The organism is Sphingobacterium sp. UBA2480, assembly GCF_002341965.1.
Lineage (GTDB): Bacteria > Bacteroidota > Bacteroidia > Sphingobacteriales > Sphingobacteriaceae > Sphingobacterium > Sphingobacterium multivorum.
This window is the reverse complement of sequence record NZ_DDPA01000006.1, coordinates 234,167-291,837: the sequence shown is the minus strand read 5'-3', so window position 1 is coordinate 291,837 and position 57,671 is coordinate 234,167. Positions and strand designations below refer to the sequence as shown.

Annotated in this window: 50 protein-coding genes and 4 tRNA genes (2 of these 54 running past the window's edge); 23 read left to right on the top strand and 31 right to left on the bottom strand. The window is 38.9% G+C overall.

The window, feature by feature from the left end:
• On the bottom strand, positions 1-2,794 hold the 5' portion of the coding sequence (gene dnaE / locus B3600_RS12920) for a DNA polymerase III subunit alpha (protein WP_070566062.1). Its footprint begins 1,625 nt before the window's first position; 2,794 of the gene's 4,419 nt are visible here — the first part of the coding sequence; the start codon lies at positions 2,792-2,794; the stop codon falls past the left edge of the window.
• A 560-nt stretch (positions 2,795-3,354) separates the two neighbouring features.
• Here dnaE and B3600_RS12915 point away from each other — a divergent pair.
• The gene (locus B3600_RS12915) at positions 3,355-4,137 is read left to right on the top strand and encodes a Cof-type HAD-IIB family hydrolase (RefSeq protein WP_046671754.1); all 783 of its coding nucleotides are present in this window, start codon (positions 3,355-3,357) and stop codon (positions 4,135-4,137) included.
• Here B3600_RS12915 and B3600_RS12910 read toward each other — a convergent pair.
• Complete coding sequence (locus tag B3600_RS12910; RefSeq protein WP_201638684.1) at positions 4,134-4,733, bottom strand: hypothetical protein; 600 nt, start codon at positions 4,731-4,733, stop codon at positions 4,134-4,136. The two genes, B3600_RS12915 and B3600_RS12910, sit on opposite strands and share 4 nt — an antisense overlap.
• A 45-nt stretch (positions 4,734-4,778) precedes the next feature.
• Between B3600_RS12910 and B3600_RS12905 the strand changes: the two genes are divergently transcribed.
• The gene (locus B3600_RS12905) at positions 4,779-5,678 is read left to right on the top strand and encodes a pirin family protein (RefSeq protein ID WP_046671756.1); all 900 of its coding nucleotides are present in this window, start codon (positions 4,779-4,781) and stop codon (positions 5,676-5,678) included.
• A gap of 162 nt (positions 5,679-5,840) precedes the next feature.
• Here the strand turns inward: B3600_RS12905 and B3600_RS12900 are convergent, their stop codons facing one another.
• Positions 5,841-6,440 carry a DUF502 domain-containing protein gene (locus B3600_RS12900; protein WP_046671757.1) on the bottom strand — a complete coding sequence of 200 codons (600 nt, stop codon included), beginning with the start codon at positions 6,438-6,440 and terminating at the stop codon, positions 5,841-5,843.
• Positions 6,441-6,484: 44 nt separating this feature from the next.
• The gene (locus tag B3600_RS12895) at positions 6,485-8,926 is read right to left on the bottom strand and encodes a bifunctional UDP-N-acetylmuramoyl-tripeptide:D-alanyl-D-alanine ligase/alanine racemase (RefSeq protein WP_286753195.1); all 2,442 of its coding nucleotides are present in this window, start codon (positions 8,924-8,926) and stop codon (positions 6,485-6,487) included.
• A gap of 76 nt (positions 8,927-9,002) precedes the next feature.
• Between B3600_RS12895 and B3600_RS12890 the strand changes: the two genes are divergently transcribed.
• From B3600_RS12890 to B3600_RS12880, 3 genes are all read left to right on the top strand, one after another.
• Complete coding sequence (locus tag B3600_RS12890; RefSeq protein ID WP_286753194.1) at positions 9,003-9,491, top strand: regulatory protein RecX; 489 nt, start codon at positions 9,003-9,005, stop codon at positions 9,489-9,491.
• Between the two features lie 112 nt (positions 9,492-9,603).
• Positions 9,604-9,676, top strand: a tRNA-Gly gene (locus B3600_RS12885).
• Between the two features lie 5 nt (positions 9,677-9,681).
• Positions 9,682-9,766, top strand: a tRNA-Leu gene (locus B3600_RS12880).
• A gap of 137 nt (positions 9,767-9,903) precedes the next feature.
• Here B3600_RS12880 and chrA read toward each other — a convergent pair.
• The 3 genes from chrA to B3600_RS12865 form a co-directional block, all read right to left on the bottom strand.
• Entirely contained in the window at positions 9,904-11,232 is a 1,329-nt protein-coding gene (chrA, locus tag B3600_RS12875; RefSeq protein ID WP_286753193.1) for a chromate efflux transporter, read from the bottom strand.
• Positions 11,233-11,433: 201 nt separating this feature from the next.
• A complete protein-coding gene (locus B3600_RS12870; RefSeq protein ID WP_046671760.1) occupies positions 11,434-11,955 on the bottom strand; it encodes an OmpA family protein in 522 nt (173 codons plus the stop codon).
• 97 nt (positions 11,956-12,052) lie between these two features.
• Positions 12,053-14,239 (bottom strand): glucoamylase family protein, encoded by a 2,187-nt coding sequence (locus B3600_RS12865; protein ID WP_070566074.1) that lies wholly within the window; start codon positions 14,237-14,239, stop codon positions 12,053-12,055.
• Positions 14,240-14,399: 160 nt separating this feature from the next.
• Between B3600_RS12865 and B3600_RS12860 the strand changes: the two genes are divergently transcribed.
• Together B3600_RS12860 and B3600_RS12855 are read left to right on the top strand one after the other, a co-directional pair.
• The gene (locus B3600_RS12860) at positions 14,400-15,353 is read left to right on the top strand and encodes an acetyl-CoA carboxylase carboxyltransferase subunit alpha (protein WP_046671762.1); all 954 of its coding nucleotides are present in this window, start codon (positions 14,400-14,402) and stop codon (positions 15,351-15,353) included.
• A gap of 269 nt (positions 15,354-15,622) precedes the next feature.
• Positions 15,623-15,695, top strand: a tRNA-Lys gene (locus B3600_RS12855).
• Between the two features lie 136 nt (positions 15,696-15,831).
• Here B3600_RS12855 and B3600_RS12850 read toward each other — a convergent pair.
• On the bottom strand, positions 15,832-17,730 hold the full coding sequence (locus B3600_RS12850) for an alpha-L-fucosidase (RefSeq protein ID WP_286753192.1): 1,899 nt from the start codon (positions 17,728-17,730) through the stop codon (positions 15,832-15,834).
• Between the two features lie 381 nt (positions 17,731-18,111).
• Here B3600_RS12850 and B3600_RS12845 point away from each other — a divergent pair, with 381 nt between their 5' ends.
• From B3600_RS12845 to B3600_RS12830, 4 genes are all read left to right on the top strand, one after another.
• Positions 18,112-18,564, top strand: coding sequence for an SRPBCC domain-containing protein (locus tag B3600_RS12845; RefSeq protein ID WP_286753191.1), 453 nt, complete (start codon positions 18,112-18,114; stop codon positions 18,562-18,564).
• A 92-nt stretch (positions 18,565-18,656) separates the two neighbouring features.
• Positions 18,657-19,085 (top strand): DUF1801 domain-containing protein, encoded by a 429-nt coding sequence (locus B3600_RS12840; RefSeq protein ID WP_286753190.1) that lies wholly within the window; start codon positions 18,657-18,659, stop codon positions 19,083-19,085.
• 8 nt (positions 19,086-19,093) lie between these two features.
• The gene (locus tag B3600_RS12835) at positions 19,094-20,023 is read left to right on the top strand and encodes a DUF1801 domain-containing protein (RefSeq protein ID WP_286753189.1); all 930 of its coding nucleotides are present in this window, start codon (positions 19,094-19,096) and stop codon (positions 20,021-20,023) included.
• Between the two features lie 22 nt (positions 20,024-20,045).
• On the top strand, positions 20,046-20,867 hold the full coding sequence (locus tag B3600_RS12830) for a VOC family protein (RefSeq protein ID WP_286753188.1): 822 nt from the start codon (positions 20,046-20,048) through the stop codon (positions 20,865-20,867).
• Between the two features lie 77 nt (positions 20,868-20,944).
• Here the strand turns inward: B3600_RS12830 and B3600_RS12825 are convergent, their stop codons facing one another.
• Both B3600_RS12825 and B3600_RS12820 read right to left on the bottom strand, forming a co-directional pair.
• The gene (locus B3600_RS12825) at positions 20,945-21,364 is read right to left on the bottom strand and encodes a SufE family protein (RefSeq protein WP_070566085.1); all 420 of its coding nucleotides are present in this window, start codon (positions 21,362-21,364) and stop codon (positions 20,945-20,947) included.
• Positions 21,365-21,376: 12 nt separating this feature from the next.
• The gene (locus B3600_RS12820; RefSeq protein WP_070566087.1) at positions 21,377-22,600 is read right to left on the bottom strand and encodes a cysteine desulfurase; all 1,224 of its coding nucleotides are present in this window, start codon (positions 22,598-22,600) and stop codon (positions 21,377-21,379) included.
• Between the two features lie 189 nt (positions 22,601-22,789).
• On the opposite strand from B3600_RS12820, the gene B3600_RS12815 reads away from it, so the two are divergent.
• Positions 22,790-23,782: an acyl-ACP desaturase gene (locus B3600_RS12815; protein WP_112375597.1), complete on the top strand. Its 993-nt coding sequence runs from the start codon at positions 22,790-22,792 to the stop codon at positions 23,780-23,782.
• Between the two features lie 73 nt (positions 23,783-23,855).
• Here B3600_RS12815 and B3600_RS12810 read toward each other — a convergent pair whose 3' ends face one another.
• The 8 genes from B3600_RS12810 to B3600_RS12775 all read right to left on the bottom strand — a co-directional run bounded on the left by B3600_RS12810 (position 23,856) and on the right by B3600_RS12775 (position 32,245).
• Complete coding sequence (locus B3600_RS12810; RefSeq protein WP_286753187.1) at positions 23,856-25,385, bottom strand: peptide MFS transporter; 1,530 nt, start codon at positions 25,383-25,385, stop codon at positions 23,856-23,858.
• Positions 25,386-25,439: 54 nt separating this feature from the next.
• Positions 25,440-27,212 (bottom strand): peptide MFS transporter, encoded by a 1,773-nt coding sequence (locus tag B3600_RS12805; RefSeq protein ID WP_070566093.1) that lies wholly within the window; start codon positions 27,210-27,212, stop codon positions 25,440-25,442.
• Between the two features lie 137 nt (positions 27,213-27,349).
• Positions 27,350-27,679 carry a helix-turn-helix domain-containing protein gene (locus tag B3600_RS12800; RefSeq protein WP_070566095.1) on the bottom strand — a complete coding sequence of 110 codons (330 nt, stop codon included), beginning with the start codon at positions 27,677-27,679 and terminating at the stop codon, positions 27,350-27,352.
• 66 nt (positions 27,680-27,745) lie between these two features.
• Entirely contained in the window at positions 27,746-29,116 is a 1,371-nt protein-coding gene (locus tag B3600_RS12795) for a Mur ligase domain-containing protein (RefSeq protein ID WP_046671771.1), read from the bottom strand.
• Between the two features lie 7 nt (positions 29,117-29,123).
• A complete protein-coding gene (prmA, locus tag B3600_RS12790) occupies positions 29,124-29,963 on the bottom strand; it encodes a 50S ribosomal protein L11 methyltransferase (RefSeq protein WP_286753186.1) in 840 nt (279 codons plus the stop codon).
• Positions 29,964-29,972: 9 nt separating this feature from the next.
• Positions 29,973-30,740 (bottom strand): triose-phosphate isomerase, encoded by a 768-nt coding sequence (gene tpiA / locus B3600_RS12785; RefSeq protein ID WP_070566100.1) that lies wholly within the window; start codon positions 30,738-30,740, stop codon positions 29,973-29,975.
• Positions 30,741-30,751: 11 nt separating this feature from the next.
• Positions 30,752-31,918 carry a putative sugar nucleotidyl transferase gene (locus tag B3600_RS12780; RefSeq protein WP_286753185.1) on the bottom strand — a complete coding sequence of 389 codons (1,167 nt, stop codon included), beginning with the start codon at positions 31,916-31,918 and terminating at the stop codon, positions 30,752-30,754.
• Positions 31,919-31,996: 78 nt separating this feature from the next.
• Positions 31,997-32,245, bottom strand: a complete 249-nt coding sequence (locus B3600_RS12775) for a type B 50S ribosomal protein L31 (protein WP_046671774.1) — start codon at positions 32,243-32,245, stop codon at positions 31,997-31,999.
• 225 nt (positions 32,246-32,470) lie between these two features.
• Here B3600_RS12775 and B3600_RS12770 point away from each other — a divergent pair, with 225 nt between their 5' ends.
• On the top strand, positions 32,471-32,809 hold the full coding sequence (locus tag B3600_RS12770; RefSeq protein ID WP_046671775.1) for a DUF2853 family protein: 339 nt from the start codon (positions 32,471-32,473) through the stop codon (positions 32,807-32,809).
• A 24-nt stretch (positions 32,810-32,833) separates the two neighbouring features.
• On the opposite strand, the gene B3600_RS12765 is transcribed toward B3600_RS12770, so the two are convergent.
• Both B3600_RS12765 and B3600_RS12760 read right to left on the bottom strand, forming a co-directional pair.
• On the bottom strand, positions 32,834-33,478 hold the full coding sequence (locus B3600_RS12765) for a carbohydrate-binding family 9-like protein (protein ID WP_286753184.1): 645 nt from the start codon (positions 33,476-33,478) through the stop codon (positions 32,834-32,836).
• 78 nt (positions 33,479-33,556) lie between these two features.
• Positions 33,557-34,663 (bottom strand): phosphotransferase enzyme family protein, encoded by a 1,107-nt coding sequence (locus tag B3600_RS12760; RefSeq protein WP_046671777.1) that lies wholly within the window; start codon positions 34,661-34,663, stop codon positions 33,557-33,559.
• Between the two features lie 230 nt (positions 34,664-34,893).
• Here B3600_RS12760 and B3600_RS12755 point away from each other — a divergent pair, with 230 nt between their 5' ends.
• Together B3600_RS12755 and B3600_RS12750 are read left to right on the top strand one after the other, a co-directional pair.
• Positions 34,894-36,240 carry a Gfo/Idh/MocA family protein gene (locus B3600_RS12755; protein ID WP_046671778.1) on the top strand — a complete coding sequence of 449 codons (1,347 nt, stop codon included), beginning with the start codon at positions 34,894-34,896 and terminating at the stop codon, positions 36,238-36,240.
• Between the two features lie 147 nt (positions 36,241-36,387).
• Entirely contained in the window at positions 36,388-37,680 is a 1,293-nt protein-coding gene (locus B3600_RS12750) for a hemolysin family protein (protein WP_286753183.1), read from the top strand.
• Between the two features lie 76 nt (positions 37,681-37,756).
• Here the strand turns inward: B3600_RS12750 and B3600_RS12745 are convergent, their stop codons facing one another.
• The 8 genes from B3600_RS12745 to B3600_RS12710 form a co-directional block, all read right to left on the bottom strand.
• On the bottom strand, positions 37,757-39,346 hold the full coding sequence (locus B3600_RS12745; RefSeq protein WP_046671780.1) for a peptide MFS transporter: 1,590 nt from the start codon (positions 39,344-39,346) through the stop codon (positions 37,757-37,759).
• Positions 39,347-39,429: 83 nt separating this feature from the next.
• Positions 39,430-41,004: a peptide MFS transporter gene (locus B3600_RS12740; protein WP_286753182.1), complete on the bottom strand. Its 1,575-nt coding sequence runs from the start codon at positions 41,002-41,004 to the stop codon at positions 39,430-39,432.
• Between the two features lie 275 nt (positions 41,005-41,279).
• Complete coding sequence (locus tag B3600_RS12735) at positions 41,280-42,170, bottom strand: TIM barrel protein (protein WP_286753181.1); 891 nt, start codon at positions 42,168-42,170, stop codon at positions 41,280-41,282.
• Positions 42,171-42,192: 22 nt separating this feature from the next.
• A complete protein-coding gene (locus B3600_RS12730) occupies positions 42,193-42,921 on the bottom strand; it encodes a (Fe-S)-binding protein (RefSeq protein WP_070566110.1) in 729 nt (242 codons plus the stop codon).
• Between the two features lie 20 nt (positions 42,922-42,941).
• Positions 42,942-44,240: an MFS transporter gene (locus tag B3600_RS12725; RefSeq protein ID WP_046672366.1), complete on the bottom strand. Its 1,299-nt coding sequence runs from the start codon at positions 44,238-44,240 to the stop codon at positions 42,942-42,944.
• Positions 44,241-44,250: 10 nt separating this feature from the next.
• Positions 44,251-45,570: a D-alanyl-D-alanine carboxypeptidase gene (locus tag B3600_RS12720; RefSeq protein ID WP_239468749.1), complete on the bottom strand. Its 1,320-nt coding sequence runs from the start codon at positions 45,568-45,570 to the stop codon at positions 44,251-44,253.
• Between the two features lie 124 nt (positions 45,571-45,694).
• Entirely contained in the window at positions 45,695-47,410 is a 1,716-nt protein-coding gene (locus tag B3600_RS12715; RefSeq protein ID WP_070566116.1) for a RagB/SusD family nutrient uptake outer membrane protein, read from the bottom strand.
• A 32-nt stretch (positions 47,411-47,442) separates the two neighbouring features.
• Positions 47,443-50,748: a SusC/RagA family TonB-linked outer membrane protein gene (locus B3600_RS12710; protein ID WP_286753180.1), complete on the bottom strand. Its 3,306-nt coding sequence runs from the start codon at positions 50,746-50,748 to the stop codon at positions 47,443-47,445.
• A gap of 429 nt (positions 50,749-51,177) precedes the next feature.
• Between B3600_RS12710 and mqnC the strand changes: the two genes are divergently transcribed.
• The 3 genes from mqnC (at position 51,178) to B3600_RS12695 (ending at position 53,187) form a co-directional block, all read left to right on the top strand.
• Positions 51,178-52,302 carry a cyclic dehypoxanthinyl futalosine synthase gene (gene mqnC / locus B3600_RS12705; protein ID WP_070566118.1) on the top strand — a complete coding sequence of 375 codons (1,125 nt, stop codon included), beginning with the start codon at positions 51,178-51,180 and terminating at the stop codon, positions 52,300-52,302.
• A 9-nt stretch (positions 52,303-52,311) separates the two neighbouring features.
• On the top strand, positions 52,312-52,872 hold the full coding sequence (gene scpB, locus B3600_RS12700) for an SMC-Scp complex subunit ScpB (RefSeq protein ID WP_046672370.1): 561 nt from the start codon (positions 52,312-52,314) through the stop codon (positions 52,870-52,872).
• Between the two features lie 153 nt (positions 52,873-53,025).
• A complete protein-coding gene (locus tag B3600_RS12695; protein WP_167450446.1) occupies positions 53,026-53,187 on the top strand; it encodes a hypothetical protein in 162 nt (53 codons plus the stop codon).
• An 88-nt stretch (positions 53,188-53,275) separates the two neighbouring features.
• On the opposite strand, the gene trxA is transcribed toward B3600_RS12695, so the two are convergent.
• Genes trxA through B3600_RS12680 form a run of 3 tightly spaced genes read right to left on the bottom strand, consistent with a single transcriptional unit; the run spans position 53,276 to position 55,160 of the window.
• Positions 53,276-53,572, bottom strand: coding sequence for a thioredoxin (gene trxA, locus B3600_RS12690; protein ID WP_046672371.1), 297 nt, complete (start codon positions 53,570-53,572; stop codon positions 53,276-53,278).
• Complete coding sequence (locus B3600_RS12685; protein ID WP_112375588.1) at positions 53,572-54,303, bottom strand: rhodanese-like domain-containing protein; 732 nt, start codon at positions 54,301-54,303, stop codon at positions 53,572-53,574. The genes trxA and B3600_RS12685 overlap by 1 nt, the downstream gene beginning before the upstream one ends.
• Before the next feature lie 8 nt (positions 54,304-54,311).
• Positions 54,312-55,160, bottom strand: a complete 849-nt coding sequence (locus tag B3600_RS12680) for a glycoside hydrolase family 25 protein (protein WP_070566122.1) — start codon at positions 55,158-55,160, stop codon at positions 54,312-54,314.
• A gap of 67 nt (positions 55,161-55,227) precedes the next feature.
• Between B3600_RS12680 and B3600_RS12675 the strand changes: the two genes are divergently transcribed.
• The 5 genes from B3600_RS12675 to B3600_RS12655 form a co-directional block, all read left to right on the top strand.
• A complete protein-coding gene (locus B3600_RS12675; protein WP_070566124.1) occupies positions 55,228-56,112 on the top strand; it encodes a bestrophin family protein in 885 nt (294 codons plus the stop codon).
• A gap of 95 nt (positions 56,113-56,207) precedes the next feature.
• Positions 56,208-56,292: transfer RNA gene (locus B3600_RS12670), tRNA-Ser, on the top strand.
• A 368-nt stretch (positions 56,293-56,660) separates the two neighbouring features.
• Positions 56,661-56,990, top strand: a complete 330-nt coding sequence (locus tag B3600_RS12665) for a hypothetical protein (protein ID WP_201638670.1) — start codon at positions 56,661-56,663, stop codon at positions 56,988-56,990.
• A 4-nt stretch (positions 56,991-56,994) separates the two neighbouring features.
• Positions 56,995-57,489, top strand: a complete 495-nt coding sequence (locus tag B3600_RS12660) for an RNA polymerase sigma factor (RefSeq protein WP_046672375.1) — start codon at positions 56,995-56,997, stop codon at positions 57,487-57,489.
• On the top strand, positions 57,476-57,671 hold the 5' portion of the coding sequence (locus tag B3600_RS12655) for a hypothetical protein (RefSeq protein WP_286753179.1). It continues 401 nt past the right edge of the window; only the first 196 of its 597 coding nucleotides appear in the window; it begins with the start codon at positions 57,476-57,478; the stop codon falls past the right edge of the window. The genes B3600_RS12660 and B3600_RS12655 overlap by 14 nt, the downstream gene beginning before the upstream one ends.

Genomic DNA, 57,671 nt, shown 5'->3' with positions numbered 1-57,671 from the left:
AGAGTGCATTCATCGCAATCAAATCGGCAAATACTGTCGGCTTAAGGTCGCGCATGTATTTCTGCATTCCAGGAGATTCATACTGGAACACCCCTATGGTTTCTCCACGCTGAAAGAGCTCATACGTAAGCTCATCGTCGATCGGAAACTGATCCGGATCCAGCACAATACCATGACTTAATTTGACATTTTCAACCGTATCTTTAATCAGTGTCAGTGTCTTTAAACCCAAAAAGTCCATTTTCAGCAAACCGGCACTTTCAACAACGTGGTTATCGAACTGCGTCACATAAAGATCAGAGTCTTTTGCCAAAGAAACAGGAACGAAATTAGTAATATCGTCTGGTGTAATAATAACACCACAGGCATGGATACCTGTATTTCGTACAGAACCCTCCAAAACCCGGGCCTGTCTGATCGTTTCCGCTTCCAATCCAGCACCATCCGCAATAGATTTCAATCTATTGACGGCTTCAATTTCCTCAGTCCTTAGCTTTTCCTTTAAACCGGCATCATCTAAAGTAAAAATCTTGGATAATTTAAGGTTCGGAATCAGCTTGGCAATTTCATTGGCATCACCCAAAGGTAAGTCCAATACACGCGCTGTATCTTTGATGGATGACTTTGCTGCCATTGTACCATAGGTAATAATCTGGGCAACTTGACTAGCACCATATTTATTGATTACATATTGCATGACACGTCCACGTCCCTCGTCATCAAAATCGATATCAATATCAGGCATGGACACACGGTCGGGATTTAAGAAACGCTCAAAAAGCAAGTCATATTTAATCGGATCGATATTGGTAATTCCCAAACAATAAGCTACTGCCGAACCAGCAGCAGATCCCCGTCCCGGCCCCACGGAAACTCCCATATCCCGGGCCGCCGCAATAAAATCCTGAACAATCAAAAAGTAACCTGGATACCCCGTTTTCTCAATGGTAGCCAACTCAAAGTCAAGACGTTCGCGAATATCATCTGTTATTTCCTCATAACGCTTCTCAGCCCCCACATAACAAAGATGCGCCAGGTATTTATTTTCACCACGTTTTCCCCCATCTTCAAGATCGGCTTCCACCTGAAATTCCTCAGGAATATCAAATTTAGGTAATAGGACATCGCGGTTTAACTTAAATATCTCTACCTTATCGACAATCTCCTGAATATTTAGAATCGCTTCGGGCAAATCTTTAAAAAGGGCCTTCATTTCATCTGAAGATTTGAAATAATATTCCTGATTGGGTAAACCAAAACGGAATCCACGTCCCCTACCTTTTGGAGTCGATAGCTTTTCACCATCTTTCACACAGAGCAAAATATCATGCGCATGTGCATCGCCTTTCTTCTCGTAATATGTATTATTGGTCGCAACAACTTTGACCTGATATTTGCGGGAAAATTTAAGCAAGGTTTGATTCACACGATCCTCATCTTCCTGACCATGACGCATTAATTCCAGGTAAAAATCATCCCCAAATTGTTCTTTCCACCACAGCAAAGCCTCTTCGGCCTGACTCTCACCTATATTCAGTATTTTATTCGGCACCTCGCCTTGTAGGTTACCTGACAAAGCGATAACATCTTCCTTGTATTGAAGAATAAGATCTTTATCAATCCGCGGCACATAATAGAAGCCCGCGGTATAAGCAAAAGAAGCCAGTTTAGCCAAATTATGGTACCCCCGTTTATTTTTCGCCAATAACACAATCTGATAACCATTATCCTTCCTCGACTTATCTTTGTGGTTTTCACAAACAAAAAATTCACAACCAACAATTGGCTTTAAAAGCTGACCAGTAGGCTCCTCTCCATTCTCAACTGCCTCCGCATTTTGCGCTTCAACTTCTTTATTATGACTTATAACACGAGAGACAAACTCAAAAGCCCCCATCATATTTCCGTGGTCCGTTAATGCAACAGCAGGCATATTATCCTTCACCGCTGCCGAAACTAACTTATCGTACGACATCGTCGACTGCAGGATCGAAAACTGAGAGTGGTTATGTAAATGGGCAAATTTGGCATCCTTTAAAGCTGCTAACGCGTCCGCATCAACGACAACCTTGACTTCATCTGGCTGAGACCGTTTTCTAATTTCATCAGAAGCTGCTTTTAGGTTGATATGTTTCAGTCCAACAGTGGGTATAGGCCCCGGATTGTTGGCTTTAAAATCGACAAAGTAGCCCGTATCGACCTGAAGTTCTTCGGCAGTGAACACCTCTCTTCTTACAAGCTCCAGAAAACAACGTGTTGTCGCTTCAACGTCGGCTGTTGCATTATGTGCCTCAGCAAATGGCACTCCAAATAAATAGGAATGCAACTCAGTCAAATTGGGTAGTTTAAAGCGTCCACCACGACCGCCTGGAATTTTCAGAAGTTCAGCTGTTACTTCCGTACAGGTATCCAATACAGGCATATTAGCCATATTGGACGTAACACCATAACGGTAAAATTCACAGCCCATGATATTCAAATCAAAACCAATATTTTGTCCAACAACAAACTTGGCTTTATTCAATGCCACATTGAATTTCTCTAAGACCTCCTGGAGCGGCAATCCCTGCTCTTCTGCCAATGCAGTCGATATGCCGTGTATTTTTTCAGAGTCATAGGGTATATCAAATCCATCTGGCTTAATCAAGAAATCGTGATGTTCGACCAAATTTCCCATCTCATCATGAATCTGCCAAGCCAATTGAATACAGCGAGGCCAATTGTCCGTATCGGTAATTGGTGCGTCCCAACGCTTAGGCAAACCCGTCGTTTCCGTATCGAAAATAATATACATAAAATTCTAACCCTCTTTAATACAACACATTAAATGCAAGACAATTTACATTTTTTTGAACTTGAAATTTACGAAATTATTAGAGAAGATTATGTCAGATTTTTGCGAAAATCCACTAAAGAAAATCTAGCGCCACACGATACCGCCTACCGGTTCCGCTTCAACAAGAAATAACATCATAAACTCCTCAATCTTCTTTTTTTTATGTGTATCCCATGAGTAAATATCAAACCAAATCGTAAAGCCCCCGGCCTCTTTTTTTCGTATATATTGAAGGAGCCAAGTTTATATCAAATTAACAACACATTTAATACGTATCTAATAGGGACCTCATAGGGACCTCATAGGGACCTCATTCGGATGAAGCCCTATAATCTACCTATTAAGTCCCTTTTATTTCAGGTTTTATTTCCTTTTAATTACAAATTTGACATTCACCTTTCTTCCACCAATGTGGTAAAATTCTCATGGTCTGTAGGAGATAAAACGCCTCAGATTTAATATTGTAATAGTTACACTATCCTAAGTATTTAGTATATTTGGTTTTGACCCAAAAATCCATGATTAAAGCGATCTTTTTTGACATCGATGGAACTTTGCTAAGTTTCAAAACACATCAGGTTCCCGAATCTACTCAACAGGCATTTCAATTATTAAAAGAAAAAAACATCAAGGTATTTGTTTCAACAGGACGATCCTACAATCAGCTGGGACATATTCGTTACCTCGATTTTGATGGATATATCACCTTCAATGGCGGGTATTGCGTCACAAAGGAACAGGAAGTCATTTATAAAAATAACATCCCTCAAAAAGACATTCGCTCCTTATTGGATTATGCTAAAAAGCGTGAGGACCTGACTTTTTCATTTATGTCCGAAAAGGAAATTTCCTTAAACCAGGTTACACCTGAGGTACAACGAATGTACGAACAGGTCAATGTGCCGACACCACCTATTCGGGATTACGAAAAGGATTTTGATCTGGACTCCGTTATGCAGGTCAATGTTTTCATCAATCCTGAAGAAGAAGCTGAATTCATGGAAAATGTGATGCCAAATTCAGTTGCTTCGAGATGGACGCCCATTTTTGCGGATGTAAATCCGATGGGGCAAAGCAAAAAAATTGGAATAGATGTTTTTTTAGATCATTTCAACTTTACCTTGGAAGAAACTATGTCATTTGGCGATGGCGGAAATGATATTACCATGCTAGCGCACACCCACATTGGAATTGCTATGGGTAATGCAAATCCCGAGGTAAAGGAAATTGCAGATTATATAACAGACAGTGTTGATGAAAATGGTATCTGGAATGCATTAAAACACTTCAATATCATCTAAAGTTGGATAGTTAAAGTTATTCGAGAAGTATTGCTGTTGCTATTCATCAGCAAATTATGTTTTTCCGGAAAAAGATAGTCCAATCGCTGTCTAAAATCACGTATCAGTGTACTGCTAAATTGACTTTCCAGATAATGGTTCACACGATAGCTAACTTCAAGCATAATCAACTTGGATGAGCCCGATAATCGGATCCGTACAGGATGAGAAGACATCGTATTATAACCATTCTCAACAGCATGCTGTACCACAGGAAAAAGAATGAGCGGCGGCAACATCATCTCCTCCTGAGACTGAAGCTTATTTTCCCATTTGACTGTAAAACCTGCTGGAAGAAAACGTTCAGCCAATTGCAAATATTGGTTCAACAAGCTAAGCTCCACCTGCATCGACTCCAATCGGTCAACATGAAGCTTAAGCAACTGCTCTTGGAAAGCAAAAAAGTCGGCTGGATCTATTTTGTTACTTTGTATTAGGTGATCGATCAAAAAACTGTCCAGCTGACTGTTCCTAAAAGACAACCTATCTGCCAGTGCCAAAAGCGCTTCATTTCTTACACTCTTTTTACCCAAAAAACGATTGATTATACTTGACATTTCTTAAATTGCTGTAGATTAGAAACACAAAAATAAGGAAACATTATGTCAAATATTGCAATAGTTATTGAAGAAAGAGCCGCTGACATAGGCAATTTCTTAGTTGGGCGACTTCTTCCTTTCAGGCAGAAACGTATGGTCGGCCCTTTTATCTTCATTGACCACATGGGACCTGATAACATTGCCGAACCGCACTTTATGGATATTGCACCACATCCGCATATCGGGTTATCCACATTGACTTATCTATTCGAAGGTAGCATTATGCACCGGGACAGCTTAGGAAATGCCGTTGAGATCAAACCTGGAGCAGTCAATTGGATGACGGCAGGTAAGGGTGTCACACACTCCGAAAGAACCCCGGAACAACTGCGATCGACGCCGCACGACCTCCATGGACTGCAGATTTGGGTGGCCCTACCAAAAGAACTCGAAAAAATGGAGCCTAATTTTGTTCACATAGAAGAACCGCAACTTCCACATTGGACCGAAGATGGCGTATCCTATCGCTTAATTGCAGGAGAAATTAAAGATCACCGTTCCGAGGTCCCCGTATACAGCCCATTATACCTTATTGAAATCAAAGCGGAAAAAGATGCAACTATTAAACTAGGTGATCATCTATATGGCGAAAGTGGATTATATATCCTGCATGGGACTGTTCATGCGGAAGGTCAGGAATTCGGTCCAAAGCAGATTTTAGTTGCCAAAGATGCGAAACTATGTGAATTCAAAATGGAGGCTGGAACCTCGGTCTACATTTTTGGTGGCGAACCTTTTCCTGAACAACGCTATATCGACTGGAACTTCGTCGCTTCGGACATTGAAACATTAAAAATAGCGCGCGAAAAATGGGAAAAACATGAATTTCCAAAAGTTCCTGGAGATGACGGCTATATTCCAATCCCGCCAGTAAATCCAACTTTAGGGCAGAAAAAAGCTTAGCAGCACTATTTCTTCATTTAAACTTGGCAATCGCAAACGTATCTGCCGTACGGGATTACAATTGGAAGGACAAAACAGACGAAAACAAAAAGGCTGGAAATTGTGGACAATTTCCAGCCTTTTTATTGAATAAATCTTAAAGTCAACTGTTGCAAAGAAGTACTAATGGGCTATCCCGCTCACACCACCGGAAACAACCAATTTCATGGCATCTGTTGGCGACATATCTAATTTTTTCACCTTGTCTGCACTGATAATGACAACCTGTCCCGCAAAAGAATATGAATATGGAAAATACACCATAACCTCTTCTTCAAGCCCAATGCTTTTTAAATCATGTTGCGTTAAGAAACCTATCTTCTTCAGACCAAACTCATTCACCGTTACCAAGACAGGTTCATTAAATTTCTTTGCATCACCAACAAAGGCCTCTGTAAAATCTTTAATCGAAGAATATAATGTATTTAAAAGTGGAATCCGCTGGATCTGATGATTAATCCACACTTTAATTGGATCTGTAACAAAATTTGTAAAAATAAGCCCTGCCAAAACCAACACCAAAATAACGGTCAGAATACCTATTCCCGGAATATACAAGGGATGCCCTCTATCATCTTCCAAAAAATGTTCAGTTAGATTCAATGCCGAATCAACTGATGCAACAATCCAAACTATTAAAAAAATAGCACCAGCTAGAGGAACCACCACCAGGATACCTCTTATCAAATAATTAATAAAGCCTCTAATTAATTTGCTAAACATGAATTGAAAATCAAATATTATTCAAAAATGCAGAATATCCTTTATTATTCATAAAAATATACTCTTTTTACGCGTTGGGAAATACTGGTCAGCAGTTCATAAGGGATCGTTCCTATAGCCTTCGCTGCTGACTTTATATCAGGGTACACGATAACTTCATCTTCCTCTCCAACTTCCACATCCGTTACATCCAGCATACACATATCCATACAGATATCACCAATAGTAGGGACTAAAAAACCGTTAACCAACATTTTACCGACACCATTACCAAAACGCCTATCGTAACCGTCCGCATAACCAATTTTAATCGTGGCGATCTTACTATCTCTATACAGAACACCGTGCCTATTATAACCTACGGTCTCACTTGCCGGGAGGTATTTAATTTGCGTCACATTAGTTTTCAAGGTACTCGCCTCCCTAATGGGTAAATCATGCCGCTCAATATCGATACCATAGAGACCGATCCCCAATCGTACCATATCAAAATACGCATTCGGCCACAGTTCAATACCCGAGGTTGCTGCAATATGACGTAGAAAGGAATATCCTAGACCACTTTCTAGACGTTTCGTAAAGTCATCCAGCAGATCAATTTGTCGCTGTGTAAATTCCCGGTCCTTTTCATTTCCTGCAGACGCTAAATGGGAAAAGGCAGATTTAACCTCTAAAACCGCTTCCGTACGCAACACAGCTATTAAACGATTGACCTCGTCAGGCATAAAACCCAACCGATGCATGCCAGTATCTATCTTAATATGAATCGGAAAGGAAGTTATCTGTTTCGTTTTCAGAAAATTCAAGAAGGAAAACAATATTCTAAAGCTATAAATCTCCGGTTCAAGGTTGTACTGAACGATGGACTCAAAAGAACTTTCATCCGGACTCATTACCACAATAGGCAATGTGATTCCTGCACCGCGCAAATCCACCCCCTCATCCGCAAAAGCGACCGTCAGATAATCCACCCGATTGAATTGCAAAAGATTTGCAATCTCGAAACTTCCACTACCGTAAGAGAAAGCTTTGACCATCGTCATCAGCTTCACCTGTTTTGGCAGCAATTGTCGATAAACGTTCAAATTATTCTCGAGTGCATTCAAATTGATTTCAAGCACTGTATCATGTGATTTTGCGACCAAAAGCTGACTGATACGTTCAAAATGAAACTCCCGTCCTCCTTTCAGTAATACCGTCGCATTTTCAAAAGAAAGCGACCTTATATCGGCCAAAAAAGCAGCAGTATCGCTATATGAAATGGAAGGCACATCAAATTGTGCAGCCAATTTAGGCAACACTTCACCTATCAATATCAATTTATCCAAACGATACTCACTAAGCAAACGTCTCAGCTTGGACAAGCTTTTTTCATCTTCGATAGTAACACCGGGAATATCCGATAATATCAACATCTTGAACGGATGCTGGCCCTGTTGATTTAAAAACTCCAGGGCTATTTGTAGTGCATCCAGATCATTACTATACGAGTCATCGATAATGGAGCTATTCTTTTTTCCTTTTTTTAACTCAAGACGCATCGCCACAGGCTGCAATTCTTTAATCCTTGATGCGATCACTTCATTTTCATAACCAAAACGTAGCATCACCGCTACACAATTTATGGCATTCTCAACATTTCCTTTATCCACAAACGGTACTTCAACAGCAAAGGTGCGCCCGGTATAATAGAAGGTTACCATAGTAAATCGGTCGTTGACCTGTTTGATGGAATACACCTCCAAAGAAAGCCCCTCATCAAGCCCCCAGGAAAATTTTCGTGGCCGATAAGGCAATTGAACATTTTCTAGGTAAGTATTCGGAAAAATCATGGTTTCAACATGTTTAAACAACTCGAGCTTTTCATAAATCTTTTCCTCCTTCGATTTAAAACCGGCTTTATGTGCCACACCAATGTTGGTCAATAGTCCTATGGTTGGTTTTATCATCTGCTCAAGGCGCTGCATTTCTCCTTTCTCTGAAATTCCTGCTTCGATCAGCGCAAGATTATACTGATCGGATAGTCCCCATAACGAAAGTGCCACACCGAGCTGAGAGTTATAACTCTTGGGACTTCTATAGATCTTATATTCAGGAGACATCAGCTGAAAAAGCCATTCTTTCACTATCGTTTTACCATTGCTACCAGTGATTCCAATGACCGGGTAATCGAATTTCTGCCGATGAAAAGTTGCCAGTTCCTGCATAGCGACCAAGCTATCCGCTACCCAAAGAATGTTAGCCTCCAAAAACTCCATTTCCTGTGCACTATCGATTTGAAGCACAAAATTACGAACTCCCTTATCATAAGCTTCTCTAATATAACGGTGGCCATCTCTATTCTTCTGAAGTGCAAAAAAAATCCCGTTGTCCGCTTGGACAATTTTACGGCTGTCGTAAAATAAATGCTGGACAAAAGAATTGGGATCCGTGATAAATGTGCGATTGGGATGTAAAATCTGGGCGATTTCCGATATTTTGTACATTCTCCTGATATTTTTGATTGTGTCAAAACTGAACATTTTTTTAGTTATTTCATATTATTTTTGAAATTTTGACAATATGTTTGACGAGGAAAAAAGAAATAAGAAGATATTAACGCAGCATCAGGCACAGTTGAAAGCGGAAAGCTATTGCGTCTATCAAGAACGCGCACAGCAAGAAGTACGCGATAAGCTCTACAGCTGGGGACTACACGAAGTAGAAGTCGAAAATATTTTGGCCAATTTGATCGCCGATAATTTTTTAAATGAAGAACGCTTTGCTATTGCCTACTGTAACGGAAAGCTCCGCATGAAAGGCTGGGGCAAAGTAAAAATCAAGCAGGCACTCAAGGCAAAACGGGTATCCGAGCAATTGATAAAAATTGCATTTAAGCAAATCGATCTCGATGAATATGAACAAATCTTAAATCACATCATTGACAAAAAACTCCGTGAAATTAGTGGCAAGGACCGCTATGCAGTTAAAAACAAAGTTTATCAGTTTGCACTATCTCGCGGATTTGAGAGTGATTTAATTTTTTCTATACTGAATTCAAAGGAGTTATAAAAAACACAGAAAGAAAGTAAATAAATATTTTGCAATATTGAATTTTCGCTCTATATTTGCATCACCAAAAAGGAACGCAAGGTTCTTTTGAAAATTGAAATAAAATTCCAATGCGAAAATAGCTCAGCTGGTAGAGCACAACCTTGCCAAGGTTGGGGTCGCGAGTTCGAATCTCGTTTTTCGCTCACCTGCCTAGGTGGTGGAACTGGTAGACACGCAGGACTTAAAATCCTGTTCCCGTTAAGGGAGTGCGGGTTCGATTCCCGCCCTAGGTACAAGAAAGCTCATCTAACGATGGGCTTTTCTTGTTTATATGCGTCTGTAACCTAGAATAACCCTATCAAATTCACTCCCCCCTTCAATCTTTTATAAATTTGCTCGCGAAGCTCATCAGTCGATGGACATTTTTATTTTATCGCCATAAAAATAAGAGAAAGCCATAGGCCAAACTTAACAGTATAAGTTTCAACATGCCTATTTTATAGTTGAATAAAAGAAAAAGTGAAAATAGCACCCATACCAAAGCCATCGGCTCAATGGCATACCAAGAACTAACCCCACCTGGAAATAGAATTCCTAGCCCTAAATAACAGGCTAAATTAACGATTACACCAACGACCGATGCTGTTACTAAAGACAGAATAAATTGTATACATGCATTTTTTTGGGTCCGTTCGATCAGTGGTGCCCCAACAAAAATCAGGGCAAAGTTTGGCAAAAAGGTAAAATATGCTGTAGCGACCAAACCTAGTGCTGCCATAGAATAGGACTGATGGAAATGATTGAAGCCGGCCATGAAACCAACATAGGCCAAAACGACCACTAAAGGCCCCGGGGTTGTCTCTGCAAGCGCAAATCCATCTATCATCTGGCTCTTGGAAAGCCAAAACAATTTCTCTGTCACAAGGGCCGCAACATAAGGAATGACTGTATAAGAACCTCCAATAGTCAAATAAGCAGACTTTGTAAACAAAAAGGAAAGTGTCTTCCAAAATTCCGTATCGATAGTAAAAAACAGTAAAATGGACAGCGGAATCAACCATAGTAAGAAAAACAGCAGAACCTGAAGAGAAATACGACGGTAAGATATAGGGGGTAGTTTTTCGAGCGTATTGATATAATAAACTGATTCGAGCTGCTTATCTTCCTTTTCATGATGGGCATTTATTTTGGAAGTTTTTGACAAGATTGCATAGCATAGTGCACCGAAAGCGATCACGCCCACAATAATCCAGGGCATTGGAACCCCAGCAAAATACGAGAGCAGAAAGGCAGCCAATGCGACCAAATAATGCCATATGCTGACAAGAGATTTCTGCCCCACTCGAAAGGTTGCAAATATAATGATCGCTAGAACGGCAGGTTTTAAAACCGAAAATAAAGCAATAAGCAATGCGGAGTTACCATAGTGCGCATATAGTGCACTGAGTCCAAATATAATGAGAAGTGAAGGAACAATAAAAAATAGTCCGGCCAACACACCTCCTTTTAAGCCGTGCAACTTCCATCCTAAATAGATCGTCAATTGATGCGCCTCAGGTCCTGGCAACAACATACAGGCATTGAGTGCCTGAAAAAACTTCCTGTTGCTTACCCATCTTTTCTTTTCGACCAAAAAATCGTGCATAATGGTCACATGACCAGTTGTTCCACCAAAACTTATCCAACCTAACACAAACCAAAACCAGATGGCTTCCCGAAAAATTGGCTTTTGTTTATGATCTTCTTCTTCTAAATTCATCTTTTTCAACGCTATTTCCCCTAGACTCGTACCTTATCGAAAACAATCTCCACAGCGCGAGCCTCCTACCGATATCTCCTATTTAAAATATCTCGTTTGGGGAGACGGTATACAACGATTTAAAACCGCGATATAACTGCATAAAAAAAGCGGGATATCTTAAATACCACGCTTTTTTATATTAAGAATTGGTCTGATAAACTATTTTTTATCTAAAATAGTAACTTCCACTCTTCTATTTTTTTGGCGTCCTTCCGGAGTTTTATTATCGCCAACTGGATTTGACTGACCGAAACCTTTTGCCGTGATGCGTGATTCAGCAACACCTGAATCTACTAAGAACTTCTTAACAGACGCTGCTCTTTTATCGGAAAGCCACTGATTATACTCAACAGTACCCGTAGCATCAGTATACCCATCAACTTTGATCTTATTATTACTTTCTTTCAAGATCAACGCTAATTTACTAACTTCAGTTTTTGCCTTCTCAGATAGATAAGAAGAGTTTGTTGGAAACAATAAGTCAGAAGATATACTAAACTTAATCCCTTCATCAGTTCTTTTCGCATCATTAAAATCCTTCTTCACATTTTTCAAACCATCATCAGTTCCATCTTTTGTTACAACAGCACCCGGATTGACTACAATAGCTTGTTGTTTACAGGAAAATAAGGATAAACTTGCACATAAGGTTAAAATCCCCAAATTAATTTTTCTAAGCATGTCGTTTCTAACGTATTTAATATCGATTTAAGCAAGTAAATATAGCGAAAAAAGTCCAATATGACATCCCTTCTACGCCATAACTAACGTAACAAATCTATTTCTTGGTATATACTTTTTCTAAAGTCTTTTTTACCTCAGGAATATTCTCATACAATTTCCAGATCATGCCTGAATTTGCATTCTCGATCATTACGGCAATCGTTGCCTGATTCCTCGCACGATAGCTTTCAGAAACATCGTTGTTTTTAATATCAATCCAGCTTCTGAAACCATATTGCGTAAATAACACATCGGCGTATTCTTCGTAAAACTTACGCAATGCTTTTAGACCTATCTCCTTTTCAAATGGGTACGCTGCAATAGCTACCGCAGGATTCACCAAATATCCCTGATACGTGTCTTCCACATTTTCCACGCCCCAAATATCTGTAAATCGTGTCCCTATGCTCATTTCATTATCTCTACGTTTGTAGGCCAAAATATAATTCGACAAATATTTCTTGTAATCGACAAAGTCATCCACTTTTCCTTTCGGATCCATAATCAAAAAGGGACGATAAACGGACATCAACGATTCATTTAAACTACCGCCGGCAATATTCTTGGCGAAAATAACTTTATCGTCGGAGTAGATCGAAACACCGGCATTTCCAGCATCGCCAATTAAAGGGTTTGCACTTATTGAACGCGCTAAAGAATCATCTAATTTCATTTTGAGTTCAGGAGCCAAATCATTGGTGTCATCCCCAAAATACAATTCGTGACCTTTATGTTTGGTTGCAAATCCATTGATATAAGCTGAAATCGCTAAAGGATGGGTAGGTGAAGACATCGCCAGCAAGTAGGTCCCCAGACTCTCGTTAAATCCCCCCAAAGGCCTCGATCTAGCTGTACTGTCTACTGGAGACCACTTATTCCAAAGTACATCAGGATGCTGTGCATCCGTAAAATAGTTCCAGTTTATGCGCTCCCAGAGCTTCGTAATAGTATTCCTCAAGGCCTGTTCCTCAGGATCCTCTTTAGAAAAATATTGTCGGGCGATCAAAAGCGATTCCATAATATGGGAGGTACCGCGCAAATCGTACGTTGGAACTGAATCGCGATAATAAGGTACCCCTGAGCGGCCATCGTAAAGCGCTGTAAAGACCCCTTGATGTTGTTGTGCACTGCTCAAAAATTTCACAATCCGTGTTAACCTGACCAAAAGAGCTTGTCGCGAGATCAAATTGTTCTCTCCTGCCACAAGCAAACCCAAGATCGCATAGCCGGTTTCATTTGTTGATACAATAGCTTGTCTATTACCTCGGTCAGGTAGAAACATACCACTATTCACATCATAGTTGTCTATAAAATAATTCACATGAGCATTTCGGATAAAATTCAACATCTCTTTATCCGTCCCCTTTTTTGTTTGTACCTCCCTAACCTCAGAAAATGGAGATTCAACATAATTATAATCTACCCAAGCGATTTTGTAATAATAAGATTTATTATATTCATTAACCCTATCCAGCGACTTCTGTACATAGATGGGTAAAATTGCTATCGGCTGAAAATTGAGTTTATCTTCCGAACGGTAGATTTTCACATAGCGGATACTTGGTGTCAGCGGCAATTGCCAAACCAGCTCAACTTGTTTATCTACGGAACTGATCTTCGATAAGATAGCTGCTGATGAAAGTCTTACCTTTGGATAGTTTTTGGGCAAAAACTCAATTTGATCGATAAATAATTGATTTGTCTGCAGGGCAGTTCCGTTTTGTTCCAGAATTAAAGCCGAAACAGACTTCCCTAGTGAAATTCCTCCAAATTTATTGACTGGAATGGACACATTAAGCCAGGTATCATAAGCAAAATCATCGATATAATTTGCGATATCCACAGCATTTGTCTTCGTGTCGTTTTGTTGTAAGGTAACTTTTGGCAATTGTCCCTTTTCAGTATTGCTTTGAATAAAGAGCTTAAAAGTTAGATGATCATCCTTGGCAATTAAATAGGGAAATTTCTGTTTGTCGTTTAAAATACTTGCCTCCCACTTACCATTAGGAGAAGAAACGTACCGCAAAGAAAGCGAATTGCCTGGCGTAAAAAACAAACTATCGGAAACCGGAAGGCTATAGCTCACATTTTGGATCCATGATTCACCGGTATAATGAGCGATACTCTTAGCATAACTCCCGTTGATTACACTATTGTCAAATAAAACCTCAGGATAACTTTCTGACCGAACAAGTGTAGGTAAGATCAGTAATAAAAGAAAGTAAAAATATTTTTTCAGCATAAGTCAACATTTTTCACAGGCCTACAATCAAAAACTAAGCCACCAGTACGATTATAACGCAAATGTAACAAAGGAATTCCAATGATATTATCCTCCCTAATTTTAATTTCAGAAAAAATGCGCTAAATTAGCCCTCTGAATATTTTCATAAAATAGATATATGAAAACCACGTTTGATTTTGAAAAGCCAATTGCAGACTTGCAATTGCAAATTGAAAAGGTAACTCAAGTTGCCGAAAAAACTCAAGTTGACATGAGCGCAACCGTTCGTGAGCTTGAAGAAAAGCTTGCTTCTACTGAAAAAGAAATATACGGCAATTTAACAGGCTGGCAGAACGTTCAAATGTCGCGCCATCCGGATCGCCCTCAGACTTATGATTATATAGAAGCTATCTGCGACGAATTTATCGAGTTGCATGGTGATAGAACCGTTAAGGATGATAAAGCGATCGTCGGTGGTATGGCTTCTATTGATGGTAATGCCGTTATGATCATCGGTCATCAAAAAGGTAAAAACACCAAAGAGCGTCAATATCACAATTTTGGAATGGCCAATCCTGAAGGCTACCGAAAGGCATTACGTTTAATGAAAATGGCGGAAAAGTTCAATAAACCTGTGATCACTCTAATTGATACGATGGGTGCTTATCCAGGACTTGAAGCTGAGGAACGCGGACAGGGTGAAGCGATTGCGCGCAACCTCATGGAAATGGCTGTCTTGAAAGTTCCGATCATCTGCGTTGTTATTGGTGAAGGAGCTTCAGGTGGAGCTTTGGGTATTGGTGTTGGAAATAGAGTTTACATGATGGAACATACCTGGTATTCGGTCATATCACCTGAATCTTGTTCTTCCATCCTATGGAGAAGCTGGGATCACAAAGAAAAAGCCGCTGAGGCATTAAAATTGACTTCAGAAGACATGTTGGGCAACGGATTGATTGATGGTATTATCCCTGAACCGCTAGGTGGTGCTCACCAGGATCCTGCGGCAGCAGCGGCTAATCTAAAAAGCCAGTTGTTGAAAGATCTTGCCGAATTGACGGCTAAAGATAGCGATACATTAGTTACTGAAAGAATTGATAAGTTTAGCAAAATGGGTGTGGTAACTGAATAATGTTATCCATACAACCCCTACAGCATAAAAAAAGTCAGCAATTAGCTGACTTTTTTTATGACCATTCTAGCTTAAAAATACGCTTCCTTGCTCCAAAAAACCTCCGCTATACTAATCCTTCTTATCCCCAAGTGTTTTAAAAGGCCTTTTAAACAAAAAATAATTCAGTAATTTTTAAATAGTTACAATTTTTATCAACAAAAAAGATAAAAAAATTTTGCACAAATAACTTATTTTTCTACCTTTGCATCACTTTCAAAAACAGAAAGGATTCCGTAGCTCAGCTGGTAGAGCAATACACTTTTAATGTATGGGTCCTGGGTTCGAATCCCAGCGGGATCACAGAAAGAAAAGCTAATCGTAAAATTAGCTTTTTTTGTTTAGGAATATCAGGATTTGAAGGAAGTGTCGGTAGGGTTTGATCCAAGGAGGCACAAGGATGGACCAGTCATAACACACAAGCTTGTTCTGTGAAATATTATTCCGGAAGCAATATGACTTCCAAAAATTTCACCATTTCTGCTCCCGCTATAGTATGGACACGTAATTCAATCACTTGCTTGCCCTTTGGCAATGTCACCGTACCCAATTCAAGCTGATGTTCACGCAAACCAACGGAAGAAGACGGATCTATCGTAAAATCAATATTCTTCCCCCCTAAATTCAAGCCCAGGTTCCCTCCTGTACCTACAACATCTTTCACATACCGTATAGCCACCTTGAAGCGTCCGCCATTTAACACATGGGTATCCCATCTTAACCCTTGACTTAACCTAGTCCAACCCGTCACATAATAGCGATTCTTTTTACCGTCCCCAAACTTCATCGGATTCCCGATCTGTTTTGCATAAAAGGTCAGTAGCCGATTTTTATTGACATGATGATCCACATACATTAAAGTAGGATTTATTGGATTAGCTATGCTATCCTTCAATTGCACCACTACGACCAGGTCATCATCCTCAGAAGCAATTTGATCTATAGGAATATGCAGTCCACCTTTGTCGGACCTATATTTTCCGATAGTTTCTCCCGACAATAACGAAACCGAATTAACCTGAGCAATCAATCCGCCGACAATCAGATCATTCCGTTGAGGGCGCTCAAACACGTGTAAATACAGGGTATTTTTACGCTGAGTAATGACTCCCCAGGGCTGACGAGGTAAGCTAGATGGTGCAACATCAATGACACTTTCACTATTCCCCCGCATCCACCGACCTAATCCCTTTAAAATAGCGACATCAGCGCTGTCGATGCTTCCGTCGCCCTTGGGTCCAATATTCATTAGAATATTCCCACCCATGGCTTTAGCCTTGGCTAAGAGTTTGATAAAATGCGCTGCTGGTTTATGGCTCTTGTCAGTCGACGAATAACCGTAGGATTCATTGGTAGTTGGTATGGCCTCCCAATAAGCGCCAGAAGCAACTGGATAATATTCCTCAGGTCGATCTGCCGTATTCAGGTAATCGCCGTAATTCTTTTCCTCGGTACGTGCCAATCGACCATTGACAATAATATTCGGATCAGCTGTTCGAATAGCCTTTAAAATTCGCAGGTTTTCAGACAGCGGCAACTTATGCGGTGTGTCAAACCATAACAAATCCGGATGATAGCGCTGAATAAGTTCCTCAATCTGAGGAATCGCCTTTTGATCTACGTAATGCCGAGCCTTTGTCAACCATTCAGGATGTTTGTCAAACCAATTTGTGCCACCCAACAATTTATCCCCGCCGGGATTACGGTAATCCCAGTCATTACCGGGAGCATCCGGATGCTCCCAGTCAAAAGCATGCGAATAATAGAAGCCAAACAAGAGTCCATGTCTATGGCAGGCAGCTGCTAATTCCGCCAACGGGTCCCTTTTGAATGCCGTGCTTGACAATGAGTAGTCACTTGAAAATGCAGAAGGATACATCGCAAAGCCATCATGGTGCTTAGCCGTAATAATAAAATATTTCATCCCTGCATTTTTTGCCAACAATACCCATTCCTCCGCATTAAACTTTAGGGGATTAAATCGACGTGCTGAATCAAGATACTCACTACGTGGGATTTTCATCACACGCATCAGATGCTCCGCATAGCCCCCGCCCGCCTTCCCTTTCCAAATATTTCCATATTGGGAATAAACGCCCCAATGAACAAACATACCAAATGAGGCGGCCTTCCATTTCTCCAAGCGTTGTTCACGAGTTAATGCGGCACGTTTCCACCAACCGGTTTCTGCTTCAACAATCGCATTTTTATCACGTGTTGTCGCATCATTAAACATATTTGGAGCCTCATTGCCTTCATTTACATTTTTAGTCTGTGCGCTCGAAAAAAAAACGCCCGAAGAAACCATAAAAAGAAAAAAACACTTGATTTTAAACATAACGTTGGTTTTATGAAGACAGCAAATACCACCTGAAAGATTTCAGACGGATACCTTTTCTAAATTTATTGGATTATCGTTCCTTGCGACCTAATGGAAGGAATGCAGGATCAATTTTAACTATAGTCAAAAATACGCTAAAACTACATTTTACAAGTGTACAATTCGTTCCTTTTAGGGGAAATATTGATCCAGGTCCCCAAAATGAAAACCTATTCTTCAATAAGGTGTTTATATAGTCTATACATCTTAAAATAATAAACAGTGATTTGGACAATAGATTGGTCAATGGTCACGAAAAGATCTTTTTCAATATTTTTAATGTAATCAGATACAAGCTATCTGTATTTATTGAATATTTGTCTAAAACTTTAAATTAATATGGAAAAACTAACCGCCAAAGCCAGTATCCAAATTCAGAAACCGATCAACGAAGTTTTTGAGGCTATTGTAGATCCCAATAAAATGAATCATTATTTTATAAAATCTTCGACTGGACGTCTAGAGACAGATAAAACGGTAGAATGGACATTTCCAGAATTTCCCGACAGTTTTCCCGTGACAGGAAAAACCATCAGACCCAATTCATATATCTCTTTCGACTGGAGCGGGGGACTTCCCAATCAACTGGTAGAAATCGCACTATCCACATTCGGAGAAAACGCGACCGTCATAAAGATTACAGAACACGAGATGAACAACGATGCAGATGGAATTTTAATGATGATGCGACAAACAGAGGGTTGGGCCAACTTTTTAGCTTGCATGAAAGCGTATCTAGAATATGATATCAATCTGAGAACTGGGGCTTTCGATTTTATGTTCCAAAAATAGTTCTCTCTAAAAATAGCTGCTCATCGAATTACTTCAAATATAATATATTCAATTGAGATTATCCGAATATCCGTCAAATACATCAACTATACATGGCAAAAAATAAAACGGCATATACCGAAGCATCTGTCCAAGACTTTATAAAAACAGTTGACGACCCACAAAAACAAATCGATAGTGCAACACTGATACAATTAATGGAAACCACAACGGGTGAGCCGGCTAAAATGTACGGACCAACGATCATCGGATTTGGAAACTATCATTATACCTATATAAGTGGGCACGAAGGCTATGCTCCTTTGATCGCATTTAGCCCCCGAAAATCAGCAATCTCCCTTTATGTATTTACCGGTGCCGATGAGCATCGACATTTAGTCGATCAGCTCGGGAAATTTAAAATAGGCAAAGCCTGCATATACATCAAGAAATTAAGCGACATCAATATAGAGATACTCCATCAGCTTATGTCCGAAACGATACAGTTTATTGAAAATAAGTATACGAGAATCAAAGAATAACACAAATTATGACAACGAGCATCGCAACAATAGACGAATATATCAATCAATTTGACGGGGAGAAAAAAGAATATCTGATCAAGGTGAGACAGCTTATCGCTGGCCTAGTCCCTCCCGCTGCAGATGAAACGATCTCCTATCAAATGCCTACTTTCAGATACAAGGGTAATATCATCCATTTTGCGATGAACAAAAACCATTTGGGCCTATATCCAGGACCTGCTGCTATCGAGCACTTCATTACAGAACTCAAAAATTTTAAAACCACAAAAGGGGCAATACAAATCCCTTTGGATCAACCGATTCCAACACAAATAATTACCGATATTGTCAATTTTAATATTGATAAACTTAAAGACAAACAAGGCCCCAATTGGTACCAAAGCCGAGGGAACTGGCAGGAGGCTGAAGAACTCATGCAAGAGATCATCCAGCAAACTTCCTTAAAAAAGGAATTCAAATGGGGGAGCTATATCTATACGCATAAAGGGAAAAATGTTATTGGTTGGGGCGGCTTTAAAAATTTCTTCTCCCTCTGGTTTTATAATGGTGTATTCTTAACCGATCGGGATAAACATCTCATTAGTGCCTCCGAAGGAAAAACGAAAGCATTACGACAATGGCGCTTTGAAGACGTTAAGGATATGAGTGCCGAAAAAATAGCCGCATATATCCAAGAATCCATCCAAACCATTGACGAGGGAAAAGAGCTCAAGCCAACTAAATCTCCAATGAAGGCCCCTGCTGGTCTATTATTGGAAGCACTGCAGACGGATCCGACCTTCGCAGAAAGTTTCCAGGCTTTAACACCAGGAAAACAGAAAGAATACATCGAGTACATCGATGAGGCCAAGCAAGAAAAAACGAAACAATCCCGTATTGAAAAAATTAAACCGTTGGTCCTCGCTAAAAAAGGCCTGAACGACAAATACAAATAGGTGAACGCTAAAACAAAAAAAGATGAATAATTCAATTATCCCATCCATTTGGTTCGATCAAAACGCGAAGGAAGCCTTTGATCTTTACGCTGGTACCTTCCCTGGAAGCCATATTAGCAACAGCTCTCCCATCGTTGTTGAAGCTGTCCTAAGCGGTGTGAAATTTATTGGAATAAATGGAGGTCCTACATTCAAACCCAACCCATCCATATCATTTATGGTCATTTGCGAAAGCAAAGAGGAAATTGATCGTATCTGGAATTCACTTGCTGTGGAAGGTAACACCTTAATGCCTTTAAACTCCTACCCTTGGAGCCCTTACTACGGCTGGTTGGCCGACAAGTTTGGGGTAAATTGGCAATTATACCTCGGTAAACTGAGCGATACCAACCAACAGGCAATTGTACCTACGCTAATGTATTGCGGAGAGCAACAAGGAAATTGCGAACAAGCACTAGCATTTTATGCAGAATTATTTCATGATTTTCGAAGCAACGGGATCATGAAATACACAGAAGGTGAGTATACCGGATTAATACAACATACCCAATTTTTAGTCCGGGATTTTACACTCATGGCAATGGATAGCGGAGTTCCACAAAATTTCACTTTTAACGAAGGCATTTCACTCACTATTCTATGTAAAGATCAGCAGGAAATTGATTATTTCTGGAATACGATCACTAAGAAAGGCAAAGAGAGCATGTGTGGCTGGTGCAAAGACGAATTCGGTGTAAGCTGGCAGATCGTACCTGAACAAATTGCAACATTACTAAAGCGACCAGGGGCAAATGAAGCGCTCATGAGAATGAAAAAGATCATTATTCAGGAGCTCATTGGATAATTTCAAAATAAATCTCAAGCTGAGGGGAACAGCTTTTAAAATAGTATTAAGAAAAAAGGGGATGAATAATCCCCTTTTTATGCTTTCACTTGCAAAGCCAGAGCGTATAATTTCATTTGCTTAATCATGGATAGCAAGCCATTTGCCCGAGTTGGTGACAAATGTTCTTTCAGCCCTATTTTATCCACAAAATATAAATCGGCATCAACAATCTCCTTGGCGGTATGTCCAGATAGTACTTTGACCATTAAACTCACCAAGCCTTTTGTGATAATTGCATCGCTATCTGCCGTAAAATACACTTTTCCATCCTTTATTTCCGGAAAAAGCCATACTTTGGACTGACATCCTTTGATGATATATTCATCTGTTTTGTATTGTTCATCAATTAGAGGCACTTCTTTTCCCAGCTGGATGATGTACTCATATTTTTCCATCCAATCCGTAAAGAAAGCAAAATCCTCAATTAATTCATCCTGTATTTCATTAATGGTCATACCTATTTTTTATTAAACCAACATATTGACCGCGCGTTGGATACCGGCGACCAAAATATCTATTTCCTCTTTTGTATTATATACGGCTAAAGAAGCACGAATAGTTCCCGGAATACCGAACCTATCCATGACAGGTTGGGCACAATGATGGCCTGTACGTACAGCGATCCCCAATTTATCCAAGATCACACCAACGTCATAAGGATGCGTGCCATCAATTACAAATGAAATAACGGAACATTTCTGCTCGGCCGTTCCAATAAACCGCATGCCCGGAATTTCAGCCAACTTCTCCGTAGCGTATTGCAACAAATCATGTTCGTAGGCCTCGATATTTTCCAGACCTATTGAATTGATATAATCGATGGCCTCGTTCAAACAGATACCGGCTTCAATATTAGGCGTACCGGCCTCAAATTTAAAAGGTAATTCATTATAGGTCGTTTTTTCAAAAGTAACCTCTTTAATCATATCTCCACCACCTTGATAAGGTGGCATCGCGTTCAATAGCTCTTCTTTGCCATATAACACTCCTACACCTGTAGGACCGTACATTTTATGTCCTGAAAATACCAGAAAATCTACATCCAGTTTTTGAACATCAATCTGTATATGTTGAACAGCCTGCGCAGCATCGACTAAAACAACAGCACCATGCCCATGAGCAATTGAAATCATCTCACGCACAGGATTGATTGTCCCAAGGGAGTTTGAAACATAGGTTACAGCAACTAATTTGGTTTTCTCATTAAACAAATTGCTGTAGGCATCCATATCAAGCTCACCTTTATCATTCATCGGAATGACGCGAATTTTACAGCCCTTTTCATCACAGAGCATCTGCCAAGGCACAATATTGGAATGGTGTTCCATCGCTGAGATAATAATCTCATCACCTTCGTGAATAAAAGCTCTGCCATAACACGTTGCAATCAGATTAATTCCATCTGTTGTTCCTTTGGTGATAATGATTTCCTTATCTTCAGCAGCATGAATGAAAGCCTGAACTTTTTTTCGAGTCACCTCAAAAGCGTCCGTCGATATCTGACTAAGATAATGTACGCCCCGATGCACATTACTATTCATATCTGTATAATAATGTACAATCGAATTTATAACAGAACTCGGCTTCTGTGTTGTCGCGCCATTATCCAAATAAACCAATGGTTTACCATTTACTTCTCTCTTAAGAATCGGAAAATCGGCTCGTATTTTATCTATATTAAATTTTTCCAACGTCGTCTAAATAATTTATACAAAGTTAATAGTATTTTATCGAATACAGGACGGTCAATCTGTTTTTTATGTCATTATCAATGTCGGTTTTCTAAGGTATCCTCAGCCAAAAAAGTAATTTTTGGCATTTTAAACAATTATAATTAGCTTTTATAATTTATTGATGCTATTTAGTACCTTTGTAATGATATGCAAGAATTACCTCTAAATTTACCGGAAGGCTCACGTAAAGAAGTGATGACCTATTTGGAACCGTTCATGCTCAATGAGATGAGCGAATACCTGAAGCCTGTTGAAGAGATGTGGCAACCTGCCGATTTTCTTCCAGATTCTTCTAGGGACACTTTTTTTGAGGAAGTAAAAGAGTTGCAGGAAAGTGCAAAAGAGCTCTCTTATGATTTGGTCGCAGTATTGGTTGGAGACACCATCACCGAAGAGGCCCTTCCAACGTACGAATCATGGTTGACCATGGTAGAAGACGTTGACAAAAACGAGCAAGGTGGATGGATGAAATGGGTACGCGCTTGGACGGCTGAAGAAAACCGTCACGGTGACCTATTGAACAAATACCTTTATTTGTCGGGTAGAATAGACATGCGCCAATTTGAAATGTCTACACAATATCTTATTCAAGACGGTTTTGATATTGGTACTGGTGCAGACCCTTACCGGAATTTTATTTATACTTCATTTCAGGAATTAGCGACCAACGTTTCCCATCGTCGTGTATCTGGGCTTTCCAAAAAAAGCGGCGATAAACTTTTGGCAAAAATGTGTGGGGTCATCGCATCTGATGAGGCACGTCATGCTAAAGCTTATATGTCTTTTATTTCAAAAGCAATCACCGTAGACCCGAGTGAAGTCATGATTGCATTTGAGGATATGATGCGTAAAAAAATCGTTATGCCGGCCCAGTTCTTAAGAGAAGCCGGTGAGCCCCAAGGAGAGGCATTTGCACATTTCTCGGACGCAGCCCAACGATTGGGAGTATATACTGCTTTGGACTACGTGGATATCTTGAAAGAGCTGAACAGTGAATGGAAAATAGATCAAGTTACTGGACTAAATGATAAAGGTGAGAAAGCGAGAGATTATCTACTAAAACTACCAGATCGTTTGGCTAGACTGGCTGATCGGATGAAGGTTCCAGAAAAAGATTATAAATTCAAATGGATTTATTAATATAAAAAAAGCTTGATTTAATAATCAAGCTTTTTTTTATATCAATAACTTTAATGTTTCAAAGTTGCGCACTTTACTTTACATTCCCCATCAATTTACGTACAACAGGAGATAAGGCTATAAGCACCACACCAGCAATCAAAGAATATAAGCCCAATTGTTTATAACTCTCCGTATAAGTCACCAGTTTATCCGCCAATGAACTTCCTTCCTTAGCTTCAGCCATACTAGCACCAATCAAGCCTGCTACGTATTGACCGTAAGCACTTGCCAAGAACCACATGCCCATCATGATACCTTGTAATCTTGCTGGAGACAATTTCGTCATAATGGAAAGACCAATTGGTGATAGACAAAGCTCCCCAACGGTAATCACAAGCAGTGCAAGAGTAAAGACATCCAATGAGGTCATACCATCGTGAGCAAATAAACGCGTAGCAAATAGGACATAATAACCTAATCCCAAGAAAACAAAGCCAAGACCAAACTTAATAATGGTATTTGGCTCAAGTTTACGTTTGCCCAGCCAAATCCAAAAAAGACCAAAAAGAGGTGCTAATGCAATAATAAATAATGCTCCACCTGAATTGTTAACGCCATTTGGATCGAGCGTCATAACGCCCAATAAGGAATCATTCAAATGCTTAGCAGCAAAGATGCTTAAGGAACCGCCACTTTGCTCATATATACCCCAAAAAATAATCGAGAAAAGGATAAACACCAGCGCGGCAATTAATTTATTCCGCTCTTCAGCAGTCACTTTAGACATTTCATAAAAAAGATATAACAGCGTCAATGGGCCGATCGTGTACATAAAATAGTCTGTATACTGCGTTTTTGACACCATGATCTGAATAATAGGGATAAAAATCAACGTGGCAATATATACGGCATATTCTACCCATTTCGGTAATGCTTTCGTCTTTACTATGGCCTCAGGATCCCCAGGTTGAAGTCCAATTGGTCCTAAATGCCTTTTGGTAAAGTGAAAATTCACTAAACTAACCAACATGCCTACCGCCGCCAAACCAAAAGCAACATTCCAGCGATGTCCCTCAGAAATAATTGACGTCAGCATATATCCTTTACCGATCGCAACACAGATATATCCGCCTAAGAATGCGCCTAAATTTATTCCCGCATAAAACAAGGAAAAGCCGCCATCACGACGAACATCACCTTTTTTATACAGCTCGCCTACCATCGTCGATATGTTGGGTTTAAAGAAACCCGTACCTATAATGATAAATGATAAACCAAAAAAGAAATATTTATGCGGATCTGCTGCAAGAAATAAGCTTCCTACGATCATCAATAAGCCACCCCAGAATAAAGACTTTCTGAAACCAAGAATTTTGTCTGCAAACAGCCCTCCTATGAATGTAAACGCATATACAAATGCTTGTGTCGCTCCATACTGTAAATTGGCATCCTTTTCAGCAAAGTTTAGCTGTGTGATCATAAAGAACACCAACATCCCGCGCATACCATAGAAACAGAATCTTTCCCACATCTCGGAAAAAAACAAACTCCAGATTTGCCTTGGGTACTTCCCGTCAAAATTTTGAATCTCTTCTAGCGATTCCCTTGTACTAACCTCCATACTAATTTATATTAATCAAAAAAGCTTCTTTCGTAAAAGAAGCTTATATATTTGTTATTTAATTCCGTGCATCAATCGTTTAATCAATGGATTAAACAGCATTACTAACAGGCCTGCTAAGGCAGGAATTGCTGTAAATAAGAAGAAGAAATAACTCAAGGAGTGTTCCTCTTGGATGGTTTCCACTTGTCCTCCTAATACCGCTGCAACCTTCTGTGCAATAGCAATCGCCAAATACCATATTCCAAACATAAATGCGAGCATGCGAGCCGGCACCAATTTGGATACGTAAGAAAGACCTACCGGTGAAATAAATAATTCGCCCAATGTATGGAACAAATAGGTCAGCACCAAAAATACCATCGAGATTTTAGCCCCTTGGCTTATCCCCATAGATCCCAACCCGATAATAAAAAATCCTATCGCAACCAAAATCAAACCAAAGCCATATTTAAAGGCTGCCGATGGGTTATATTTGGACTCCCAAATTTTGGATACCGAGGAGGCAAGTGCAATGATAAAAAATGAGTTTAGGATCGAAAACCAGGAGACTTTAATTTCTGATGCTTCTTTATTGAATTCATTGTACAACATCCAGATTACTGCTCCCCAGATCAACCCAAAACAGATAAACAATACGATATTTGAAATGGCAATTTTGTTCCAGGTTACTTTTGCCAATTTAATCAGAACCCAAGAGATAATCGAAAGCGGTACAATCGTCAATAAACCATTTACCACATTAAAGGTCGTCAATGCAGCACCAGTAAGTGATCTATCAATATTATCTCTCGCCACAAGAACCAACGAAGTTGCCCCCTGCTCAAAGCTCATAAAAAAGAAGACCAAGAAAAACGCTAGCAACACGACCGCAAACATCCGATCCCTTACAACCTTATCATAACGCAAAATCCGTGTCACAATAAGATATATGAAGAGAATTAACGCCACAATGACCATAATATATTGACCTCTAAGAAACGGTGTATCCAAACCAGAAAACACATCAACAATACCATTCTTAGACAAAGGGTCATTGAAAGCATATACGAAACCGATAATAGAAACTATCGCGATCAATACATAATCCCGTATGGTAAATGGATTTCTGGTATCGGTATCCTCAGCGATAACTTGGTGTTCCCCTGAGGTCGACTTAGTTAAAACACCCAGATTTCCCATGAGCGGTTTTGCGAAAACAAACTGCAGTGTTCCCAAAAGCATAAAGATACCAGCCAAGCCGAATCCCCAATGCCAACCATACGTTTCGGCTATATATCCACATAGCATCATGCCAAAGAAAGCACCAGCATTGACCCCCATGTAGAATATGGTATAAGCTCCATCTTTTTTCTCTGGTAGATCTTTATACATTTCACCTAAGATAGAAGGCATATTGGGTTTGAAAAAACCTGTTCCAATAACTAAACAGATCAAACCCAGAAAAAACATAATGGAAGTATCAAAGGCCATGGCAGCATGTCCAAGCGTCATAATCGCCGAACCGATGATCACAGCTTTCCGTGATCCAATATATTTATCCGCTATAATCCCTCCTAGAATAGGAGTTAAATAGAGCATCATGGCATAGGTTCCATAAAGTGCTCCCGCTTGTTGTGCAGTCCAGGACCATCCCGAGAAAGGACTACCTTGAATAACTGCAGCAGTTAAAAACTGCATTAAGAGTACACGCATCCCGTAGAACGAAAAACGTTCCCACATTTCAGTAAAGAAAAGGACAAAGAGTCCTGAACGCTGTCCCAATACATTTGACTTAAAAAAATCAGTCGACGGGCTATTCGTTATATCCCCGTTTAATCTCCCCATAAATAATCAACCTTTATTTTTTGATAAAATACTTACAAAGAAACAAAAACAAAATCACTTTTGACCAAAATAAAGTTGCATAAACAAAAAAAGGCAACCCATTTGGATTGCCTTTTCGGTAACATTTTTAATATGCCTTATCTTTTGTGCAATTGCTCATAAAGATCAATAACCTTTTTCTGCAATTCAATTACTTCGCCATCGCGTTGTTGTAATTTTTGCGTCAAAGCATTCACCTCGTTTACATACTCTTTATCTTCTTCAGAATCTGAAGTAGATAAAAGTTGAACAACTGTCAAATTGAATAATTTTGAGATTTGATTCAGGCGAGACAAATTCACATCTGTAATCCCTGTTTCAATTTTAGAAAATGCTGGGATTGAGATATCCAATCGTTTTGCAACATCCTCTTGACTCCACCCCTTTTGGTGTCTAAGTAATCTGATTTTTTTTCCTAATGCATTCATCTGGTAGATATTTTAAACAAAAATAATAAATTACAATTTAATTTACATTAAATTATAATTTTTTCTCTAAAAATCTCTAAAAAACCGATCAGCGAGCACAGACAAATTAACCCCATTATAATTATTTAAACTCATAAGAAGTAAATTGTAACCTTTTGATTTGACACCATCTAAAAATGAATAGAGCCCATCCAAACTCACAACAACCTCTAAATCAGGGTTATTAAAATTATCCTTAATATTATTGGGGACACTTTCGATATCTTTATTAAGTTCTTTACAGGAATTTATATTCACGTAGACCACAGAGACATCCGACTCTTTCATTGAGTTTGCATATTGTAACAAAAACGATGAATCTAAACTATCATACGAGTTTAATTCGATAATTGTAACCAATTTCTGATTAGGAAATTGCTCTTTCACGGCGTGAATACTTGACTTCACTTTATCCGCATTACAGGCATAATCCTGATAAACCACAGATCCTTCCGAGCTTGCAACAAACTCCAAATAACGAATCGAAGTATTAAAACTTTTTATGGCCTCAAAGAACTCTTTCTTTTTGATCCCCAACCATTCGCAGATCGTATACGCCCCAGCAATATTAGATAGGTTGTGCTTACCAAACACTTGCAATGGAACGTCGCCATCCGGTGTATTGATGTAAGTCACCCCCTTATTAATTGTATAATCAGGAATCTTATAGCCATGTCTATTGATCTTACAATCTTTTGTATCTTGAAGAACCTTCTGTAACACAACATCTTCCTTATTATAAATTAAGGTACCTTTAGGCGGAATTGAGTCAATAAAATCTTCAAATTGTTTAATATATTCCTCTTGAGATATTTTCGAGTTAAACTCATTCCATACAATACCCGAAATTAACGCTATATTCGGTTTATAATACAAAAATTTGGACTTCGGATCAATCTTAGATGAAACATATTCATCTCCTTCGATAATAATAATCTTATTATGCTTAGTAATATCGACCAACTTATCAAAGCCTCTTAATTGAGCTCCTACCAAATAGTCAAATTCTTTTCCTAGAAATCGCATAACATGCATCACCATGCTCGTTATGGTTGTCTTACCGTAACTTCCAGCGATAACCACCCGGATTTTATCCTGCGAAAGCTCTTGTATAAATTCTGGAAAAGAATAAATTTTAAGACCTAATTCCTGGGCCCGCTTTAATTCAGGATTATCTGCCTGGGCATGAGCGCCCAAGATCACAGCATCAATATCCTCCGTCACTTTTTCTTCAAACCACCCCAATTGATTAGGAAGCAATCCTGCTTCAATCAAATGAGAACGGGAGGGCTCTACGATCTGATCGTCAGAACCGGTCACTTGATGCCCTTGTTTTGCCAATGAAATAGCAAGGTTATGCATCACACTACCACCTATTGCTATAAAATGAATCCGCATAGCTAAATTATCGCTTCACAAACTTGGCTGCACACCAATTATTTAAAACTTTATTGGAGATAAACTCAAAACCCAATGTGGTCGCCGCATCGCTTAAGATTGCTAAATCTTCCTGCTCATAGAAACCACTTAGGTACAGCTCACCCCCTGTACGAATGCTCAAGGCATACTGAGGTAATTGTTCTAAAAGAATGTTACGGTTAATATTTGCCAAAATCACATCAAAGACCCGACCGGCCAAAACTTCGTAAGATCCACAGAGCGCTTCGATATGCTCAACATGATTGAGTGCCCTATTTTCGATTACACTTTCAACACATATCTCATCATAATCCACAGCCAATACAGCATTCGCGCCTTTTTTTGATGCCAAAATGGCCAGTATCCCTGTACCGCAGCCCATGTCCAAAACCTGCTTGCCCATAAAATCATTCTCCAAAATATACTGAAGCATCATCGAAGTTGTTTGATGATGGCCGGTGCCAAAAGACATCTTCGGATCTATAATGATTTCATAGGGAAACTCAGGTTTGGCCTCATGAAAAGTTGCACGCACATAGCATTGCCCTCCTACCTCTATTGGGTTGAAATTGCTTTCCCACAATTTATTCCAATTCTGATTTTCTATTTCCTGTATCTTATAATCGACCTCCAGGCCTTCATAAGGTTGAAGCATCAGTGTTTCTAATGCTTGCAAATCAAGATTTGCAGCTGAAATATAAGCTGCAAATCCAGATTCGGTATCCTCAAAAGTATCAAAGCCAATATCAGCCAAATCAGATATCAACAAATCCTTCTGCCATTCTTCACCTGATCGCATTTGAAAGATAACCTCTACGTATTTCATTTCTAAAAATTAGCCGTTAAATACTTTAGCGATATCAATAAAATCTCTCGATTTTAAAGAAGCACCTCCAATCAAACCACCATCGATGTCGGCTTGAGCAAACAAATCTTTTGCATTACCTGGATTACAAGACCCTCCATATAGAATACTTGTATTATCAGCAATCTCCTGACCATATTGATCAGCTAACACCTCACGAATAAATTTATGAACTTCCTGTGCTTGCTCAGGGCTAGCTGTCAAGCCAGTACCAATTGCCCAAACTGGTTCATATGCCAACACCACAGCTGCAAAAGCTTCTTTAGACAAGTGGAACAATCCATCTGTCAATTGTGTTTTGATCACATCAAAGAAAGCTCCAGATTCGCGTTCCTCTCTTGTTTCTCCAATACAGAATATTGGGGTTAAATCATGCTTTAATGCAATATCCACTTTAGATGCCAACAATGCATCAGTTTCACCAAAATAAGCACGTCTTTCAGAGTGACCTAAAATAACATGTGAAGCACCTACTGATTTTACTTGTGAAGCCGAAATCTCACCTGTATAAGCACCCGACTCCGCTTGGTGAATATTCTGAGCACCAATATTTACATTCGCGACATTTTTAGACAGTTGCCCAAGACTTGACAAATGAATAAATGGACTACAAACAACCAATTCCTGGTTTCCAATCACTTCATCTTTGGCCATATTGATAATTTCAGAAAACAAGCTCAATCCTGATTGATAGTCTAAATTCATTTTCCAATTACCAGCTACGATTTTTTTACGCATGATTTTACGATTTAATTATATTTTTTGTTAAGTTGATTCAATTTATCTTTAATCTGCTCCGTGAGCTCTTCCCCTTTTGATGCATACAGCGTCTCCAGATATGCCATAAACTTATCAAATTCATAAGTCTGAGCACCTCCGTCAAACACCCAAGCAAATGACGGTACAAATTTAGCATAAAAACTTGTATCTGCTAGCATGCTTGCAATTCCAATTACTGTTCCTGTATTTAAAGCCGAATTGATGCCAAGGCGAGTATAGTCTCCAATAAAGGCACCGCATTTTAAAAGACCTGTATCCCGAACACCATCTAATGCATAATCGTAAATTGAAACAGTCTTTAAGTTATTCTTCAAATTGGAATTAGAGGTACCAGCTCCTAAATTACACCAATCTCCTATTACCGAGCACCCTAGATAACCATGATGCCCCTTGGCCGAAAAATCACCAATGACCGAATTCCCGATCTCTCCCCCAATAACACTCTGCTTCCCTACCGAAACATTCCCATAAATCGTAGCGCCCATTTTTACAACGGCTCCTTTACCAAGATATAATGGACCACGCAAATGCGCGCCCTCCATAATTGTAACATCTTCATCGATATATATGGGACCTTGTAGGGTATTGAGCGTAGCACATTCCATGCTAACACGATCAGCTACATAAAGATCATTACCCAACAATTGATTTGTTCCAGATATACTGGACGACTGAACACTTTGTACCAGATGATTGAAATCATGTGTTATTTCAGTTCCTGTGAGCAAAAACAGATCTTCTATCCCTTTTAATAGATCAACAGATATATCAACCTCTTGCACACGATAAGAGTCCTTATGCGTATAACAACAAGCTAAAACGTATCCGTCCTGTACAAGGACCTCTCCGACACGCAATCGCTGTAAAAGCTGCAATAAGGCTACTGTCGGAATAACGTTCTCTGACACCCATATAAGCCCCTCCTTATCCGCATCGTTGGCAACATAGTGTACATCAAATTTTAAAGCTAATTTTGCCCATTTCTCCCGTAAAGTCAGTATACCAACCCGAAGGTCCAAACAAGATTTCACGAAAGCAAATGGATAAAGACTCTTTCTATCAAAAGTAGTTAATGGGGAGCTAAGCTTATCCAACAATTGGATCGAATCAAAGCAATCTGTAAAGAAGATTTTCACAAATTAAAAATAACAAAAAAAACCCGACAAATTATATTTATCGAGTTCTTAATATTGTAATATACAGATCTGCTACAATTATTTTTTGTTGTAACGGTTACGGAATTTGTCGATACGACCAGCAGTATCAACCAATTTCATTTTACCTGTATAGAAAGGGTGTGATGTATGAGAAATCTCTAATTTTACAACTGGATACTCATTTCCGTCTTCCCAAGTAATAGTCTCTTTTGTATCAACACAAGATTTTGTAATAAAAGCATAGTCATTTGACATATCTTTAAATACAACTAATCTGTAATTTGAAGGATGCAAATCTTTTTTCATTATTATTATGATTACGTATATTCAATTATTGAGGTGCAAAGATAACTTATAAAAATGTAACTTACAACAATTACGAAGAATAATTAGTTGAAATTTTCCACATTTTGGTTAACAGCACTTATCAAGGGCACAAATGTAACAATCTTTATCCTAACCAAAGAATAATTTTGTTTATCGACTTTTTTACCTAACTTAACTTACTACAATTAAATCACTTACATAATTATGAGCAAATTAGATGAAAAAATTGCTGCATATGTTGCAGAATCAAAAAAGCTAGGCTTATCATTAGATGAAGCATTTATTGCAAAAGTAACAAAAGGAATAGGACCTTCCATTTACAATGCAGACTCGGAAACCATTGCTGCATCAGATCCCGAAGAACTTAACCGTGTCAAACAAAACTTTTTGATCAAAAAATTAGGCCTAAAAGATGGCCCTGATTTAGACAAGGCACTAGAGGAAGTGATTACCGCTATTGGCAAATCCAATAAAAATAAATACCGTGTATTAGTATATGCTTTATTGGCAAAGAAATTCAAAAAAGAATCTGTTTACCAATAAGCATCACCTTTTTTCACTCAACTCCTAACCAAAGACCATTTCTCCAAAAAACTCAGGGAGATGGAAATTAGGAGTTGGGTTTTCTATTTTATTCCAAGATATAAAATGTGGTTGTTTGAGATGATCACCACATTTGTAAAAATTCCCATGTATCCGTTTACCTTTCAGGTCTACAACATTGTCAAACTGAAATACAGCAAGTGGAATGACCTCAATCATACTCCATCGCTTATCGGAACCATTACGCTCAATTAAAGAGTAAGTACGCACCTGTTCTATTGTTGTACTATCCAATCGATTTCTATTTGCCTTTTCGGCCGGACCATAACCGATCAAGCCTGTTCCAATTAGATTAAATTCCAGGTTATAATAATGTTCGCGTCCATCAAAAGAAATAAAGAACTCCACACAGCTATCTTCCCATACATTTTGATTTGTTTCGGAATAATTACCCCGAAGTTGTTCTTCGACGACATCATATTGCAACACAAGATACTCCTGGGTATAGCCAATCTTAAATTGTACCTCAGGTTTATACGGGAAAGATTCGCTCCAGTTATTAAACTCCAGCGAATGCGATTCAAAATTGCTCAAGAGCTTCGACAAAGTATGATAATCAAGTGTATTGGCCAGCTCCGCTGCGATAGGCAAAATGGTTAGTTTTTTCATTCGAATATTTTTTTACAGAAAAAAGAAGCTTCATCTACGCGATGGAAGCTTCTCAATAGGATTAAAGGTATAAAATTGTTAAATGCAATCAAAAACTACCTTCCGCATAAATGCTTCATTCTTTTCCATCTCTTCAACCAATTTCAATTGCGTATTTGTACGCACCAGATTATGGTCATCATATTTAGTCTTGTAGTAATGATCTCCTTCCAAATAGTCCGTTAAGAAACGTACTCCTTGCATATAGGGCAATAAGAAGGCCCCATCGACTAATGTTTCTTTCTCTAAAGTTGTCAAGAAGTCATTAGCTTCCTCCAAATAACCTTCGGCATAGGCCTTATATAAGGCAAGATTTAGCAGAATTTTCGAAACATCCATCTCATCTTCGGCAACAGGGTTAATAATCGTCCGAATCGCATCTCCAAAATCGTATGCCACATAGCCTGGCATAACTGTATCCAAATCGATCACACATTGCATCTTATCGTGGCGATCTAAGAGCACATTATTAAACTTGGTATCATTATGTGTAATGCGCAGTGGAAGTTCCCCCTTGTTACCAAGTTCAAGAATGGTTTTCATTCGATCTTCACGACTAAAGATAAAATCCAATTTGTCCTTTACCGACGCTACACGTTGGCACACATCTTTAGCGATTGCTTTTCGAAGATTTTCAAGTCTAAACTCTATATTATGAAAGTTGGGAAGTACTTCAACGATCAACGAAGCATCTAAATCCGACAGCTGTTTTTGAAACAACCCAAAAGCACGGCCACCTTCGGCTGCTTGGACTTCAGTCTCTACAATATCATAGCTTTTCGTATCCTCTATGAGAATAAACATGCGCCAATAATTATCCTGACTATCTTTTATATATAATTCCCCACCTTTTGTAGGAACAATTGTCAATACATGATCGCTGATTCTTTTTCCTTCAGCGACTTTAACTTTTTTGCTAAGATGCTTGGTGACAATCTCAATATTATGCATTAATCCATCCACGTTCGGAAAAACATGGTGATTAATACGTTGTAATAAATGCGATATACCGCTATCTACAGTAGTAACTACACGATAGGTATCATTGATATGACCAGAACCAAACGGTTGCACTGAAATGATATCTCCTTCTAATGTGAATTGTTTTGCTGCGCTCTCTACTACTAATTGGTTAAAATCAGACATTAAACTATGTTTTTTAAATCATCAATGTGCTTGCAATATCACAAATTGAATTAATAAATGATAATTTTTATTTCAATCAAACGTTTGCATGAAATTTAATAAAATTAAGCAAACGTTTGCACTTTCATTTATCCCAAATGAAATAATATATTTGTTAATAGTACCCAGTCTCAAAGACTGTTTTCAAACAAGTAAATAACTAATATACAAACTCCTTATATCTCAAAACAATGGATAGAAGAAATTTCATAAAATCGACTGCCATCACTACAGCTGGAATCGGTGTCCTTTCAAGTACAGAATTATTTGCCCAAACAAATGGCAAGATAAAAATCGGTTTTATTGGTGTGGGTCTTAGAGGACGTAATCACGTTCAAATTGCCCTAAACAGAGATGATTTAGAAATTGTGGCTGTCTGTGACACCCAAGAAGAATCTCTAGCACAATGCCGTAAACAATTCAACGCAAAAGGCACCAAACTTCCAAAAGAATATACTGGTGGCGTTGATGCTTACAAAAAGATGTTAAGCAATGAAAAATTAGATGCTGTCATTATTGCAACACCTTGGCAATTCCACAAAAACCAAGCTATTGACGCAATGAAAGCTGGACTATACGTAGGTTGCGAGGTTATAGCAGGTCTAACACTACAAGATCACTGGGATATTGTGAAAGTATCCGAAGAAACCGGAAAGCCTTACATGACCCTAGAAAATGTGGCATTCCGTCGTGACGTACTTGCTGTATTGAATATGCACAGACAAGGGCTATTTGGTGAATTGTTGCACCTGGAAGGCGGTTATCAACACGATTTACGCGAAGTATTATTCAATGACGGAAAAGCGTATTATGGCCATGGCGTTGAATATGGCCCGAAAGCGATTTCTGAGGCACAATGGCGTACACAGTTCAATATCGATCAAGATGGTGATCTATATCCTACCCACGGTTTAGGTCCAATTATGCAATTTGCAGATATCAACAAGGGTAACAGATTCACCCATATCACTTCGTACTCAAGTAAAGCCCGTGGATTGGCAGCCTATGTCAATAAAGTTTCCCCAGGACACCCCAACGGTAAGATCAATTACAAAAATGGTGATATCACACAAACGATGTTACAATGTGCAAATGGAGAAACCATGTTATTAACGCATGATACACACTTGCCAAGACCTTACTCTATCGGCTTCCGCGTACAAGGAACAGATGGTATTTGGATGGATGTTGCAAAAGGTATTCACATCGAGGGTAAATCCAAACCACACACGTGGGATTCTGCAGATGAATGGGTAAAGAAATACGATCACCCAATCTGGCAAAAATATGAAGCGGTAGCAAATGGTTCTGGTCATGGTGGCATGGACTGGTTTGTATTCAATGCGTTCATTCAGGCAGTAAAACAAAAGGTACAGACGCCAATTGACGTATATGATTCAGTAACCATGAGTGCTGTATTCCCATTATCTACCGAGTCTATTGCAAAAGGAAATAAAACGTTGGAATTCCCTGATTTCACAAAAGGAAAATGGAAAACCAAGAAAAATACTTTTATGTTAGATGACAGTGGAATGTAATTGAAAAAACATTCTTATTATTATAAAAGCCGTATTGAAAGATATACGGCTTTTTTTTTATGGATGCTTGACATAATCATAATAATCCTACTTTTTAGCTGGTCTTTTCCGTAAATTAGCACTAGCAAACAACTTTTTCAACTCATTATGCTTACCGAAGCAATTATTATTTTAGTCCTGATTATTCTAAACGGAATACTATCGGCATCAGAAATATCCATCGTATCCAGCAGAAAGGCAAGGCTACAGGCTGAAAGCGATAAAAACAATGCGGCAGCCAAAATAGCGCTAAACCTAAAAGAATCGCCCAACAACTTTCTATCCACTGTACAAATAGGCATTACCCTTATCGGCATTCTAACCGGTTTTTTTTCTGGTGGTAGTATTTCCACATATCTAGTCGGCATATTTAATAAATCCAGTATTATAGCCCCCTATAGCGAACAGCTCGCTGTAATCATTGTCGTCTTTATCATCACCTACTTTTCGTTGGTGCTTGGTGAATTAGTCCCCAAACGTATCGGTATGGCTATTCCGGAGAAGTATGCCATGCTAATCGCTTACCCGATGAACCTGCTCAGCAAAATCGTACGACCATTTGTATGGCTACTCAGTATGTCGACAGAGTTTATTGTCAAAATACTCAATATCAAGAGTAGCGGCAATAGTGTCACGGAAGAAGAAATTAAGGCGCTAGTAGACGAAGGTGTCGACAGTGGTGTCATCGAAGGTATTGAGCACGATATCGTCGACCGTCTATTGAGTTTAGGAGACAAAAAGGCGGTCAACCTAATGACTCACCGCAAAAACATTGTTTTTTTGGATCTGGAATATTCTTTTGAAGAAAACAGAAAGATCATACTGGACAACGATCATTCCATCTACCCGGTCTGTGAAGGTGGACTCGACAATATTAAAGGTGTTGTTCATGTAAAGTCCTTACTACGACAATGCCTCCAAAACGAACCATTTGATCTAAGAACGCTCATGTTACCCATCAAATTTGTGAACGAATTTAGCTCATCTTATAGCATCATGAATACCCTGCGCACCTCCAGTATACATCAGGCGGTTGTCATTGATGAATATGGTTCGCCACAGGGAATTATTACGTTACGGGATATCGTTGGCGATTTGGTAGGTAACATCACAGAAAGCGACCTAAGTGCCCGACCGACAATACGTCAATTGGAAAACGGCGATTATGTTGTCGACGGACAATATCAGATCGAGGACCTTTTGGATGAATTTGAAATCGGTCTTTCTGAGGAAGACGAAGATGAGATCAACAATGTAACTACTGTAGGAGGCCTAGTGTTCCTAAGATTAGATCACGTGCCCGAAGAAGGCGAACGTGTCCGATTTAAAAATCTAGTTTTCGAAGTGCTTGATATGGATGGCCACCGCATCGATAAACTACTTTTGAAAGTGGAGGAATAAAAGAATATAAAAAGCGGTTGGTTGATCGATATACTGATCAGCCAACCGCTTTTATATGCTCACCTTCTACAACAATTTAGTTGATGCCGTGCATCATTTTTTTCAATAAGGGGTTAAAGATGATCAACAACAATGCAGTAACTCCCGGAACTATTGCAAATATCATAAAGAAGTAAGACATCGAATGTTCTTCTGTAATGCGATCAATGTATGACCCTAAAAATCCACCGATAAAATTGGCAATAGCCGAAGCACAGAACCAACAACCGAAAAGAAGTCCCAAAAATTTCTTTGGAGAAAGCTTACTGACATAAGACAAACCAACAGGTGACAAACAAAGCTCTCCTGCAGAATGGAAAAAATAGGCGATTACAAGCCAAATCATACTGACAGAGGCTGTCTTGGCACCTTGGGGAATTTCACTCGCCCCATAAGCCAATGCTGCAAATCCGATACCTACTAATATTAAGCCCAATGCAAACTTAACAGGACCAGACGGATTCCATATTTTTTCCCAGAATTTACTAAATGACGATGCCAGTGAAATGATAAAAAATGCATTCAAAATCTGAAACCATGAAGCGCCGACTTCTGATCCAGTTATTCCTATTTCTCTAAAGACTTTCCAAAGTCCCAAACACCAAATTATACCAAACGAAATACCAGTAAATAAAATCGTTAATGGATATTGTTTATATATCTTTCTAGCCAATGCTGTTAAAACAATTGTGACTATAACAATAGGCACAATGGTCAAAATAGTATCAATCCATTTAAACGTCACCGCCGAACTTCCAGACAGAACCCTTTGCGTATAGTCCTTGGCAAAGATTGACATCGATCCTCCTGCCTGTTCAAAAGACAGAAAGAAAACTACACTAGCCAACATGAATATGGTGACGACGATCAATCTATCTCGGACAACATGTGCTGGAATGACCTCTTCCTCTTCTTCGTGATTCTTGATCTTTTTTTCATGGTAAGCCTGAAGTGCTTTAGGAGAATCTCCGATGATACCAAATATCTTTTGTCCAAAATAGAATTGCAACATACCAAAGAACATAAACACTCCAGCAAGTCCGAATCCATAATGCCAACCGATCTTCTCACCAATGTAACCACATAATAGCATTCCTAAAAATGATCCGGCATTGATTCCCATATAAAATATGGTATAACCAGCGTCCTTTTTAGGACTTTGATCTGGGTAGAGATTTCCCACCATGGAAGAAATATTAGGTTTAAACATCCCGTTTCCTAGGATCATTAAGACAAGACCTAAATAAAAGAAATTTGAATTTACGCCCTCAAATGCCATAGACAAATGCCCCAAGGTCATGACCAAAGCACCGATCAAAATTGCCTTTTTAAAACCGGTTAGCTTATCCGCTATCATTCCACCGATCAATGGTGTCAAATAGACGAAACCAGTATACAAACCGTAAAGTTTCATGGCCCGTTCATTACTCCATTCCCATCCTCCATCAGCAATGGAACTTATTAAAAATAAGGTCAACAATGCCCGCATACCGTAGTAGCTAAACCGCTCCCACATCTCTGTAAAGAATAGCACAAATAATCCGGCAGGATGTCCATTTACCATCTTGTCATCGATCCCCTGCTTAGCAAGATGCGCTACAAGAACTTGATCTTTTTCTTGATTCATATAATTTCAATAATTGTTTTATAACTCAGGTTTTGTTTTTATTTTGATAAAAATCGCTTGAAGATACACTATTTTTCTATGAATTAATCAATTCCATGCATCATCTTTTTTATTTTTTTGTTGCCTAGAATAAGAAATACAGCAGCCACCATAGGGATCACTGTAAACACAGCAAAGAAGTAAGACATCGAATGAGATTCAGTAATCTTATCAATATACGACCCAATAAAGCCCCCTATAAAATTAGCTATGGCATTGGCACAAAACCAAAAACCAAACAATAACCCCAGGAATTTTTTGGGCGATAGTTTACTGACATAAGAAAGTCCAACCGGACCAATACACAATTCGCCCACTGTATGAAAAAAGTATGCCAATACCAGCCATATCATACTAACAGAGGCCGTCCTTGCACCGGTAGGAATCTCGGAGCTTCCAATAGATAGTGCCGCAAAACCAACTCCAACCAGTGTCAGTCCCATTGCAAACTTAATTGGACCAGAAGGATTCCATACTTTCTCCCAGATCTTACTAAATGATGTAGCCAGCGTAATGATAAAGAAAGAATTTAACATCGGAAACCAGGATACAGTAACTTCCGAATTCATACCATAATATTCCCGATAAACCTTCCAAAGACACAAGGACCAGATGATCACAAAAGAAATGCTCGAAAAAAGTATAATCATCGGGTATTTGCGTATGATTTTCTTCGCTAAAACAAACAGTACCCCAGTAATTACCACAATCGGCAAAACCGTCAATGCAGCATCGAACCATTTAAATAAAACCGCCATGTCACCACTCAATACCCGCTGTGTATAATTTTTTGCAAAGATCGTCATCGAGCCACCCGCTTGTTCAAAAGCTAAATGGAAGACAATACTTGACAACATAAAAATGGCTATTACAAGCAAACGATCACGCACAATATGTTGCGGATTTTCTTCTTGACCCGCTGCAATTTCGGTTAGCTCTTCTTGTTTCTCGGGTGTATTTCCAATCTTTCCGAAGATGGGCTGCGCAAAATAAAATTGCAACATTCCCAAAAACATAAATATTCCGGCAAGCCCAAAACCATAATACCAGCCGATCTTCTCACCAATATAGCCGCATAGCATCATACCCAAAAATGCCCCTCCATTTATACCCATATAAAAAATGGTATACCCCGCATCCTTTTTACCGCCTTTATCTGGATATAATTTTCCTACCATCGAAGAAATATTGGGTTTGAACAGACCATTTCCCAAAACAATCAGCACCAACCCTGCCAAAAAAAAGCTTTTATTAAATCCCTCTAAAGCCATAGCGATATGCCCGAGAGTCATAATTATAGCCCCCACCATAATGGATTTTTTATATCCTGTAAGACGGTCGGCTATAATCCCACCGAACAAGGGCGTTAAAAACACCATCCCCGTGTACAAACCGTAAAGCTTCATCGCTTCGGAGTTGGTCCAGCCCCATCCTTGTTGGGCGATGGTAGAAACTAGAAAATTCACCAACAGCGCCCGCATACCATAGTAGCTAAAACGCTCCCACATCTCTGTGAAGAATAATACGAACAAGCCGGCTGGATGCCCTTGTACCAATACATGTTCCGCCCCTACTTTTTGCAAATGGGTTTCAAGAACAGCATTTTTTTCAAAATTCATGTTTTTTTTAGTCGTTATTTTTCAAAATAAGGTAGTGCGATTTCCATTTATAAGTATACCATCAGTAAATGGAAAAATCCGATGGTCCTCTACACCAAGAAAGTAGTTATTCACTCATCTTCATATACTCAAGCAAGATAGTGAAGATTTTAATAGGTTTCTAACAAATGGACTTCAGTTTTTTTAGTTGTTGCATCCGAGCAACACATCAATTAAAACCTATTTAACTATTCGAGTTCTTTCCATTGACAGAGAAGAACTCGAATAGTTAAATTTTAAATCAAAGGACGCAAACGTTCCAATAATTTTTTAGTAGCAAAAATACCCTCTTCCTCACTCAACTTACTTCCCTCATATTCAATCCCCACATAACCTTTGAATTTTGCTTTTTTAACAATCTTCAACATACGCTCATAGTCAATTTGCGTTTCATTACCATTGGCATCAAAATCATGTGTTTTGGCACTCACACCATGCGCATAAGGCATTAAATCCGTTACACCTTGGTAACGATCATACTCATAGAAATTACCAAGATCGGGTAAACTTCCACAATATTTACTACCCACTGCTTTTAATGTATTGGCCAACCAGTCACCATGCGAAGAGATACCACCATGGTTTTCTACAATTATGCTAATGCCCGCTTTTTTACCGATATCAGATAGTGTTGTTAAACTTTCAACAACACGCTTACTCACTTCCTCAGGCGTTCCTTTTCCAGCCGCATTGACACGAATGGCATGACAACCTAAGAAATTAGCTGCAGAAATCCACTTATAATGGTTTTGCACAGCTTGTTTTCTCTTTGTTTCATCTTCGTCACCGAGATTTCCTTCACCATCAATCATAATGAGTACATTACGTACACCATTATCTTTCGCGCGCATATTTAGCTCAGTAAGGTAATTATTATCATTAGCCTTATCCTTAAAAAACTGATTCACATATTCCACCCCATAGATACCGTATTTTTTGGCAGCCAATACTGGAAAATCCAAATTGTTCAAATCTCCCTTAAACAAGGATTTATGCAATGACCATTCAGCCAAGGAAATGTCAAACCAATCTTTCTTTGCTACCGCAAAACTCTCCAATGAGGGAGCTAATGCTATACCAGCAGATGCTAGCGCAAGGTTTTTAAGAAAATCTCTTCTTGAATTCATGTGTTTAGATTTAATGTGTTATTTAAATATTTCCCCAGCCAGTGGTCAACACATCAACGAGGTGCATCGTCTGAATGGGTAATTTATGTTTATCGATATAAGATTGAAGCTGTAGCAAACAAGATGAATCAGTGGAAATAATATAATCCGCATTCAGATCAAGTGCATTGCGCACTTTTTGCTCAGCCATTGCTGCGGATATTCCTTCGAATTTAACGGCAAAACTTCCCCCAAACCCACAACATGTCTCGCTATCTTTCACCTCCACCATCTCCAAACCTAAGACCTTACTCAATAATTTCCGTGGTTCCTCTTTAATTTTGCACTCTCGCAAAGCCGAGCAAGAATCATGGTATACCGCAACACCCTCCAATTCAGCTCCAAAATACTCTTTTTTTAGCACGTTTACTAAAAAATCAGAGATTTCCATCACCTGTTGTTGTATTTTATGACATTGATGGGAATCTGCCGAATTTGCGAATAAATCATTATAAGCATGTCGTACCATACCAGTACAGGACGCCGAAGGAGAAATAATCACATGATCTCCCGAGAAGTCACCTAAAAACTTCCGTCCGACCTGTTTCGCATCATCCCAAAATCCAGCATTATAGGCCGGCTGGCCACAGCATGTCTGCTCAGGATTATAGACGACCTCGCAACCGACTTTTTCTAATAAACGAACCGTATTAAAAGCGGTTTCAGGGTAAAGCTGATCTATAAAACAAGGAACAAAAAGTTCTACTTTCATATGCAATTCAATCAATAAAATTAAGATTTATTGGATACTAATATCCGGACCAAAAGTAACAATCCAATTACAAAAAATAAAGAAAGAACCAATGCGGAATACCGAATATTGTGTGTAACCTGCTCTATAAATCCAAATGAAAATAATCCGATAACGATCGCGACCTTTTCTGTAACGTCATAAAAAGAGAAGAAAGCAGTCGTATCTTTGATATCTGTCGGAATTAACTTAGAATAGGTTGAACGTGATAAGGACTGAATTCCGCCCATAACTAACCCGACCAGTGCAGCAATAATATAAAACTGCAGTGGAGTAGATAAATAAAATGCTGCAATACAGATGCCGATCCAGATCATCACCACAACGATCAACACCTTAATATTTCCAAAAAGCGTAGATAAATAAGACATTAAAAATGCACCTAAGATAGCCACGAGCTGGATGAGAAGAATTGTCGCAATCAACCTTTCTGCGCCTAAATGCAAAATTTTCTCTCCAAAAGAAGAGGCTACAATCATCAAGGTCTGAACACCAATTGCATAAAAGAAAAAAGCCGGCAAAAACTGTTTTATTTCTGGAATACCTTTGATCTTTTGGATAACATGGCCGAATTCATCCCGTACATTCTGTACAAAACTCTTACCGGTGTTATTCTCGGTCGCATCAATTTTAGGCAGGTATTTAAAAGGGATCATTGAAAACCCAAGCCACCACAATCCGACCATTAGAAACGATATGCGAGCCGGTAGTGAAGCATCTGTAATACCAAACCATTCAGGTTTAAGCACCACTATAAAACAAAGAATCTGTAAAGTAACACAGCCAATATATCCATAAGCAAAACCTTGCGCACTCACCTTATCTTGTTGATCGACAGTCGCCAAAAGCGGTAAATAAGAATTGTTAAACAAAACACCGCCAATATACCCCATCGCCGCAAGAACAAAACATATGATACCAATTTCCAAGGTTTCAAGCTTGAAGAAAAATAAGCACATACATGCAACCGCTCCAACATAGGTAAAGAATTTCATAATCTGTTTCTTTTTCCCCTTTGCATCAGCGTAGGAAGAAATAAAAGGCAAAGAAAAAGACATCAGCAAATAGGCAAAGGCCAAAGAAAAATTGGAAAGTGCGGTATTGACGACTTCAATCCCAAAGAAACGAACAACATCACCATGCTCTTTTGTCGTCGTAATTGCGGTATAGTAAACAGGGAATATCGTGGAAGTAATAACAAGGTTGTAAGCAGAATTGGCCCAATCGAACATGGCCCAAGAACGAATCAATTTTTTATTGTTTTTTACAATTGCTTCCATTTAAATTGGCTTAATAAGTTTGACGAATATAAGTAATTATTTTAGCCATTTCTTTACGAATTACACTTGCTCGATCATCTATATAATTATTGTTCATAAAAGAAAATGCCAAGCGCCTTCCTGTCCGCGTAATCAGATAACCGCTCTGATTATAGACAGATGTAATCGTTCCCGTTTTAGCAAAAACAAACGGTTCACCGAGATCTTTGCTATAGGTACGTTTTAGGGTGCCATCGACACCTCCAGCCGGAAAAAGACGGAAACGCTCTTGCTCATCCGGCAACTTATTTTTCAGGAGGACCAATAGATCTACATTATTCTGCGGAGTCACCTTGTTATAGGACGACAGGCCCGATCCATCAAATAAGGCGACCTCAGCTGAAAAGTATTTATAAACGTTATTCTTCATCCAGTCCCGTACCAAGTAAGTATCAAATTGACTGAATTGTTTCCACGAACACATCATCAAAAACTGTTCAGCAATAAAATTATCACTTGGCAACATCATTTCACGGATTAAATTTTTGGTACTGCCGGAATAGAGTATCTTGGTATTGCTTGGTTTTTGGTAAGATAGTAAGGTGACGGATTTACCTAGACTGTCCGCCAATAATTTAATAAATAAGCTATCAGAATAGATAAATGGAACTTCATTGACATAACCGCTCGGAACGGGACGTTTGGACATCCAAAAGGAATTTGCATGAAATGAGCGGGAAAGTTCAAAATCACCGACCTTAGGTTCCGGCAAAAAATCCAGTGAATTTTGAAAACTTGCTGGAGAGGTCGATAGATAATTATAACCTTTTTGTCGAAAAGTGACCACATTGCCATAAATAGGAAATGTACTGATTTCAGGTTGATAGTAAGCCTCAAAATCTTCCATAGCCCAACCATGCGCAAAGAACTTATTCTTCATTGTTCCTGGCACAACAAAAATGCGTTTATTCGTATTTTTCAAAAAGTTGTATACTACCCGGGTATCTAAACGATTATGCAGAAAGGTCGGATCACCAGTCCCCCAGATAAGCAACGAGTCTCCGCGTTCCACATACTCCAAACCAGGTATTGAATCGCCCAACAGTGCCAGTGCAGCATAGGTGGTATACATTTTCGTATTGGAAGCCGGCGTAAAATGCTTATTGCCGTTTATATCCATGACATATTTATTGGCATTGAGGTCGTATAAAGAAAAACCAACAAAATGATCATTTAATATTTTAGATTCTTGAAATAGCTGATAAACATCCTCAAAGCTCTGAGCCTTCGCTACAAAAGTAGCAGCGGGCAGAAACCAAAGCAGCAATAATGCACTTAAAATTTTTTTCATCAGTTCAAACATACAAAAAACTGCATGAACTCCCTTTCGTCTATTGCCAAAATTCAGATACAAATCCTTAAAAAGGAAAGGGGAAGACAACGCCTCCCCCTTTCCTTTTTAAAACTATCAAAAATTAATATCCTTGATTTTGTGTCAGAGCTCCACCACTTCTGTCAATCTGCGATTGTGGAATTGGGAAGTAATCATTTTGTGGTTTATAGTTTAAGCCTTTATAACGTGACATAAAACCCCCTTCAAACGTTGCGTAGCTTTCCAATACAGTTTTCGCCTCACCCCAACGCACGAGGTCATAGAAACGATGTCCTTCCATCGCTAATTCTAAACGACGTTCAAAACGAACAGCTTTGCGCGCATAATTTTGGTCTGGGAAAGAAGTATAGGGTTTAACAACATATACTGCCGCCGCAACATTATCGCCAGTCGTTTTTGGAGGTAATTTTGCCGCACGTTCACGAACTGCATTTACGAGATTCATCGCTGCACCTAAGTCGCCCAATTCAACTTGACATTCCGCTGCCATTAAAACAACATCAGCTAAACGAATAATATTAACATCCAAGTCAGTAATATATGCCGCTCCTGACGCCGTATGTGTCGCATGCAGACTCTTCGGAATCATTGTTTTTATACCAACAAATGGTCCTCCCGAGCTCACCTCACGAATCCATGCATCGCCTGGCATGACACCATAATCATAGAAATTTACACCTCTACGACCAACCGTATAGTCCAACCGTGGATCAAAACGAAGCGTCACATCAAGTTTGTATGTTTTCTTTGCCTCATCAGACAAACCGAAATCTGATTTATATGGATTATTGCGATAAGAACCGTCCAACAATGGTAAGCCATTTGCATCAACTTTATACGCATTGACCAAATCAATGGTCGGTTGATAGAAACCGCAACAACCTACAGGATTACTTCCGTTTAATCCAGACAACATATCGCCAACATTGGCATTGTCGCCAGATCCATCTGGGTTAATCACATGTTTAGATACCAGTAATGCCTCTGGGCCATCTTTTGTAAGTACGTCAAAGTTATTTTGGTACGGCATCGTACGAAGATCCTTTGCACCGATAACGTCTTTAAACAAGGCCAATGCATCAGCATATTTTTTCTGGTATAAATAAACCTTACCTAAATATGCCTTAGCGATATTTTTATCCATACGGCCTGATTGTTGGTTGATCTTAGTGGCAGGAAGATTATCCACTGCAAATTTCAGATCGTCGATGATCTTAGGCAGTACATCATCTTTATTAGGTTTAACCTTGGCCTCATCCACCGTCATAGTCTCATCCACGTAGGCTAAGTTTTTGAAAACACGCCAGAGGTAAAAATAATAATGTGCACGCAATAACCTGGCTTCACCTTGAATTTGCTTTGCACGGTCCGCAGTCACTGTTTTTGCACCTGCCTGATCCGCATTCAAAAGTCGTAACGTATTATTTGCTCTGAGCACACCCTCATAGTATACCTCCCACATCTGGCTCAGGTTATCATTAGAACTATTTGGTGTATGAAACTCGATCATATTCATATTAGGTTGATCCGTAGCTTCAGAACCTTTATGGGCGTTATCCCCCGCAACCTCTCCAAACAACCACTGGCTAGGTGCTGAAGAATAGTTTCCCCAAGTACCATTGACATTGCCATTTAAAATGCCGTATGCACCAATCAATTCAGCTTCAATACCCTTTGAGTTAGCAACCTGCGTGTCAGACAACTCCCCCTGTGGAATACGTTCCAGGAAAGATTTACCACAAGAAGATAGCAAAGCCATTGATATTCCGAGAACGACGATTATATTTCTTTTTTTCATTTCAATCAAATTTTAACTTAAATCATTAAACCTTAAAAACCAAGACTCACACCCAACATATACTGACGTGCTTGTGGATACACTCCGAAGTCTACCCCCAAAGCAGAATATGTTGAAGGTGTTGCACTTACTTCTGGGTCTAGGCCTTGATATTTTGTGATTGTAAATAGATTTGTTGCACCAATATAGGCACGCAATTTTTTGATACCGGTATTATTACCGAACACCTTATTTGTATCAAAATTATATCCAACCTGCAGATTCTTCAACTTTAAGAAGCTCGCATCCTGAACGTAATAGCTCGAAGAAGCATATTCGTACGCCGATGCCCCCACCACTTGCGACGGAATCATGCTTGAAGGATTTGTTTTGGCATCCCATGCGTCTAAGACACGTACACTTTTTTGGCCTCTAAATACGCCAAAATCCGTAAAATAACGCGTCGCCTCATAATTTTGGTTACCCTTTGACCCATAGAAATAAGCCATAAAGTCAAAATTTTTATAAGATGCATTGATATTGAATGAGTACACAAAATCAGGATGTGGACTACCTATGATCGTACGATCGCTGGCATCGATTTTTCCATCACCGTTAATATCCGCAAATTTAAGTCCGCCTGCTCGCGATTTTCCATCCTCATATTTGGCCACGCTTGCATTTGACATATCTGCATCCGAATAGATACCGATTACCTTATAACCATAAAAAGCACCAATTGGCTCTCCTGGTTTTAAGATAGAAGTTTCCATACTTCTAAAGCTACCGTAAACCTGTTGAGTAACAGAAGGCGCCAAGGCAACAACTTTGTTCACGTTTCGCGATATTGTAGCCGACAGATCGAATTTAAATTGGCTTTCTTGACGTCTTCCATAATGGTAATTCAATGAAAACTCAACCCCTTTGTTTTGCATATCACCAATATTTACATAAGGTGATCCCGCACGACCGGCGGCAACAGCAGGTAATGGTAGCAGGTATAACATGTCTTTCGTTTTCTTGTTATACCAGTCGAAAGAACCATCAAAGTCACCTTGGGCAAGCGTAAAGTCCAAACCAATGTTCAATGCGGATACTTGTTCCCATTTTACATCAGGATTATTATACGCATTCTGCCACATACCGGATGTTAAACTTCCATCGATTGGATAAGAAGAAGAATTAATAGCAACTTGATAGCGATTTAAATATTGGTTAGCTGGAATACGTTGGTTACCCGTTACCCCATAACCTGCTCTGATTTTTAGGTCAGAAATCCATGAAACGCCTTTCATGAACTCTTCTTGCGACAAACGCCAAGCCGCACTCGCCCCTGGGAACGTTCCATACTTGTTGTTCGGTCCAAAGTTAGAAGAACCATCGCGACGTACAGTTGCACTTAAGATATAACGATCTTTGAACGAATAATCCACTTTTCCAAAGATCGAAAACAGTGATCCAATTGCACCCGAACCATCACTTACACGACCTGTAGATGCAGCACCCAAATAGAGATAATCAAGACTTGACATCGTGAAAAAGCCATTTCCTTTTCCTGAAATTTGTCTATTACGATTTTGAATTGCCTCTGTACCCGCAAGAATACTTAACGTATGCTCGTCATTAAATGTCGCTTTGTAATTTAATGTATTTGTCCAGGTCCATTCTTTATTCAATCCAAAATATTCATTTATTCCATTATTAAAACTTCCTTCTGTAAATTCAGGATTTGGATAAGTATAAGAAACACCATTGTAATTCTCATACTTCATACCAAAGCTGCTTCGGAAGGTCAAACCTGAGACAATATCAAATTCACCGAAAACGTTACCGAAAAACATATTGCTCTTGTTTCTATTGTCTTTTGCACGGTAAGCAATAGCTACCGGATTTTCACCATTACCAAATTGGCCACCAACGGATCCCGCAAAATTTCCACCTTCATCATATACTGGAATAATATTGTGTATACGATATGCAAAACCTAATGCACTACCTTCACCGATATAATCACCAGCAACATTGGTATTTACACCTACACCAAATCCCTCCGTAAAGCTATATTGCATATTCTCCCCAAAACGCAATTTATTGTTGAAAGCCGAAAAACGCGTATTTGAACGAAGATTGTATTTTTCGAACCCCGTGTGAATAATTGTCCCTTTTTGTTTCAGATAACCACCAGAAATCGCGTATGAAGCGTTCTCTCCGCCGCCTAAAACACTAAGCTGATGTGATTGTGTGGGGGCATTTTGAGACAAAGCATCAAACCAGTTCGTTCCGGCCTTATTTGCTTTCGTAATCTGATAGAAGTCCGAACGGCTGCTTGCATCGTATTTATATTTTGACATATCGATATCCGCTGCAGTGATTACATCTTTACCGCCTACTTTAGGTCCAGCGATAAGATAGTCCGGAAGCACATTATTTGTGCCATTTAATCTATTTTCTATATCCAAAGTTTGTTGTGGAGACAACATTTTTGGAAAACGTGAGCTGTTTGGTACTTGTACACCATAGTAAGAATCAAGGTTAAATTGAGGTTTTCCCTCTTTACCAATTTTAGTTGTAATAATTACGACACCGTTGTTTGCGCGTGAACCATAAATTGAAGCTGCTGATGCATCTTTTAACACCTGCATTGTTTCAATATCATTTTGATTCAACCAGCTTAACTTTCCTTCATAAGGCACTCCATCAATAATGTAAAGGGGTTCATTGTTGTTAATCGTACTATAGCCACGAATTTTAATCTGTGGTGTAGAACCAGGAGCGCCGTCCACTACGATCTGAACCCCTGTTGCTCGCCCTTGCAATGCCTCAACAGCACTCGCAGCCGGTGTGGTCTTCAATTCCTTCACATTGACAACAGCGACCGCACCTGTTAAATCTTTCTTACGTTGTGCCGAATAACCTGTCACAACGACCTCTTCCAAGGCGTCTTCTGAACTGCTTAACGAAATTGAAAGATCAGCTTTCGAAGAAACAGTAATCTCAGTGCTTTTGTACCCAATGTAACTGATGATCAACACATCGCCTACTTTACTTTGAATAGTAAATGCACCATTCTCGTCGGTCGACGTCCCGGTACTACTTCCCTTTACTTTAACAGAAACGCCTGTAATACCTTGACCTGTAGCAGCATCCTTCACGATCCCCTTGATAGGCGTCTGTTGTACACGCTTTGTTTTCATTAATGAAACGACTTCAACTTTGCCATGGCTAACTAATCCACTGGCAAATCCATGAGTGGTCATTCCTCCCCCAATGAGAAGAGAACTCATAAGCAGAAACCTCTTATTGAACTTTTGGCCCAATATGAGATCAAAACAGCAATTTTTGTCCGTTTTTTTCATCATAATTTTACTAAATAGGTGGTTTAAAAAATTTATGTTTATTCTTTAGTTGTTTTAGCTGATATTGGTTTATTTAAGTTCTTGGTCATTTTTTTTAGGTCTGACGACAACAATGCGATATCGTTGACAGGTTCATTCCCCTTGGTTATTCATTTTTCACTTAATTTGGTTATTTTCCAGAAATGTTAAAATCTGTTAAATAAATGTAAAGAATAATAAATGTAAAAAAAAAGGAAAAATCTTAATTAATTCACAAAGTGCTATAAATCAAGTTATTGTATTTTATACACTAAGCCGAATTGCAATACTATTGTTACACAAGCACATCCTTTTGTTTTCGTTACCGAAAACCTTTCCCAAAATTCAATGTGCATTGTCAAATATTCTACAAATAGGTCCAAATAAGCTAAAAGCTCCTTATATTTGTTGTTGATGAATGTAAGTAATTTATTAGAACGGGCGCTCCGATTTGAGTTCCTATCCAAGGAAGAGGGTGTTTTTTTATATCAAAACGCACCTACAGCTGATTTGACTTTCGTAGCCAATGAATTGCGTAAAATACAAGTGCCACATGGTAAAGTAACCTGGCAGATCGACAGAAATGTCAATACCACCAATGTATGTATTGCAAATTGCAAATTTTGCAACTTTTTCCGCCGTCCCGGTCATGAAGATAGTTACATCACCGATATCGAAAGCTACAAGCAAAAGATAGAGGAAACTTTTAAGTACGGTGGTGATCAACTGCTGCTGCAAGGTGGCCATCACCCGGATTTGGGTATTGAGTTTTACAAAAACCTTTATAAGCAATTAAAAGAGCTTTACCCTACGCTAAAACTACATTCACTCGGCCCGCCTGAAATTGCGCATATTTCCAAGTTGGAGAACATGAGTCATATCGAAGTTTTGAGACAATTGAAAGAAGCTGGACTGGACTCTCTACCTGGAGCCGGAGCTGAAATTCTCAATGATCGCGTAAGACGTCTTATATCAAAGGGAAAATGCGGTGGTAAAGAATGGCTAGATGTTATGCGGGCAGCCCATAAAATTAATCTACCAACTTCTGCCACCATGATGTTTGGTCATATCGAAACAATAGAAGAGCGTTTTGAACATTTGGTGTGGATTCGCGAAGTACAGGATGAAAAACCGCAGGAATCCCATGGTTTTATAGCATTCATCCCTTGGCCTTTCCAGGATGATGGCACCTTATTGAAAAGACTTCGCGGTATTACCAATAACGTAACAAGTGAAGAATATATCCGCATGATTGCTTTGAGCCGCATTATGCTTCCTAATATCAAAAACATACAAGCATCCTGGCTCACTGTCGGAAAACGTACTGCTCAATTGTGTCTGCATGCCGGAGCAAATGACTTTGGTTCTATCATGATCGAAGAAAATGTCGTCTCTGCAGCAGGGGCCCCCCATAGATTCACATCTAAATCAATACAGGAAGCTATTTTGGAAGCTGGATTCAGTCCACAACTACGAACACAAAAGTACGAGTTCCGTGAGCTACCAGCCCATATGGTCGAACAGGTCATTAACTATTAATACGATACATTGAAAGACGTCATAAGAAATATTGAAGCAATTATATTTGCTTCTGCGGAAGGAATAGATCTTGCCGACATCAAACAGATTTTGCAGGAAGCATTAGCCATCGAAGTATCCAGAGACGAGCTACGTGACTTGATTAAAAAAATTGAAACGAAGTACCAGGATGAAGATTATGTACTCGAATTACGTTACATCAACAACGCCTATCAGTTTTTGACAAAAGCTGTTTATCATGAATCGATACAACAGCTCCAAAATCATAATAACAAGCGAAAATTAAGTCAATCAGCGCTAGAAACACTCGCCATCATTGCTTACAGACAACCGATAACAAAATTAGAAGTGGAGCAGATTAGAGGTGTCAGCTGTGATTACGCTATTCAACGTTTACTGGAAAAGAAGTTAATCAAAATTGCGGGAAAAGCAGATAGTATCGGAAAACCATTACTTTATGCAACAAGCCAACAGTTCATGGATCACTTCGGAATCAATGGTGTGAGAGATCTCCCACAATTAAAAGACATCGTTACCGAGGACAATGCGATTGGCGAAACAAATGAATAAATAAAATAAAATAAATTTTTATTTTCAAAATACAATTCAACATATTGATTAACAGAAAAATAAAGCTTAATAATTTTTTGAAAAAAAGTTTTAAAAAATAGTTTTCTTCTCTAATTTTACAACATTGAATAAGAAACAATAAAGTATTATTTTATGAACACGGCAACTTTAGCTAACGAAGATCTTGAAGAAGTAAAATTCGCATCTTTCAACGGTCCTGATGACGATGATGATGATTTCGATGATGATTTCGATTTACCTGAAATCGACTCGATTGGAGGATTGGATGACTTCGATGATGACGATGAATTTTAATATTTTAGTGCGATATAACACTACCTATTAAAACACCAGAGTATCATTAAAAAAATAAGGCGTTCAATCAAATTGAACGCCTTATTTTTTACTTTGCCTGATCGATCAATTTATGTAATTCCATCTTGGGAATCATGCCGCTTTGTCGCCATATTTGCTGTCCATTTTTGAACAGCACAAAAGTAGGCACGCCACTTACCTTATAAATCGAAGCAATTTTGGGATTTTTATCTACATCAATTTTAATGATGGATAGATCTTCCTGATAAAATTCCTTTACATCCTGTAAAATCGGCGCCATAGTCTGGCATGGACCGCACCACGTCGCAAAAAAATCCACCAAAACCAGCGAATTTGATTGAATAATCTGGTCAAAAGTAGCCATTATTGATTCTCCTTTACTTCTTCTTGCAATGCCTTATACCCACCTTGGATATTGCATATATGTTTAAATCCTTTAGCACTCAAAATAGATACAGCCACTGCACTCCTATATCCTGATTGACAGTGTACATACAGCTGTTTATTGTCTTTTTTAAGTGTAGAACCAAAATTAACGAAATCTGTTAATGGAATATTCATTGCATTGTCAATATGTCCATTACCAAATTCTTTATTTGTTCTTACATCCACAATATGACCTTGACCTGATCTTTTCCTAAATTCTCCTGCACTAATATTGCTCAATGAGACTACATCTTCGTTACTTTTCCAAGTTTCGATGCCACCATCCAAAACTCCAATAACATGAGTATAACCCAATTTTAATAAATGGTTGTAAACCGTATCCTGACTATCTATTTCTGTAATCAATAAAATTTTTTGCGCTTTATCGGGAAACACTTGTGCCAAAAAGTGATCAAAAGGACCTTTAAAGCCTATATTTATTGATTTCGGCACAAATCCTTGCAGGAATATATCGCCAGGCCGCGTATCAAGAACTTGAATAGCTGTTTCACGGCGCATTTTTTTAAATTCCTTCAATGTTAATCGTGGTAAATCTGAAGCGGGCTGCGACATCTCGGCCTGATGGTTCTTCGATGCTGCATGCAATTGCACTTGACCATTGAACAGTGCAAAACAGACCCCACATAATGTGATAAAAACGCTACGCATATATTTGACTATTTAAAAGGAATAAGCAGCTTTTCCAATTCCTCAATTTTACCATTGTATATATTTAAGTCCACATTGCCCTGAATGCCTCTGACAGAGCCTTTTTCAGAAAATTGCCAGAAAGCCCAATGCTCCTTGGGGTTCTCAACCCAAAAGTTGTAATTTGCAATCCATAGCGTATAAGCGGCAAACTCCTTTTCCAAAAAATCACTATAAAACTTATCTCCGGAGTAAAGAATGGGCTTTACTTTGTAGTGAGCTTCGACTTCTTCAAGCCAACGTTTTAGCCCAACTTTCAAGCTATCCATAGATTGTTGTTTTGGATGCTCCTCAATATCCAAGACCGGTGGAAGATCGCCAGGCTGTAATTTAACTTTTCGAATAAAATTCTTCGCTTGCTTTACCGAGTTTTCATTGGGTCTAAAATAATGATAAGCCCCTCTCAAAACCGCCCTATTTGCCGTTTTGCTCCAATTTCGACTAAACTTATTATCCATTCCTTTCTCACCCATTGTCGCCCTGATAAACACAAAATCTATCGGAAAATGATCATTGATTGTGCTTACCTTTTGCCAATCTATTTCTTCCTGGTAGGTAGACACGTCTATACCAAACACCTTATCATCGTGCTTGCTCATAATCTCAATATTTCGAATATCGTATTTAGCCTCCTTCGTCAGAGACTTGTCTTTGGAGGTAGCCACACGAAAATAGTATATAATTCCAGCTCGATAATGCCACATTACAAGACAGAGGAAAAACACCAGCATTCCTGCTATCATCCAGATCCACTTTGTTCCTCGGGCTTGACTTCCTTTTGTGCTTGTTTTCTTTCTTTTTAATCGCTGTTGTGCCATAGCACGATGAAGTTACGGCAATAGCAATTAACTCGCAAAATTTTCACAACAATTTATATTTTTGTGTATGATCGTGTACAACCCCAAAGACTGGCTTTCGGCAACTTTCAAGTTGCATAAATCAGATACCTTCAAAAAGTTACTGCCATTTCTTGTTTTAATCGCTTTTTATTCCTGGATGATTGCCTTTCTTGAATTGGAATACCTCAAATTAAATGAAAAGAGCTGGGTCAAAAACATTACCATTGTCCACAATCTTCTCGGTTTCGTTATATCGCTTTTACTGGTATTCCGAACAAACACAGCCTATGATCGTTGGTGGGAAGCCCGAAAGCAATGGGGTACATTGACCAATATAAGTAGAGCCTTTTCGTACAAATTAAATGCCATGCTGGATGTAGATGACAAAGTGAACCGTAGCTTTTTTAGAAAGGCAATCCCCCTATTCGCAGAGACACTATACGATTTTTTAAGATCGGATTACACCAAGTTTATGCTCGACGAAAACGAACACCCTGAGTTAAAAGCTTTGGATAATAAAAAACATGGCCCCAATCAAGTTTCTACCATGATCTTCCACAAAATCAATGATCTATATAAAGAAGGAACTATAAGTGGCGATCAGCTTATTATCCTTAATGAGGAAATTACTACTATGACACATGTTTGTGGAGCTTGTGAACGTATTAAAAATACGCCAATACCATTGGCATATAGTGCATTTATCAAGAAGTTCATTATCTTCTATACCATGACCCTTCCAGTAGGTTACGTTTTCTCCATCGGTTACTTTGTTGTGATTGCTGTACCATTTATTTTATATGTTTTAGCATCTCTCGAATTAATTGGCGAGTCCATTGAAGAGCCATTTGGTATCGACCAAGACGATTTACCGATCGACAAAATTGCGGCCAACATCAGGAAACACTGCCATGAGATTATCCCTGTATAGCCTTTTTTAAAAACAATCTAGCTCATTTTCAAACCCTAAGACTATCTATAGAAAATAAGTTTTGTAAATCTATTCGAAATTTCTACTTTTGTCGCGGAGAGTTGGCAGAGTGGTCGAATGCGGCGGTCTTGAAAACCGTTAACTGTCACAGGTTCGGGGGTTCGAATCCCTCACTCTCCGCAGAAAAAGCCTTTCAGAAATGAAGGGCTTTTTGCTTTATAGCTGGATTCAAAGCCCCAGCTGGCTGGGCTGCCAACACATCCCCATTCAATCTGGTTTACCAGCTATTCTCCCTATCAAAAAATCAATTTTCTTACAGCACTACACCATTCGAATTACCACATTGTTACTACGAGAAAACAACATTTTACGCAACTCTACCTTTCCCCATGCACGATTTTTAACTTTTTTCACTCTTTTATGTAATAATTTGTAATTCATAACATCTAATACGCAGAATATTCTAGGCAACCCTAATTATTGGTTTTATGTTCAATTCTTATGAAAACTATTGTTCTTCGTATCAATAAAGATTTACGGAACTATATATGTTATTTCATCAAACTCGGTATTTCAATACTTTTACTTATGATATACGAATCGGCATATACACAAAAAAATATGATTTTCAGGTCAACATCTATGGAAAAGGAACACCGATGAATCTTATCACAGGATATAGCTGTAGTGGAGCGTATGGACAGAAACCGATTTTCGTGTTAGGCAGTAAATACGAAACGCTGGAAAAATCACAGCAAATTCTTTCCCAACAATATAAGTATGTAAAAAAGCTAACTTTACACACTACCAACAGTAAGCATTTTAATATGTATGACCAGCCGATATGGTTTTTTGAACTAGACACATTTTTAAAATAACCCGATGACCAACAAAGAAAACTTTGAGATTATTTATAAAGAATATGCGCCGGCCATCCGCAAGTTATGCCTCAGTTATACTGGAGACCCAGATAATGCAGATGATTTAGTCCAAGAGACCTTCATTACTGTATGGAAAAAACTCGACGGTTTTCGCAATGATGCAAAATTAAGCACCTGGATCTACAGAATAGCGATCAATAATTGCTTGACGAGCATGCGAAAAAAGAATCAACATGTAAAAAAAATAACTGACTCAAACTGCATCGATATACCCGAGGATTCAACGAATGAAAAAGTACAACAGATTGATCTGCTGTATAAATGTATCAGCAAACTAAAAGAAGCGGATAGAGTACTGATCACATTGGTATTAGATGAAAAACCTTATGAGCAAATAGCAGAAATTACGGGAATTACAGAGAATAATCTCCGTGTTAAAATCCATCGAATTAAAAAAGAATTAACTGAAATTTTCCATAAATATGCAAGACTTTAACGATTTACAACATCTTTGGAAACAGGATAGCAAACAACATATCTTGTCCCCAAAACGCCTGAGTAAGGTCAAAGACTTTCGTCAGGAATTAATAAGGAAAGAAATAACCGGTGCTGTGTTATTGCTTGTAACAGGATTAATTATTCTTGCGCTAGCATATTTCCTTGATTTTAGACACAAAA

Coding starts and splice junctions, on each gene's coding strand:
- B3600_RS12900 (WP_046671757.1), bottom strand. CDS start 6,440: ATGTTTAGCAAATTAATTAGAGGCTTTATTAATTATTTGATAAGAGGT.
- B3600_RS12775 (WP_046671774.1), bottom strand. CDS start 32,245: ATGAAAAAAGATTTGCATCCTTCAAATTACAGATTAGTTGTATTTAAA.
- B3600_RS12840 (WP_286753190.1), top strand. CDS start 18,657: ATGGCAAAAAATAAAACGGCATATACCGAAGCATCTGTCCAAGACTTT.
- B3600_RS12660 (WP_046672375.1), top strand. CDS start 56,995: ATGACCAACAAAGAAAACTTTGAGATTATTTATAAAGAATATGCGCCG.
- prmA (WP_286753186.1), bottom strand. CDS start 29,963: ATGAAATACGTAGAGGTTATCTTTCAAATGCGATCAGGTGAAGAATGG.
- B3600_RS12725 (WP_046672366.1), bottom strand. CDS start 44,240: ATGGAAGCAATTGTAAAAAACAATAAAAAATTGATTCGTTCTTGGGCC.
- B3600_RS12675 (WP_070566124.1), top strand. CDS start 55,228: ATGATCGTGTACAACCCCAAAGACTGGCTTTCGGCAACTTTCAAGTTG.
- B3600_RS12850 (WP_286753192.1), bottom strand. CDS start 17,730: ATGTTTAAAATCAAGTGTTTTTTTCTTTTTATGGTTTCTTCGGGCGTT.
- B3600_RS12870 (WP_046671760.1), bottom strand. CDS start 11,955: ATGCTTAGAAAAATTAATTTGGGGATTTTAACCTTATGTGCAAGTTTA.
- chrA (WP_286753193.1), bottom strand. CDS start 11,232: ATGAATTTAGAAGAAGAAGATCATAAACAAAAGCCAATTTTTCGGGAA.
- B3600_RS12800 (WP_070566095.1), bottom strand. CDS start 27,679: ATGAATGCATTAGGAAAAAAAATCAGATTACTTAGACACCAAAAGGGG.
- B3600_RS12760 (WP_046671777.1), bottom strand. CDS start 34,663: ATGTCTGATTTTAACCAATTAGTAGTAGAGAGCGCAGCAAAACAATTC.
- B3600_RS12815 (WP_112375597.1), top strand. CDS start 22,790: ATGCAAGAATTACCTCTAAATTTACCGGAAGGCTCACGTAAAGAAGTG.
- B3600_RS12905 (WP_046671756.1), top strand. CDS start 4,779: ATGTCAAATATTGCAATAGTTATTGAAGAAAGAGCCGCTGACATAGGC.
- B3600_RS12735 (WP_286753181.1), bottom strand. CDS start 42,170: ATGAATTCAAGAAGAGATTTTCTTAAAAACCTTGCGCTAGCATCTGCT.
- B3600_RS12685 (WP_112375588.1), bottom strand. CDS start 54,303: ATGCGTAGCGTTTTTATCACATTATGTGGGGTCTGTTTTGCACTGTTC.
- B3600_RS12715 (WP_070566116.1), bottom strand. CDS start 47,410: ATGAAAAAAAGAAATATAATCGTCGTTCTCGGAATATCAATGGCTTTG.
- B3600_RS12895 (WP_286753195.1), bottom strand. CDS start 8,926: ATGTACAAAATATCGGAAATCGCCCAGATTTTACATCCCAATCGCACA.
- B3600_RS12710 (WP_286753180.1), bottom strand. CDS start 50,748: ATGATGAAAAAAACGGACAAAAATTGCTGTTTTGATCTCATATTGGGC.
- B3600_RS12740 (WP_286753182.1), bottom strand. CDS start 41,004: ATGAATTTTGAAAAAAATGCTGTTCTTGAAACCCATTTGCAAAAAGTA.
- B3600_RS12750 (WP_286753183.1), top strand. CDS start 36,388: ATGCTTACCGAAGCAATTATTATTTTAGTCCTGATTATTCTAAACGGA.
- B3600_RS12830 (WP_286753188.1), top strand. CDS start 20,046: ATGAATAATTCAATTATCCCATCCATTTGGTTCGATCAAAACGCGAAG.
- B3600_RS12695 (WP_167450446.1), top strand. CDS start 53,026: ATGAACACGGCAACTTTAGCTAACGAAGATCTTGAAGAAGTAAAATTC.
- B3600_RS12845 (WP_286753191.1), top strand. CDS start 18,112: ATGGAAAAACTAACCGCCAAAGCCAGTATCCAAATTCAGAAACCGATC.
- B3600_RS12835 (WP_286753189.1), top strand. CDS start 19,094: ATGACAACGAGCATCGCAACAATAGACGAATATATCAATCAATTTGAC.
- B3600_RS12720 (WP_239468749.1), bottom strand. CDS start 45,570: ATGAAAAAAATTTTAAGTGCATTATTGCTGCTTTGGTTTCTGCCCGCT.
- trxA (WP_046672371.1), bottom strand. CDS start 53,572: ATGGCTACTTTTGACCAGATTATTCAATCAAATTCGCTGGTTTTGGTG.
- B3600_RS12765 (WP_286753184.1), bottom strand. CDS start 33,478: ATGAAAAAACTAACCATTTTGCCTATCGCAGCGGAGCTGGCCAATACA.
- B3600_RS12795 (WP_046671771.1), bottom strand. CDS start 29,116: ATGCGGATTCATTTTATAGCAATAGGTGGTAGTGTGATGCATAACCTT.
- B3600_RS12805 (WP_070566093.1), bottom strand. CDS start 27,212: ATGGGGAGATTAAACGGGGATATAACGAATAGCCCGTCGACTGATTTT.
- B3600_RS12865 (WP_070566074.1), bottom strand. CDS start 14,239: ATGCTGAAAAAATATTTTTACTTTCTTTTATTACTGATCTTACCTACA.
- B3600_RS12770 (WP_046671775.1), top strand. CDS start 32,471: ATGAGCAAATTAGATGAAAAAATTGCTGCATATGTTGCAGAATCAAAA.
- B3600_RS12860 (WP_046671762.1), top strand. CDS start 14,400: ATGAAAACCACGTTTGATTTTGAAAAGCCAATTGCAGACTTGCAATTG.
- B3600_RS12755 (WP_046671778.1), top strand. CDS start 34,894: ATGGATAGAAGAAATTTCATAAAATCGACTGCCATCACTACAGCTGGA.
- B3600_RS12915 (WP_046671754.1), top strand. CDS start 3,355: ATGATTAAAGCGATCTTTTTTGACATCGATGGAACTTTGCTAAGTTTC.
- B3600_RS12910 (WP_201638684.1), bottom strand. CDS start 4,733: ATGTCAAGTATAATCAATCGTTTTTTGGGTAAAAAGAGTGTAAGAAAT.
- mqnC (WP_070566118.1), top strand. CDS start 51,178: ATGAATGTAAGTAATTTATTAGAACGGGCGCTCCGATTTGAGTTCCTA.
- tpiA (WP_070566100.1), bottom strand. CDS start 30,740: ATGCGTAAAAAAATCGTAGCTGGTAATTGGAAAATGAATTTAGACTAT.
- B3600_RS12665 (WP_201638670.1), top strand. CDS start 56,661: ATGTTATTTCATCAAACTCGGTATTTCAATACTTTTACTTATGATATA.
- B3600_RS12680 (WP_070566122.1), bottom strand. CDS start 55,160: ATGGCACAACAGCGATTAAAAAGAAAGAAAACAAGCACAAAAGGAAGT.
- B3600_RS12810 (WP_286753187.1), bottom strand. CDS start 25,385: ATGGAGGTTAGTACAAGGGAATCGCTAGAAGAGATTCAAAATTTTGAC.
- B3600_RS12825 (WP_070566085.1), bottom strand. CDS start 21,364: ATGACCATTAATGAAATACAGGATGAATTAATTGAGGATTTTGCTTTC.
- B3600_RS12890 (WP_286753194.1), top strand. CDS start 9,003: ATGTTTGACGAGGAAAAAAGAAATAAGAAGATATTAACGCAGCATCAG.
- B3600_RS12745 (WP_046671780.1), bottom strand. CDS start 39,346: ATGAATCAAGAAAAAGATCAAGTTCTTGTAGCGCATCTTGCTAAGCAG.
- B3600_RS12730 (WP_070566110.1), bottom strand. CDS start 42,921: ATGAAAGTAGAACTTTTTGTTCCTTGTTTTATAGATCAGCTTTACCCT.